This is a genomic window from Micromonospora citrea, from assembly GCF_900090315.1.
GTDB classification, from domain to species: domain Bacteria; phylum Actinomycetota; class Actinomycetes; order Mycobacteriales; family Micromonosporaceae; genus Micromonospora; species Micromonospora citrea.
Genome location: NZ_FMHZ01000002.1, coordinates 2,117,227 through 2,174,897 on the forward strand (window position 1 = coordinate 2,117,227; position 57,671 = coordinate 2,174,897).

Here is a 57,671-nt window from a genome sequence, read left to right on the forward strand (position 1 = left end):
CCTCGGGCACCGCGTGCCGGACCCGCTCGACCAGGTCGTCGCGGAGCGCCGCGATCCGGGCCGCGTACTCCTGCTGGCCCTTGACCGCCGCCTCCACGGCGACGGCGAAGGCGACGATGCCGGCGGTGTCGAGGGTGCCCGAGCGCACGTCGCGCTCCTGGCCGCCGCCGTGCAGCAGCGGGGTGGCCGGCACGTCGCGGGCGAGCACCAGCGCGCCCACCCCGGTCGGCCCGCCGAGCTTGTGCCCGGTCACGGTCAGCGCGGCGACGCCGCTCGCGGCGAAGTCGACCGGGACCTGCCCGACCGCCTGGATCGCGTCGGTGTGGAACGGCACCCCGTGCTCGGCGGCGACGGCGGCCAGCTCGGCGACCGGCTGCACGGTGCCCACCTCGTTGTTGGCCCACATCGCGGTCACCACCGCGACCCGGTCGCCGTGGGCGGCCAGCTCGGCGCGCAGCTCGTCGGGGCTGAGGCGGCCGGCGGCGTCCACCGGGAGCCAACCCACCCGGGCGCCCTCGTGGTCGACCAGCCAGTCCACCGCGTCGAGCACCGCGTGGTGCTCGACCGCGCTGGAGACCACCCGGTCCCGCCGCGTGTCGGCCCCGCGCCGGGCCCAGAAGATGCCCTTGACCGCGAGGTTGTCGCTCTCGGTCCCGCCGCCGGTGAAGACGACCTCGGAGGGCCGGGCGCCCAGCGCGGCGGCCACCCGCTCCCGGGACTCCTCCACCCGCCGCCGGGCCCGGCGGCCGGCGGCGTGCAGCGACGACGGGTTGCCGACCTCGCGGGCGGCGGCGACGTACGCCTCCAGTGCCTCGTCGAGCATCGGAGTCGTCGCCGCGTGATCCAGGTAAGCCATCACCGCTCAGCCTACGGGCGGATCGTGGCGGGCCGGATGCCGGAGTGCCCCTGCCACGACCTCGCGTGCCGGAACCGGGCGGGGAGGACGTTCCTCCCCGCCCGGCGCGCGGGCCCGGTCGGGGTTCCGGGTCCGGTCGGGCGCGGGCGCCCACGGGTGGTGCCGATCGGGCCGGAGCGGCCGGTCGCCAGCCGGCCGGTCGGCGGGGCCCCGGCCGGTCAGGCGGGCACCGCCGTCACGACGATGTTGTCGCGGTACTTGCGGGCCTTCGCGTCGAACGGCCCGCCGCAGGTGATCAGGGTCAGCCGCGGCTTGCCGTCGCGGGCGAAGTAACGCTCCAGCGGGATCCTGGTCTTGTCGTACTCCTCCCGGGCGACGACCCGGTACCGCCGGGCCTTGCCGTCGCCGCCGGTGGCGGTGATGGTGTCGCCCTCGTCGAGCTCCCGCAGGCGGTAGAAGGCGCCCCTGCCCTGCGTGGCGCTGTCCACGTGGCCGGCGACGACCACCGAGCCGGCGTCCGCCTCCAGGCCCGGCCCGTACCGGTACCAGCCGATCTGGTCGACGCTGGGCGGCACCTCGAACTCGTTGGTGCGCTCGTTGATGCCGACCGCGTTCACCGTGGCGGTGACGTCGATCGCCGGGATCGCCAGCCGTACCGGCGGGACGGTCTTCGTGCCGGCCGGCAGGTCGCCCGGGGCGACCGGGACCGAGGCGGCGTCGCCGACGGTGACCGACGGGGCGGGCGTGGCGCTGGCCAGGGCCGCCGCCTCGTCGGCGCCGACGTCCTCGGCCGGCCGGGAGCCGCAGGCGACCACGGTGGCGACGGTGAGCGCGGCGGCGCCGGCGGCCATGGCCGCCAGCGCCCCGCGGTGGCGCACCGTCACCTGCGACCGGTCCGGGCGGTGGCCACCCGGGCCCCGCCGCCGACCAGCAGGAGCGCGCCGGCGCCGGTCAGCACGTACCACCAGGTGTCCACGCCGGTGCCGGCCTGGCCGCCGTCGCCGCTGGGCACCCCGGCCGGGGCCGAGTGCAGGCCGGTGATGGTCTGCGCCACGACGCCGAGGTTCTTCGCGTCCGCCGACCCGATGGCGTACACGATCGTCGCGGTGCCTTCCTTCAGGTCGAGGTCCGCCGGGCCGATCGCCACGGTGTCGGTGCCGGCGAGCACCACGTCGGCCTTGACGGCGCCCGCGTCGACGTCGCCCTTGGCCTCGTTCGGGTTGGTGAGGTCCTCGAAGACCGGGGTTCCGCCGGCGCGCACGTCCACCGCCGGTGCGGCCGCGGTGTGCCGGACGATCAGCCGGGCCTTGCCGGCGGCGACCTTGCCGGTGTCGTTGACGAACGGCGTGATCTTCGGCTTGCCGGCGGCGTCGAGGTGCGCGGCGATGCTGATGTTCGCCCCGCCCGGCACGGCGGCGTCGTCCACGGTGAGGATCGCCTGGGCCACCGGCTCGCCGGGCCTGGTCAGGGCGATGTCGTACGCGCCCTCCTCCAGGTTCAGCGGGCCGGCCACGTCGCCGGGCTTGAAGTTGTCCAGCGTCTTCTCACCGTTGACGTACACGTCGACCGGGGTGTCCGGGATGCCGTGCACCACGGAGACCTTGGACGTGGCGGCGTACGCGGGGGTGGCGGCGAGGGCGCCGACTCCGACGAACGTGAGCGCGGCGACCGCGCCACCCGCGGCGACCCGGCGGAAGTACGAGAGCTCCATGTCTGCCTCCTGGTGATTGGTACTGGTTCGTCAGGAACGGTGTGCAGAACGGGTTACGCCGGGTTCGCCGCCGCCGGATGCGCCCGGAGGCAGTTTCTTTTTCTTCGCCGGTTCCGCATCCGGGTGCCGCCCGCCGAGCGAAGAGCAGGCGAGGACACCCGACGGGAAAGGTGGGGCGATGGCTGTGGGAGCTACAGTCGGGCATGCCCCATGGAAGGCGAGCCGGCCCGTGACGACGTCGCCAGAGCCGGCGCCACCCGACGACCTGGCCCTCCGCTTCCGCGCCGGCGACGAGCTGGCGCTGCGGGAGGCGTACGACCGCTACGGCCGGGCGGTGCTCCATCTGGCCGTGAGCACGCTGGCCAACCGCAGCGACGCGGAGGACGTGACCCAGGCGACCTTCGTCGCCGCCTGGCTGGGGCGGGACACCTTCGACCCGGCCAAGGGGTCGCTCGTCGGCTGGCTGCTCGGCATCGGCCGGCGCAAGGTGATCGACCGGCTACGGGCGTCGGCCCGGGAGACCCGGGTGGTCGAGACGGTCCGGCAGCTGCCGGAGCCGCGGCCGGCCGGCCCGGATCCGGACGCGGTGGTCGACCGGCTGGTGGTCGCCGACGAACTGGCCCGGCTCCCCGACGACCAGCGGCGGATGCTGGAGCTGGCGTTCTTCGACGACCTCACCCACCAGCAGATAGCAACGGTGACCGGGGTGCCGCTCGGCACGGTGAAGAGTCACATCCGGCGCGGCATGGCGAGTCTGAAACGCAGATGGGAGGTGGACGGTGTCGCACCTGGACCACGACCGGCTGGTCTTCCTGGCGCTCGGTGAGAGCGCGGCGGACGCCGGGGAGAGCACCCACCTCGACACCTGCGAGCACTGCCGGGCGGAGCTGGGCACCCTCCGGCACGTGGCCGGCCTCGGCGTCGGCACCCAGGGTCTGCAGGCCCTGCCCGACCCGCCGGAACACGTCTGGCAGGGCATCGTGGCGGAGATCCGCGCCGCGGAGGCACTGCCCTCGCTGGCCGGCCCCCGTGCGCCGCACCCGGCGGAGGACGCCGACGTGGTGGAGCGGAACGACCGTGCGGAGATCCGCGCCGCGGAGGCACTGCCGTCGCTGGCCGGCCCCCGTGCGCCGCACCCGGCGGAGGACGCCGACGCGGTGGAGCGGAACGACCGTGGCCAGGCCCGCCGCGAGGGCGACGACGGGCCGGCCGCCCCGCAGCGCACGGGCACCGTCCTGGCGCCGCCGCACCGACGCGGCCGCTGGTCGCGCTGGGCGGTGACCGCCGGGACCGCGGTGGCCGCCGCCGTCCTCGGCGTGGTCGGCACGCTCGCCGTGGTCGGTCCGTCCGAGCCGGGCCCGGCACCGACCCCGCAGCGGGCGGTGCTGGCCAGCGCCCCGCTGAAGGCGTACGGCTCGACGCCGCCGGACGCCAACGGCGAGGCCCGGGTGTTCGACGACGGCAGGCTGCACCTGCACGTGACGAATCTCCCGGACGTCGCGGGGTACTACGAGGTCTGGCTCATCAACCCGCGCGACATGAAGATGTTCTCGGTCGGTGTGCTCGGCGACGAACCGGACGAGCTGCTGCCGTTGCCACCGAACGTCGACCTTCAGGCATACTCGGTTGTCGACGTTTCCGCCGAGGCGTACGACAACAACACGGCCCACTCCGGCAAGAGCCTGCTGAGGGGCTCCCTGACGGGCTGATCGGCGGGCCGGCTCAGCTCCCCGGCCCGCCGATCAGCTCCCCACCCGGCGGCACGGCCGCCGGCCCGGCGACTCAGCCGAGCCGGCGGCCGAACCGGCCGAACCGCTTGTCGAGCGCCACGATGGCGGAGACGACGACGGCGATCCCCAGGATCCGCAGCCACGCCTCCCCGCCGATGGGCGCCGTCCGGAACAGGTCGTTCATCGCCGGCAGGTAGGTCAGGGCGAGCTGACCGAGTGCCTGCGCCAGCACCCCGACGATCAGCCAGCCGTTGCTGAACAGGCCGAGCCGCCACGGCGACCGGGTCAGCGACCGGCAGCTGAACAGGTAGAACGCCATCACGGTGACGAAGAGGTTGACCGCGGCCGTCCGCGCCTGCGCCAAACTCGCCCCGCCGTCCAGCTCCCACTCGAACAGCCACCAGGCGCCCACCACCAGCAGCGCGGAGACGAGCAGGACGCGGACGACGAGCGCGACGGTGAGCAGGGGCTGTCTCGGGTCGCGGGGCGGCCGGTCCATGATTTCGGGCTCCTTGGGCTCGAAGGCGAGCGTCAGGCCGAGGAGGACCGCCGTGGTCATGTTGATCCAGAGGATCTGGCTGGGCAGGATCGGCAGCGCCGAACCGAGCATGATCGCGACGAGGATGACCAGTCCTTCCGCCGCGTTGGTGGGCAGCGTCCAGGTGATGAACTTGGTCAGGTTGGCGAAGACGCCCCGCCCCTCCGACACGGCGGACTCGATGGTGGCGAAGTCGTCGTCGGTGAGCACGACGTCGGCGGCCTCCTTGGCCACCTCCGTGCCGCTGCGCCCCATCGCGACGCCGATGTTCGCCTGACGCAACGCCGGGGCGTCGTTGACGCCGTCCCCGGTCATCGCCACCACCTGGCCGTCGGCCTGCAACGCCTCCACCAGCCGCAGCTTCTGCTCGGGCGAGACGCGGGCGAAGACCGACGCCTGCCGCACCGCCGCGGGCAGCTCCCCGGGGGGCAGCGCCGCCAGGTCGGCGCCGGTCAGCACGTCGCCCGGGCCGGGGGCGGTACGCAGCAGCCCGAGGCGGGCGGCGATGGCGGTGGCGGTGGCCAGGTGGTCCCCGGTGATCATCTTGACGTCGATGCCAGCCCGGTGGCAGGACTCGACGGCCGCGGCGGCGGCGGCCCGGGGCGGGTCGAGCATCGCGTGCAACCCGGTGAAGACGAGGGTGCCGGCCAGTTCCTCCTCGACGAGCCCGCCGGTCGGGCCGGCCGGCCGCATCGCCGTGGCGAGCACCCGCAGCCCTTCGGCGGCCAGCTCGTGGGCGGCGGCCAGCACGGCGGCGGCGTCCAGCGGCCCGGTGGAGCCGTCGGCGCGCAGCGCCGCGCCGGACCATTCGACGACCCGTTCCACCGCCCCCTTGACGAGCACCACCCGCCCGCCGTCGCGCCGGTCGTGCAGGGTCGCCATGTACTGCCGTTCGGAGGTGAACGGGACGCAGTCCACCCGGGGCAGCTCGGCGGCGACCTCGTGCGCGTGCAGCCCCACCTTGGCGCCCACCACCAGCATCGCCCCCTCGGTGGGGTCGCCCAGCACCGCCCAGCGGCCGTCCTGCTCGTCGAGGCGGGCGTCGTTGCAGCCGACGCCGGCCAGCAGCGACCAGCGCAGCGGGCCGGCCTCCCCGGTCGGCGCCGGGCCGCCCTCGGCGTCCCGGATGTCGCCGCTCGGGGCGTAGCCGGCCCCGCTGACCTGGTAGCGGCCCTGCGGGGTCCAGAGCAGCTGGACCGTCATCTGGTTCTCGGTGAGGGTGCCGGTCTTGTCGGTGCAGATCACCGTGGTGCTGCCCAGCGTCTCGACCGCCGGCAGCCGCCGGATCACCGCCCGGCGGCGGGCCATCCGGGACACCCCGATCGCCAGGGTGATCGTCACCGCGGCGGGCAGTCCCTCCGGGATCGCGCCCACGGCCAGCGCCACGGCGGCGGTGAACGTCTGCCCGGCGTTCTCACCCCGGGCCACGCCGACGGCGAAGGTCACCGCGGCCAGGAACAGGATCGCCACGGTGAGCAGCCGGCTGAACCGGGCCAGCTTCACCGTCAGCGGCGTGTCCAGCACCCGCGCGCCGCCGACCAGCCGGTGGATCCGGCCGAGTTCGGTCTCCGCGCCGGTGGCGACCGCGACGCCGACGGCTGTGCCGCCGGTGAGCAGGGTGCCGGAGTAGAGCAGGTTGCGGCGGTCCGCCACCGGCGTCTCCGCCGGCACGACCACCTCGTCCTTGCGTACGGGCAGCGACTCGCCGGTCAGCGCGGACTCGTCGGCCCGCAACTCGGCGGCGCGGACCAGCCGCAGGTCGGCGGGGACCTTCTCCCCCGCCTCCACCAGCACGAGGTCGCCGGGGACCACGTCGTCCGACGGCACCCGGCGCTGCCGACCGGCGCGCAGCACCCGCGCCTCGGTACGCACCATCGCCCGCAGGGCGTCCAGCGCCGCCTCGGCCCGGGACTCCTGGAGGAAGCCGACGACGGCGTTGACCAGCACCACCCCGAAGATCACCGCCGAGTCGACGTACTCGGCGAGCAGGAGGGTCACCACGCCGGCGGCGACCAGCACGTAGATCAGCGGGTTGTGGAACTGCCGCAGCAGGCGGCGGAGCACCCCGCCCCCGGCCGCGCTGGGCAGCACGTTGGGCCCGTAGCGCGTCAGCCGGGCCGCGGCCTCCTCGTCGGTCAGCCCGCGCTCGGTGTCGGTCTCGAGCAGCAGCACGACCTCGTGCGCGGCGAGGGCGTGGTGGCCGCCCTCGGGCGCGGCGGGCGCGTGGTGGTCGCCCGCGGGCGTCCTGGCCGGCATGGGCACACTCCTGTTCGCGAGGCGGCGCGCGGATACCCGGGAAGAACCTCCATCGTCGCAGAGCGGCAACGGGCCGCGGGGCGTTCCGCCGCCCGCGGTCCCGGCACGGCGAGGGCCGGGAACCTCGCGTTCCCGGCCCTCGTTCGGGCGTGAGCGTCAGCTCACTTGCGCTTGCGGATCTCCTCGGCGGCCTGCGGGACGACCTTGAACAGGTCACCCACCACGCCGAAGTCGGCCAGCTCGAAGATCGGCGCCTCGCCGTCCTTGTTGACAGCGACGATGGTCTTCGAGGTCTGCATGCCGGCCCGGTGCTGGATGGCGCCGGAGATGCCGAGCGCGACGTAGAGCTGCGGGGAGACGGTCTTGCCGGTCTGGCCCACCTGGAACTGGTGCGGGTAGAAGCCGGAGTCGACGGCCGCGCGGGACGCGCCGACGGCGCCGCCGAGCAGGTCGGCCAGCTCCTCGACCAGCTTGAAGTTGTCGGCGTTGCCGACGCCGCGACCGCCGGAGACGACCACGCCGGCCTCGGTGAGCTCGGGGCGCGAGCCCTTCTGCTCGGCGACCCGGTCGACGACCTTGGCCAGCTTGTCGGTGTCGGCGACCGACACGGTGAGCTGCTCGACGGCCGGGGTGGCCGCAGCCGGGGTCGGGTTGACCGAGTTCGGCCGGACGGTGACCAGCGGCAGGCCGCGGGTGACCTTGGACTTGACGATCGTGGAGCCGGCGAAGGCCACCTGGGTGGCGGTGCCGTCGGCCGCCAGGCCGACCACGTCGGTCAGGATGCCGTTGTCCAGCTTGACGGCCAGGCGGGCGGCGATCTCCTTGCCCTCCTGCGACGAGGCGAGCAGCACGGCCGCCGGCTGTACCCGCTTGACCAGCTCGGCCACGACGGTGGCCTTGGGGGCCACCAGGTAGCCGTCGATCTCGTCACCCTCGGCGGCGTAGATCTTCTCCGCGCCGTACTCGCCCAGCTTGGCGCTCAGCGCCTCGGCGGCACCGGCGCCGCCGAGCACGACCGCGCTCGCGGTGCCCAGCTCGCGAGCGAGGGTGAGCATCTCCAGGGTGACCTTCTTGACGCCGAACTCCCGGGTGGCTTCGACGACGACGAGAACCTCAGACATGTCCAGACCCCTCACACGAACTTCTCGGTGGCGAGGAACTCGACCAGCTTGACGCCGCCGTCGCCCTCGTCGGTGATCTTCGCGCCGCCGGAACGCGGCGGGCGCTTGGTGTGCTCCAGCACGGCGCTCGTCGCGCCCTCGAAGCCCACCTCGGCCGGGGCGACGCCGAGGTCACCCAGGGAGAGCGTCTGCACCGGCTTCTTCTTCGCGGCCATGATGCCCTTGAAGGACGGGTAGCGCGGCTCGTTGATGGTGTCCCAGACGGAGACCACGGCGGGCGTGGCGGCGGTGACCACCTCGTAGCCCTCCTCGGTCTGCCGCTCGACGGTCAGGGTCGAGCCGTCGACGGTGAGCTTGCGGGCGCCGGTCAGCGCCGCGACGCCCAGCCGCTCGGCGATCATGTGCGGCATCACCTGCACCCGGCCGTCGGTCGACTCGGCGCCGCAGAGCACCAGGTCGGCGCCCAGCTGGCCGAGCGCGGCGGCGAGCACCTTCGAGGTGGCCACGGCGCAGGACCCGTGCAGGGCGTCGTCCACGACGTGCACGGCCTTGTCGGGGCCCATGGAGAGCGCCTTGCGGATCGACTCGGTCGCCCGGTCCGGACCCATGGTCAGGACGGTGACCTCGCCCCCGTGGGCCTCCTTGATCTTCAACGCCTCCTCGATGGCGTACTCGTCCATCTCGTTGATGACGTTGTTCGCCGAACCGCGGTCGACGGTGTTGTCGTCAGTGCGCAGGTTGCGGTCCGCGCCCGAATCGGGCACCTGCTTGACAAGTACGACGATGTTCATCGCGCTTCGACGACCCTCCTGTTTGGTGTAGCGATCACTCGCCCGGTCACGGGCGCAGCCTCCCGCGTGACGTGACGCCGGTCAACCACGGGCTGCTGTGCAGTTGCCCACGACGCAATGTTACCTGCCAGTAGCATCCACCTCCGGCGACCTCGGGGTGACACAGCTCACCGCGGGGTGCGCGGGCGGTAACCTGGCAAATCGGGAGGTGTCGTGAAATGTCAGAATTCCCCGCCGGCACGCCGCGCGACGCACCGCGGCGCCCCTGCCGCAGGACGCGCCCCGAGGCGTACCGGTGCGCCTGCGGACGCCTGCGCGACCGGTGCGTCCGGGCCGCCGTCCGGGCGCTCTGGACACCGTCCCGGCGCACCCCGGCGGCCCGGGTCACGCCGACGGAGCCAGCGCGGCCCTGATCCGGTCGATGGCCGCCGCCTCGGCCGGAGCCACGCCCCGGTGCGCCCCGGCCACCCGCTCGGCGGCGGTCAGCACCACGTCGCGGTAGGTCGCCACGTCCCCGGGCGACTTCTCGCACAGGATCTCGATCGAGCGGCCCAGCGCCGGCAGCACCACCGCCTCGATCTCCAGCGCCGAGTCGCGCGGCAGCTTCGGCAGCGGCCCGCTGGTCAGCGCCTCCTTCACCACCCCGCTCGTGTCGGCCATGGCCCCGGAGGCGGCGAAGCTCTCCCGGAACAGGGCCAGCATGCCCGGGTCGGCGTTTGCCACCAGGAACACCGCCCCGAACGCGCCCGTCTTGAGGGTCAGCCGCTCCTCGGCCGTCAACCGCTGCTCCATGATCACGGAGTGTAGACGTACGGAGTGGTGGTCGTGACCGGGACGAGGCCGAGCCGCTGGAGGATCGGCCGGCTGTCGTCGGAGGCGTCCACCTGCAACAGCGTCAGGCCGCGCTGGGCGGCGAGCCGGGCCCGGTAGGTGACCAGCGCCCGGTAGACGCCCCGGCGGCGCCACGGGGCGAGCGTCGAGCCGCCCCAGAGCGTGGCGAACCCGGTCCCCGCGACGTAGCGCACCCAGCCCGCGCTCACCACCTCGTCGCCCGCCTCGGCCACCACCACGGTGATCGACTGCGGGTCGGCCGCGATCTCCCGCTCCAGCCCGCTCGCCAGGTGGCTGCGGTCGGCGTTCCAGACCGCCTCCTCCATCGCCGCGATCCGGTCCAGGTCCGCGCGGGCGGTCACCTCGCGCAGGCGTACGCCCTCGGGAACGACCGGGAGCGCGGCCGCGAGCGGCGCGACCGGGCCGATCACGACGGTCTCCCGCTCCTCCGGCACGAACCCGGCGGCGCGCAGCCGCTCCGGCAGGTCCGCCGGCTCGTCGTGGCCGTGCAGCTTCCACTCCACCGACTCGCCGCGCGCCCGGAAGAACTCCACCTGCCGGGCGATCAGCGCGTCCAGCGCCGCGCCGGTCAGCCCGCCGAGGTCGCGGTAGCCGAGGAAGCCGCCGTGGTCGAGGCCGAGGACGCGGACCAGCGGGCCGTCGCGCTCCACCGTCACCCCGGCCGGCAGCGGGTCGGGCACCCGCGCCCGCAACTGGTTGTCGTACGCGTTGCGCAGTGTCGTCGCGGCAGGATCGGTCACCGTTCCAGGCTACGACCGGCCGGAAGCGGATAATCGGCCCGTGTGGCAGGCGATCCGACGATGGTTCGACCCGCGCGAGCTGCGCTCGGTCGGCAGTACCCCCGACTACCGCTTCTCCCTGGCCAACGAGCGCACCTTCCTGGCCTGGCTGCGTACGGGGCTGGCGCTGGTCGCGGGCGGGCTCGCCGCCGCCCAGTTCCTGCCGCCCCTGCCGCTGGCGCACCTGCGCGAGGTGATCGCCGTCGCGCTGCTGCTGCTCGGCGGGGCGGTGGCGGTCCGGGCGGTCGACCACTGGGCGCGTACGGAACGGGCCATCCGGCTCGGCGAGGAGCTGCCCGCCTCCCGCTTCCCGGCGGTGCTCGCCCTCGCCGTCGGCCTCGGCGCGCTGCTGCTGGTAACGGCGGTGCTGGCCCGGGCGGTCGGCGCGCCGTGAGCGGCGCGGGGCGGACGCCGCCGGACGGCCCGGCCCGGGACCCGGGGCTGCAACCGGAGCGGACCCGGCTGGCCTGGCGGCGCACCGCCCTGGCGCTCACGGTGATCATGGTGCTGACCGTGCGGCTGGCGCTCACCGGCCCGCCCGCCGGCGGGACGCTCGGCGCGCTGGTCGCCGGCGTCGCCGTGCTCGGCTGGGGCGCGGCGCTGGCGGTCTGCTGGCGCCGGGCCACCGGTGCCGGCCCGGCGCCGGGCTACGGGCGGGCGCTGCCCCTGGTCGCCCTCGCCACCGTCGGCTTCGCGCTGCTCGGCACGCTCCTGGCGGCGCGCGGGCTGGGTTGACGGCACCGGGTGCGCCATCATTGACGCATGGCCCGGCTGTATGTCCTCCTCTTCCTGGCGCAGATCGTCCTCGCCGTCTGCGCGCTGATCAGCTGCCTCTCCGCAGAGGAGGGCGAGATCAAGGCCCTGCCCCGCATCGCGTGGGTGCTGATCATCCTGTTCTTCCCGCTGCTCGGCTCCCTCGCCTGGTTCTTCGCCGGCCGCGAGCGCACTCCCGGCCAGCCCGGCGGCGCGCCGAGGGGCCGGATCCTGCCGACCCGGGAACGGCCCCGCCCGGTCGCCCCGGACGACGACCCCGAGTTCCTCCGCTCGCTCGGCGAGCGCTCGCGGCGGGACGACCAGGAGCTGTTCCGCCGCTGGGAGGACGACCTGCGCCGCCGCGAGGACGAGCTGCGCCGCCGCGACGGCGAGCCACCGCGCGAGGAGGACCGCCCCGAGGGCTCCACCCCGGGCGCCTGAGCGGCGCCGCCGTCGCCGGGTCGTGGCGACGGCGGCGGGCGGCGGCTCAGGCCAGGTTCGACGAGCGGGGGTACGCGTCGGCCGGGTCGGTCAGCACGTTGACCAGGTACGGCACGCCGGCGTCGAAGGCCCGCCGCAGGGCCGGCCCGAGGTCGCCGGCCTTCGCCACCGTCTCGCCCGCGCCACCGAGGGCGCTCACCACCTGGTCGTAGCGGAGCTCCGGCTGGAGGTCGGCGGCGACGTCGTAGCCGTACATGGCGCGCATCGGGTGCTTCTCCAGGCCCCAGATGCCGTTGTTGCCGACCACGATCACCACCGGCAGTTTCTGCCGGGCGAGGGACTCCACGTCCATCAGCGAGAAGCCGGCCGCGCCGTCGCCCATGAGGACGCAGATCTGCCGGTCGGGGTGGCTGACCCGGGCGCCCATCGCGTAGCCCATGCCGGTGCCGAGGCAGCCGTACGGGCCGGGGTCGAGCCAGGTGCCCGGCTGCGCGGGCTCCAGGTAGCGGCCGGCGTACGAGACGAAGTCGCCGCCGTCGCCGATGGTGATGGCGTCGCGGGCGAGGACCTTGCGCAGCTCGCCGTAGACCCGGGCGGGACGGATCGGGTCGGTCTCGGCGGCCATCTCCTCGGCGTCGCGCGCCTTCGCGGCGTCCTCGGCCGTACGCAGCTCCGCGATCCAGTCGGCGTGGTCGACCCGGTCGCCGGCGTGGTCGGCCCACGCGGCGAGGACCAGCCGGAGGTCGCCGGCGGGGGCGGCGGCCGGCTGGACGTGCCCGGCCCGCTGGCTGGGCGCGTCGACGACGTGCACCACCTTCGCGTCGCCGAAGTCGCCGAAGCTGAGCCGGAAGTCGAGCGGGGTGCCGATCACCACGACCACGTCGGCGCCCTTCAGCGCGACCCGGCGCGCCTTGGCGAAGGCGAGCGGGTGCTCGGGCGGCAGCGCGCCCCGGCCCATGCCGTTGGTGAAGACCGGCACTTGGAGCGCCTCGGCGGCCGCGCGCAGGGCGTCGACGGCGTCCCCGGCGTAGACGTCCGAGCCGGCGATGACCACCGGGCGGCTGGCGGCGGCGATCAGGCCGGCCGCCTTCGCCACCTCGTCCGGGTCGGGCTCGACCGGCACGATGCCCGGCAGGGCGGGCAGCTCGGCGTCGGAGACGGAGAAGACCGCCTCCAGGGGGAAGTCGAGGAAGACCGGGCCCCGGTGCGGGGTGAGCGCGGTGGTCAGCGCCGAGGTCACCGCGCGCGGGATGTCGTCGGGGCTGAACACCGTCTCGGCGTGCTTGGTGACCGGCGCGACCAGCGGCAGGTGGTCCATCTCCTGGAGGCTGCCCGAGCCCCAACGGAACTGCGGGGCCCGCCCGCCCAGCACCAGCACGGGCGAGGCGTTGAAGTATGCGCTGGTCAGGCCGGAAATGCCGTTGGTGACGCCGGGGCCGGCGGTGAGCACGGCGAGGCCGGGGCGGCGCTGGAGCTTCGCCACCGCCTCGGCGGCGAAGACCGCCGACTGCTCGTGCCGCACGTCGTAGATGGGGAAGCCGCCCTTGTGCGCGGCGTCGTAGAGCGGGAAGACGTGCCCGCCGGAGAGGGTGAACATCTCCCGCACCCCGTACGCGCGCAGCGCCGCGAGCGCGAGCTCCCCGCCGTGACCTTCGATCCGCTCCGTCATCGCCGCTTTCCCTTCGTCCGCATGACCGGAGTCACACGCTACTCATCGGTAGGCAGAATGTGAACAGGCCTCGCCTCGGCGGCCGGCGGGCGGGCCCGCCGGCCCCGACGCCGGGTCAGCGGCCGGTGAAGTCCGGCTTGCGCTTCGCCACGAACGCCGCCATGCCCTCACGCCGGTCGTCGGTGGCGAAGAGCGCCGCGAAGAGCTGGCTCTCCCACGCCAGGCCGGAGTTCAGGTCCATGTCCAGGCCGCCGTCCACCGCGAGCTTCGCGGCGCGCAGGGCCTGCACCGGGCCGGTGAGGTACGGACGGACCAGCTCGACCGCGGTCTCGTAGACCTCGGCGGCCGGGGCGACCCGGTCGGCCAGCCCGATGCGCAGCGCCTCCTGGGCGTCCACCATCCGGCCGGACATGATCAGGTCCTTGGCGCGTGCCGGGCCGACCAGGCGGGCCAACCGCTGCGTGCCGCCCGCGCCGGGGATGATGCCGAGCTTGATCTCCGGCTGGCCGAGCTTGGCGTCCTCGGCCACCACCCGCCAGTCGCACGCCAGCGCCAGCTCGCAGCCGCCGCCGAGCGCGTAGCCGGTGATCGCGGCGACGACCGGCTTGGGGATGCGGGCGATCGCGCCGAGCGCGCTGGACAGGTCGGCCGCCCGGTCCGCCATGTCCACGTACGACATGTCGGCCATCTCCTTGATGTCCGCGCCGGCGGCGAAGACCTTCTCCCCGCCGTACACGATGACGGCCCGGACCCCGGGGTCGGCGGTGGCCGCCGCGGCCGCGCCGCGCAACTCCTCCTGCACCTGGGTGTTGAGCGCGTTCATCGGCGGCCGCTCCAACCGGATGGTGCCGATGCCGTCCTTGGTCTCCAGCCGCACGAACTCGCCCACGCTGACCCTCACTTCCTCGTCGAAGTCGCGAGCCAACCTTACGGCCCGGCCCGTCGGGGTAAGTAGTGTGGTCTGCAGGCCCGCCACCGGGAGAACCGCCATGATTACTTACTACGACGACAGGTCGGTGCAGGTCACCTCCGCCGCCGTCCGCGTCGACGGCCGCACCTTCCGGCTGGCCGACATCAGCATGGTGTGGCACCGGCGCGGCAGTCGTTCGTGGCGGGTGCTCGCCGGCCGGGGCGCGGTCGGCGCGGCGCTGGCCGGCCCCCTGGTGGCCGCCGCCCTGGGCATCGCGCTGGCACTGCGACTGGACCGCTCCCTCACCGTCACCGTCGCCATCGTCGGCGCCTCGGTGCTGGTCGGGCTCGCCGTCGGGCCGGTCGCCGACTTCCTCTTCGAGCACCTGGACCGCTCGTACGCCCGCGGCAGCCGGCAGCTGGAGATCTGGGCCCGCTGGCGCGGCCAGCCCGTGCGGCTGCTGTGTACCCGCGACGCGCTGCGCTTCGGGCAGATCTACCGTGCCGTGCAGCGGGCGGTGGAGGCCGGCCAGCCGGTGGCGCCCCGCCGCCGCTAGCACTCGATCGGCTCGTCCGGCGACACTCCCAGGCCGCACAGCGGCCCGACCAGGCTCCCTGGGTCGTCGCACGGCCCCGGGCACGCACGGCCCCAACGGACGGAGCGGGTCACGACGGCCGGGCCGCGGTCGCCGGGCCGCGGTCGCCGGGCCGCGGTCGCCGGGCCGCGGTCGCCGGGCCGCGGTCGCCGGGCCGCGGTCGCCGGGCCGCGGTCGCCGGGCCGCGGTCGCCGGGCCGCGGTCGCCGGGCCGCGGTCGCCGGGCCGCGGTCGCCGGGCCGCGGTGGCAGCGACACCACTTCGTGCGCCCTTTCGAGCTGATGTCGTAAACGATTCACGGACGGCGAAGCCACCCCCGCACCAGAACGTCGTGGACGACTCACCGGAGGAAGGCGGCCCTCGATCCAGCGCCGTTGCGAGCGATCCGGATTCCTGCACCGTCGCGCCCCACCGCCGGGCGCGCCACACGAAGGCTGCCCCCGCCAGCGCCCTCCCGACAAGCCGCCGAACAAAAGCGGCCCCCGCGCCAGCGCCCTCCTCACAAGCCGCCGAACGAAAGCGGCTGCCCCCGCCAGCGCCCTCCTCACAAGCCGCCGAACGAAAGCGGCTGCCCCCGCCAGCGCCCTCCTGACAAGCCGCCGAACGAAAGCGGCTGCCCCCGCCAGCGCACTCGTGACAAGCCGCCGGACGAAAGCGGCCCCCGCGCCAGCGACGCCGTCGACGAACCCGCCCGACGAACATGTTCCGAGGGCTGTGATGTCGCAGACGATTCAGCTCGACAGGGCGCGAACGGTCACCCCGCCGTCGGACGGGAACGCGACGCGGCACTCGCGGCCGATCGCCCGCGGGTGGTTAGGCTTAGTGATGACCCTCTATTACCGGGACGACGCGGTGCAGGTGACCTCGGAGTCGATCCGGGTGGGAGGCCACGCCGTCCCGATCGCCGACGTGACGTACGTCTGGCACGCGCAGGGCCCGAAGACGCTGGCGGTCAGGGGGCGGGTGCTGGGGCGCGGCGTCCTGGTCCTGCTTCTCTCGCTGCCTCCGCTGGTCGCGGTCGTCTGCGTTTTGTCGCTGGCCTGGTCGGCGCAGGACCGGGGCGAGTGGCAGCTGGCGCTGGTCATTCTCGCGGCGTGCGCGGTCGGCGCGCTGGCCCTGACCCCGTTCCTGGAGATCCCGCTCGGCTGGCTAGACCGCTCCTACGAGCGGGGCAGCAAGGTGCACGAACTCTGGGTGCAGCACCACGGCCGCGAGGTGCTGCTGCTGCGCACGCCGGACGCGCTGCGGTTCGGGCAGATCTACCGGGCGGTCCAGCGGGCGGTCGAGCGGCACACGGATCCCTGACCCCGGGTCGGCAGGCCGCCGTCACACGGTCGACGCGCCGTCGGCCCTCGGTCGGCAGGCCGCCGTCACGCGGCCGGTCCGCCGCCGGTGCCGCCACCCGTCCCGTCCGGCGGTCCGGGCGCGGGGGACGCACACTTGGTGCCATGGTGATTCCCCTCCCCCGGCCCGCCGCGGTCGTCGGCCTGACCCGCTCCGCCCTCGACCAGGCCCTCGGCTCGGCGGCCTCGTTCGCCGCGGTGCCGGCCCGCGCGTTCGCCGTGCTCGACTCGGTGGAGGCGCTGCTGCGCCGGATCGGCGGCGTGGTGGACCGGGTCGACGGCCTCGTGGACCGGGCCGAGCAGACACTCGACCGCACCGACCGGGTGCTCACCGACGCCGAGGCCGCGGTGCGGGAGGTGGCCGTGATCAGCGCCGCCGCGACCACCGCGATCGGGACCGCGACCGAGGTGGCGACCGCCGCGTCCGTCGTGCTCGGCGAGGTCGAACAGGTGTCGGCCGCCGCCGCCACGGTCGTCGGCGAGGCGGACAAGGTGGCCCGCACGGCGGGCGCGGTGGTCGCCGAGGCCGAGGCGGTGGCCGGCCGGGCGGCCGGCACCGTGGGCACGGCTGCGGAGGCGGCGGCCACTGCCGCCGAACTGCTGACGGCGTACGAGCCGGCGCTGCGCCGGGCGGTCCCGATGGCGACCCGGTTCATCGAGCAGCTCAGCCACGAGGAGGTGACCGCCGCGATCCGCCTCGTCGACGAACTGCCCAAGCTTCGGCAGCACCTGACGGCGGACATCCTGCCGATCCTGGCCACCCTGGACCGGGTCGGCCCGGACCTGCACGACCTGCTCGACGTCACCCGCGACCTGAAGCTCGCCGTCGCCGGCATCCCCGGGCTGGGCATGCTCCGCCGCCGGGGGGAGAAGCTCACCGACGACGTGGAGGCGTGAGCGGCCCCGCGCGACCCAGCCGTCGGTCGATGGGTCGGGTCAGGCGGGCACGTAGAGTTCGTCGATCTCGGCCCGGGTGGGCAGCGCCACCGAGGCGCCGAGCCGGCGGGCGCAGGCCGCCCCGGCCGCCGCCGCCCAGCGCACCGCGTCGACCACGTCGCGGCCCTCGCCCCAGGCGACCGCGAGCGCGGCGGTGAAGGCGTCCCCGGCGGCGGTGGAGTCCACCACGTCGACCTTGACCGCGGGTACGTGCACGGCCGTGCCGTCCCGGTCGCCGTACCAGGCGCCCTCCGCGCCGAGGGTGAGCACCGCCCTGGGCGCCAGGTCGAGCAGGGCCGCCGGGGCGTCCCGGCCGCGCCCGGTCAGCGCCTGCGCCTCGGTCTCGTTGACCACGAGCAGGTCCGTCGCCGCGAGCAGCTCCGGGGGCACCGGCACGGCCGGGGCGGCGTTGAGCACCACCCGGGTGCCGGCCGCGCGGGCCACGGCCGCCGCCCGGGTCACCGTGTCGACCGGGATCTCCAGCTGCGCGAGCAGCACGTCCGCCTCGCGTACGGCGGTCAGCTCCGGGTCGGTGAGGTCGGTCATCGAGGCGTTGGCACCGGGGGTGACCAGGATGGCGTTCTCGCCCTGCGCGTTGACCATCACCAGCGCCACCCCGGACGCGCCGTAGGTGGTGCGGAGGTGGCCGGTGTCGACCCCCGCGGCGGCGATCCGGGCACGCAGGGTGACGCCGAACGCGTCGGAGCCGATCGCCCCGAGGAACGCGCAGGAGGCGCCGGCGCGGGCCGCGGCGATGGCCTGGTTGGCGCCCTTGCCGCCGGGCACCATGACGAAGCCGGCGCCGAGCAGCGTCTCCCCCGGCCGGGGCAGGGCGGGTGCGGTGCCCACCAGGTCCATGTTGGCGCTGCCCACCACGACGACCCGGGTCTGCCGCATCGCCACCTCCTCCCCGCCGCCGGAACGCTGCGGCGAAGTCTAGGACCCCGGGAACGGCCCCCGTCCCGACCCGTGACCGCCCGGCTCAGGCGGCGCGAACGGGTCAGGCAGCGCGAACGGGTCAGGCGGCGCGAACGGGTCAGGCGGCGCGGGCGGTGTACCGGTCGCCGGAGCGCTCGACCACCAGCGGCAGCCCGAAGGTCTTGGAGAGGTTGTCCCCGGTGAGCGTGTCGCCGAGCAGCCCCTGGGCCACCACCTGGCCCTCGCGCAGCAGCAGCGCGTGGGTGAAGCCGGGCGGGATCTCCTCCACGTGGTGGGTGACCAGCACCAGCGCCGGGGCGTCCGGGTCGTACGCCAGCTCGGCCAGCCGGGCCACCAGGTCCTCCCGCCCACCCAGGTCGAGCCCGGCGGCGGGCTCGTCGAGGAGCAGCAGCTCCGGGTCCGTCATCAGCGCGCGGGCGATCTGCACCCGCTTGCGCTCGCCCTCGGAGAGGGTGCCGTAGGTGCGGTCGGCGAGGCCGCCGACGCCGAGCTGGCCCAGCAGCGCGCGGGCGCGGGCCTCGTCGGACGTGTCGTAGCTCTCCCGCCAGCGCCCGAGCACCGACCAGGCGGCCGTGACCACCACGTCGCTGACCCGCTCGTCGGCGGGCACCCGCTCGGCGAGCGCGGCGGTGGAGAGGCCGATGCGGGTGCGCAGCTCGTTGACGTCGGTGCGGCCGATCCGTTCGCCGAGCACGTGGGCGGCGCCGGTCGTCGGGTGCAGCCGCCCGGCGGCGAGGTTGAGCAGTGTCGTCTTTCCGGCGCCGTTGGGCCCGAGCACCACCCAGCGCTCGTCCAGCTCGACCCGCCAGTCCACGTCGTGCAGCAGCGCCGTGCCGGAGCGGCGCACACCGACGCCGTCGAGGCTGATCACCAGATCCGCGTCACCAGTCACCCGCCCATCCAACCACGCACCGCCGGGACGCCCCCCACGGGCGGCGCCCGGGTCATAGGGTGGGGCGCCGTGTCGTTGGTCACCAGTGGCGGAGGAGGGTCCATGCCCGGTCGGAACCCGGAGCCGCGCCGGTGAGCGCGGTCATCGAGATCGAGGGCCTGCGCAAGGCGTTCCACAGCCTGCGGCGGGGGCGCCGGGTGGCGGTCGACGGTTTCGACCTGCTCGTGGAGTCCGGCCAGATCCACGGGTTCCTCGGCCCCAACGGGTCGGGGAAGACCACCACGCTGCGCGCCCTGCTCGGGCTGGTACGCGCCGACGCCGGCCGGATGACCGTGCTGGGGCGGACGTCGCCGGAGCAGTTGCCCCAGGTGGCCGGGCGGGTCGGGGCGATCGTGGAGAGCCCGCAGTTCTTCGGCAACTTCACCGGCCACCGCACGCTGCGCCTGCTCGCCAGGGCCGGCGGTGTGCCGGTCGCCCGGGTCGACGCGGTGCTGGAGCAGGTGGGCCTGCGGGACCGGGGCGACGAGCGGGTCAAGGGCTACTCGCTGGGCATGAAGCAGCGCCTGGCGGTGGCCTCGGCCCTGCTCAAGGACCCGGAGCTGCTGATCCTCGACGAGCCGGCGAACGGGCTGGACCCGGCCGGCATCCGGGAGATGCGGGACCTGATGCGCTCGCTGGCCGAGGCCGGCGTGACGGTGCTGGTCTCCAGCCACATCCTGGCCGAGATCCAGCTGATCTGCGACCACGTCACGATCATCTCGCGGGGTCGCCGGGTGGCCGCCGGGCGGGTCGACGAGGTGCTGGCCGGCTTCGACCGGCACGAACTGCTGGTACGGGTGGACGAGCCGGCGCGGGCGGCCGAGCTGCTGACGGCGGCGGGGCTGACGGTGACCGGCGACGGCGACCACCTGGTGGTGGGCGACGTCGACGACGCCGCGACGGTCAGCCGGACGCTGGGCGAGGCGGGCCTGTGGGTACGCGAGCTGACCCCGCTGCGGCCCGACCTGGAGAGCGCCTTCCTCGAGCTGACCGGCGCGCCGGCGCACCCGGCGGTGCCCCGGCAGGTCGACGAGACGGTGCTGCCCGACCAGCGCGACCGGGAACCGGTGATCGACCTCGACGCGAAGGGAGTGGACGCGTGAACCTGGTCCGTGCCGAGCTGGAGCGTCTCGGCGCCCGACGCTTCGTGCAGCTCATGCTGGTCCTGCTGGTGCTCGCGTTCGGTGTCACCGCGGCGACCACCCTGGCCGGCTCGCACCGGCCCACCGCGGAGGAGGTCCTCGACGCCGAGCAGCAGGCCGCGGCGGCGCGCCAGCAGCTGGAACGCACCCACCAGCTGTGCCTGGACCGGCAGCGGGGCGTCCTGCGACCGGGCGAGGCGCAGGTGTACCTCCCGGACGACTGCGGCGAGGTCGACCCGGCCCGGATGGAGCGGGCTCCGGTGGCCGCCGACTACCTGACGGGGGTGTTCACCTTCGCCTCGGAGGCCGAGCCGCTGCTCTACTTCCTCATCGCGTTCCTGGTGCTCTTCGGGTTCCTGGTGGGCGCCTCCTACATCGGCGCCGACCTGAACTCCGGCGGGGTGGTCAACCTGCTGCTCTGGCGGCCCCGGCGGCTGACGGTGCTCGGCGCCAAGCTGGGCACGCTGCTCGGCGCGACGGCGCTGCTGTCGCTCGTCGCCTCCGCGGCGTACCTCGGGGCGTTCTGGCTGATCGCCCAGGTCGCGGGGCGGCCCGGGCGGCTCGACGGGGAGTTCTGGCAGTCGCTGGGCGCGGTCTGGGGGCGCGGCGTGCTGCTGGCGCTGCTGTTCACCGCGGCGGGTTTCGCCGTCGCCACCCTGGGCCGCCACACGTCTGCGGCGCTCGGTGCGGTCGCCGGCTACCTCGTGGTGTGGGAGCTGGGGGCGCGGCTGGTGATGGAGATCCTGGACGTCGTCAAGGTCGAGCGGTACATGCTCTCCAGCTACGTGGCCGCCTGGCTGAACGGCGGCGTCGACTTCTGGGACGACGCCTGCGCACCGACCGCCACCGTGTCGTGCAGTGCCTTCTACACGGTGACCTGGCAGCCCGCGCTCGTCGTGCTGCTCGGGCTCACCGGCGCGTTGACCGCGGCGGCCTTTGCGGTGTTCCGTCGGCGCGACCTGATGTGACCTGCCACGTCGCCCGCTCCCGATGCGGCAAGACCTTGCAGCATCGGGGGCGGTGATGAAGAATTCCTTCACATGACGCCCGGCCCGCTCCGACCCCGCCGGACCGGGTTCCCGGCACCCGGCGCGCACCTCGCGGAGACGGCACCCGCCGCGCATGGCCAGAAGGTGACCGCCGCGCGTCGCGCGCCGGCGGCGCTCGCCGCACACCGCGCGGGGGCGGCACCCGGCGCGCACCGCGCGGGGGCGGCGCCCGGCACGCCGCCGGGCGGAGCGGGGTCAGCCGACCGTCGAGCCGAAGACCTCGTCGCGCACCGCGTCCAGCGCCGTGCGCAGCGCGCCGCGCAGGATCGGCTCCTCGGTCAGCCCGGTCGGCACCACCCGGGGGCGGACCAGCGTGATCGCCGCGACCTCGTGCTGCACCCGCTCCGCCAGCGCCGCCCCGCCCGCCTGGCCGACCTCGCCGGCCAGCACCACCAGCGGCGGGTCCAGCACCACGCAGGTGCTCGCCACGCCGAGCGCCAGCCGGCGGGCCACCTCGTCGAGCATCGGGCCGCCGGCCGTGCCGTCGGCGACCGCCGCCCGCACCGCGGCGGCGCCGCTGCCGTCCGGGTAGCCGTGCGCGCGGGCCAGCTCGCGGACCGCGTCCGCGCCGATCAACTGCTGGAACGCCGGCTTCGCCCGGCGGGAGACGTCCCGCGGGATGGGCGCCCCGGGCACCGGCAGGTAGCCGATCTCGCCGGCGGCGCCGCTGCTGCCGTGGTGCAGCCGGCCACCCAGCACGATCGCCAGGCCGACGCCGGCGCCGACCCAGACCAGCACGAAGTCCGTCAGCCCCCGGGCCGCGCCCGACTGCGCCTCGGCGACGGCGGCCAGGTTGACGTCGTTCTCGAAGACCACCGGGGTGTGCAGGTCCTCCCGGAGGGCGGCGAGCAGGCCGCTGTGCCAGCGCGGCAGGTTGAACGCGAAGGTGATGTCGCCGGTGCCCGGGTCGACCAGGCCGGGGGTGCCCAGCACGATCCGCCGTACGCTCGAAAGCTGCGCCCCGGCGCTGCTCGCGGCCTGCACCACCGCGTTGTGCACCACGCCGACCGGGTCGTCGGTGTCGTGGGTCGACTGCTCGACGCGGCCGATCACCGCCCCGGTGATGTCCGCGCAGGCGGCGACCACCCGGTCGGCGCCGACGTCCACCCCGACCACGTGCGCGCTGCCCGGCCGCACGGCGTAGAGCTGGGCGTTCGGCCCCCGCCCGCCGGCCTGCTCGCCGACCCGGGTGACCAGACCGCGCTCCTCCAGCCGCTCGACGAGCTGGGACGCCGTGACCTTGGACAGCCCGGTCAGCTCGCCCAGCCGGGCGCGGGTGAGCGGCCCCTGCTCCAGCAGCAGCTCCAGCGCCGCGCGGTCGTTGAGCGCCCGCAACAGACGGGGGGTGCCGGGCAGCCGGGTCGAACTCATGCCACGTCCTCTAGTTTTGTTAAACCTTGCTAACTGTAAACGGACCTGCAAACGGGTAGCCGTAGCGTAACGGCCGCCCGGGACCGGGGCGCTCGGCCGACAGGTCGCCGACCGCCACCGGTACGACATCCGTGCCGTCGGGCACCGAAAGGGGAAGATCACGTGGGGCTCGATCCAGGACTGCGCCGGCTCGCGCTCGGCACGCTGCTCGCCGCGTACCCGGGGCCGATCCCCCCGGACTGGGCGGTCGACCTGGTGGCCGAGGGGCTCGCCGGGCACACCCTGTTCGGCACCAACGTCCACGACCCGGGGCAGGTGGCGGCCAGCACGGCGGCCCTGCGGGCGGGCCGGCCGGACGTGCTCGTCGCCATCGACGAGGAGGGCGGCGACGTCACCCGGCTGGCGCACGCCACCGGCAGCCCGTACCCGGGCAACGCGGCGCTCGGCGCGATCGACGACGTGGCGCTGACCCGGCGGGTCTACGAGGCCATCGGCGCGGAGCTGGCCGGCCTCGGCATCACCGTCGACCTCGCCCCCACCGTGGACGTCAACACCGCCGACGAGAACCCGGTGATCGGCACCCGGTCGTTCGGCGCCGACCCGGTGCGGGTCGCCGCGCACTCCGCCGCTGCGGTGGCCGGCCTCCAGGCCGCCGGGGTGGCCGCCTGCGCCAAGCACTTCCCGGGGCACGGCGCGACGGTCGCCGACTCCCACTACGAGCTGCCCACCGTGGACGTGCCGCTCGACGTGCTGCGCGAGCGCGACCTGCCGCCCTTCGCCGCGGTCGTGGCGGCCGGCGCGCAGGCCGTGATGACCGCGCACATCCGGGTGCCGGCGCTGACCGGCGACGGGCCCGCCACGTTCAGCCGGAGGGTCCTGGTCGACCTGCTGCGCCACGAGTACGGCTTCACCGGCGCCGTCATCACCGACGCGCTGGAGATGAAGGGCGCCGCGGTGGCCGCCGGTGGGGTGGGCCCGGCCGCCGTACGGGCCCTCGCCGCCGGCGCCGACCTGCTCTGCATCGGAGCCCAGGTCGACGCCGAACTGGTCGAGCGGGTGGTCGAGGAGATCGTCGGGGCGCTCGCCGACGGCCGCCTGGAGCGGGCCCGGGTCGAGGAGGCGGCCGGGCGCGTCGCGGCGCTCGCGGCCTGGACCCGGGCCACCGGCGCGGCCCCGGCCACCCCCACCACGCTCGGGTACGCCGCCGCACGGCGCGCCGTCCGCGTGGAGGGCGAGCTGTCCGCGCTGGACCGTCCGCTGGTGGTCCAGCTGCACACCGCCTCGACCATCGCCGAGGGGCGGGTGCCGTGGGGCCTGGGCCCGCACCTCGACGGCGTGCAGGAGCTGCGGGTGGTCGCCGCCGAGACCGACGCGGCGGCCCTGCGCCGGCTCGCCGGGGACCGGCCGATCGTGCTGGTCGGGCGGCACCTGCACCGCCTGCCGGGCGGCCCCGAACTGGTGACCGCGCTGGCCGCCGCGCACCCGGTGACGGTGGTCGAGATGGGCTGGCCGGCCCGCTGGCGGCCGGCGGGCGTACGGGCGTTCGTCACCACGTACGGCGCGAGCCACGCCAACGGCCGGGCGGCGGCCGAGGTGCTCGGCCTGGCCGGCTGACGCGGGCCGCCACCGACGCCCGACCCGGGGCGCAGCCGGTGCGCGCCGGGCGGCTTTGGCGGGCGCGACACGACCGGCGCGCCCCGGGCGGGCGTGGCGCAGCCGGTGCGCCTCAGGCGGGCGTGGCGCATCCGGTGCGCGCCGGGCGGCTTTGGCGGGCGGGGGCGGGGTATGCCACCGGAATGACCGCGATCGAGCCCTGGCACCGGGCGCTGGCCGATCTCCTGTCCCTGTCGCACCGGCTGCCACCGGACCAACTGCCCGTGGCGGTCAACGACGCGCTCCGGCCCCTGGGCGCGGCGGTGACCGTCTACCTGGTCGACGCCGAGCAGCGCGACCTGCGTCCGCTGCCGGAGCGGGGCCGGCCGACGCCGGATCCGTTGCCGATCGACAGCAGCCTGGCCGGTCGCGCGTTCACACAGGTCGAGGTGCACGCCGGGCAGGGGCCGCCGCCCCGGCTCTGGGTGCCGGTCGTCGACGGCACCGACCGGCTGGGGCTGCTGGAGGTGTTCCCCCCGGCCGGGACCGACCTCGCCGACGAGGGGGTCCGCGACGGCTGCCGCCTCGTCTCCGGCATGGTCGGCCACCTGGTCACCAGCAAGGGCACGCACGGGGACACCCTGCACCGGACGCGTCGCAGCCGCCCGATGGGGGTCTCGGCCGAGCTGCTCTGGCAACTGCTGCCGCCGCTGACCTTCGCCGCCTGGGACACCACCGTCAGCGCCCTGCTCGAACCCTGCTACGAGGTCGGCGGCGACGCGTTCGACTACGCGGTGGACGGCGGCGTCGTGGCACTGGCGATCCTCGACGGGGTCGGGCACGGCCTACCGGCGGTGCTGACCACCTCGGTCGCGCTGGCGGCGCTGCGGGCGGCCCGGCGCACCGGCTCGGACCTGCCGGGGCTGGTGCGCGCGGTCGACGCCGCGATCGCCGCGCAGTGGCGGGACGCGCGGTTCGTCACGGCGGTGCTCGCCGAGTTCGACACCGACACCGGGCTGCTGCGCTACGTCAACGCGGGGCACCCGCCGCCGGTCCTGCTGCGCCGGGGCCGGGCCGTGCAGGCGCTCGACGGGGGCCGGCGGCTCCCGCTCGGCCTGCCCGACGACCGGGTCGACGTGGCGGAGACGCGGCTGGAACCCGGTGACCGGCTGCTGCTGCACACCGACGGGGTGACCGAGGCGCGCGACCCGGCCGGCGAGATGTTCGGCCTGCCCCGGCTGGCCGACCTCGCCGAGCGGCACATCGGTTCGGGGCTGCCGGCGCCGGAGATCCTGCGCCGGCTCAGCCACGCGGTGGTCGGGCACCAGGCCGGGCCCCACCAGGACGACGCCACCCTGATGCTCCTCGAGTGGTCGGCCGCGGCCGCCGCCCGCACGCAGCCCTGAGCGGGATCGCTCCGGCCCGCAGGCAGCCGAGCGGGATCAGCCCGGCCCGCACCGGGCCCCGGGGGACCAGGGCCGGGCCCGGGGCTCGACCGGGATCAGTCCAGCCCGCGCCAGCCGCGGGCGACCGAGGGTCGGGCGGCCGCGTCGTCGACGAGCCCGAGCAGCGGGCCGACCCCGGTGATCCGCAGCACCCGCGCCACCACCGGCTGCGGGTTCGCCACCCGCAGCGTCGCGTCGCGCTCCCGGGCCAGGGCGACGCCGTGCACGAGGACGCGTACGCCGCTGGAGTCGAGGAAGCTGACTTCGGCGAGGTCGACGACGACCTCGCGTACGCCGGGCCGGTGCAGCGCGTCGGTGATCGTGTCGCCCAACGCGTCGGCGGTGGCCATGTCGACCTCGCCGGCCGGCCGCAGGAACAACGGCCCCGACTCCGTGTCCCGTCCACCCATCGGGGCCGCCTCACGTCGAGAAGATGCGCCGACCGGCGCGGACCGACCATACCGACCACCACGTCGAACGGCCACACGAACAGCCGCGTCCGCCGTCTTGAACATGTTCAAGAACTATCCTACGCTCACGCCAGGAACTTGAACGCGTTCAAGAGAGGCGTCGGCGATGGACACCAAGGTCTGGATGTACCTGGTCTACCTGGCGGTCAGCATCGGGCTGACCGTGTGGGTGGCCCGGGCGCTCTCCCGCAACGGGCTGGTCTTCCTCGAGGAGGTGTTCGCCGACGAGCGGCTGGCCGGCGCGGTGAACAGCCTGCTCGTGGTCGGCTTCTACCTGCTCAATCTCGGCTACGTCACCGTGGCGATGAAACACCCCGATCCCGTCGCGTCCACCGCCCAGGCCATGGAGGAGCTGTCCCTCAAGATCGGCCTGGTGCTGCTGGTGCTGGGTGCGCTGCACTTCTTCAACGTCTTCGCGCTCGGCCGGTACCGCCGGGGCCGGCTGCGCCAGCTCGCCACTCAGCCCCCGCTCGCCCCGGTCGGCCGGCTGCCGATGCCCCCCGCGCCGCGCGGCCCCCACCCGACCGCCACCGCCGGCCCCCGCCCTGTCGGCAACCCGCACCCCGTCGGCAACCCGCACCCCGCTGCCGGCCCGCAGCCCGCCGCCGGCCCGCACCCCGTCGGCGATCCGCAGCCCGCCGGTCCGGACGGGGCGGCCGAGGGCGGCCCGGGCACCCCGCCGGTCCGATGACCATCCCGCCCGACCGGGGCGCGGGCCGGGTTCCGGACGCCACCGCGCACGGGGGCGGTGGCGTCCGGAGCTTCACCGTCCTCTACGACGCGCACTGCCCGCTGTGTCGCGCCGCCCGCCGCTGGCTGGCGTCCCGCGCCCAGCTCGTACCCCTGGAGTTCGTGCCGGCCGGTTCGGCGCAGGCCCGACGGCGCTTCCCGGGCCTGGACCACGACGCGACGCTGCGCGACCTCACCGTGGTGGCGGACACCGGCGAGGTGTACGCGGGAGACGGCGCCTGGTTCGCCTGCCTCTGGGCGCTGGCCGACCACCGGGGCACCGCCGAGCGGCTGGCGCGCCCGCACCTGCTGCCGCTCGCCCGCCGGGTGGTCGCCGCCGCCTCGGCGGCACGCGAACGCGTCCGCGATCCGTCGGCGGAGCCGGTCGACGAGCCGGCGGGATACGGTGACCCCGATGACCGAGCAGACTGCGCCGACGACCGCTGCGGGTGAGCCGGCCACCGCCCGGGGCGAGCAGACGCGGCAGCTCATCCTGGACACGGCGATGCGGCTGTTCCGCGAGCGGGGGTACGCCCGGACCACCATGCGCGCCATCGCCCAGGAGGCCGGGGTCGCGGTGGGCAACGCCTACTACTACTTCGGCTCGAAGGACCACCTGATCCAGGAGTTCTACGCCCGGGCCCAGGTCGAGCACCGGGCGGCGGCGCGACCGGTGCTCGACCGGGAGTCCGACTTCGCCGCGCGGCTCGCCGGGGTGCTGCACGCCGGTGTGGACGTGCTCACCCCGTCGCACGACTTCGCGGCCAGCTTCTTCAAGACCGCGGCGGAGCCGACCTCGCCGCTGAGCCCGTTCTCGGAGGAGTCGTCCGCGCCCCGGCGGGCGGCCGTCGACCTCTTCGCCGAGGTGCTCGACGGCTCCACGGCGAGGGTGGACGCGGAGCTGCGTCCCCACCTGCCCGAGCTGCTCTGGCTGGCGTACATGGGCGTGGTCCTCTACTGGGTCCACGACCGGTCCCCGGGGCAGGCCAAGACCCGGAAGCTCATCGACGGCGCGGTCCCCCTGATCGACCGGCTGGTGGGGCTGTCCCGGCTGCGGGTGCTGCGCCCGGTCACCCGGCAGGTCCTGGACCTCATCCGCACGCTGCGTCACTGACCCGCCGCGTCACCTGACAGCGCTCCGCCGCAGGTCAAGTCCGCTTCTGGACAGTCTGAACCACCGGTCGGAGTCTTGCCGAACCTCGCACCGACACATAGCGTGATCGGCACGGACGACGACCGGCCCCGCACCGCCACCGCGGGGCACGGGACCTGGGGGGAGGCTGCGGACCGTGGATCCGGCCCGGGATCCACGGTCCGCGCCCTGCCGTCCCCGCCCCGCCGTCGCCCTCGGTCGCGCAGGCGCACCGGGCCGTCGCTCTCGGTCGTGGCGGCGGCGCCACCCGCCACGCGCCTCGGTCAGGGCGGGTACACCCCGAACGACCGCCAGCCCCGGTCGGGGAAGCCCGCCGCTGCGGCGACCCGCGCCGAGGCGAGGTTGGCCTGGTCGTGCAGGTAGGTCGGGACCGCGCCCTCGTCGAGCACCCGGCGGGCCGCCTGCGCGACCAGCCGCCGGGCCAGGCCCTGCCCCCGCGCCGCCGGCGTCGTCCCCACCGCCAGCTCGTGGCCGTACGCGTCGTGCCGCTTGATGCCCACCCCGGAGAGGTAGCGGCCACGCTCGTCGCGGACCACCAGCACGGGCCGGTCGAAGAGCCGGAGCCAGGACGGCAGCCCCCGCGTGCCCGGGGACACCCACTCCCCCACGTCGGGCAGCGGGGTCGGGGCCACGCTCCACCGGAAGACGTCGTCGTGGACCGCCCAGCCGGGCTGGCCGACCGCCCGGGGCAGCTCGGGCAGCAGCCGCCCCGCCCGCCGGCAGGCCAGCTCCCGGACGGCGCCCACCCGGTCCGGCGGCACGGAGAGCACGGTGCTCGCCCCGGCCACGACCGCGATCGCGGGCCGCAGCCGGCCGTCCCAGGCCGGCCGGGCCCGCCGGTGCGACCCGACCACATGCAGGCCGGGGCCCGCCGGCCACTGCCCCAGCCAGCTCGCCAGGTGCAGGTGCAGCCGCCGGTCGAGCATGGGGTCACCTTTCCGGGTCCGCCGAGGGCGCCCGCCCGCCCCGGGGGCCGCCCGCCGTGCCGGGCCGGGCGCCGTCCGCGCCCCGGCCCGTCCGTCGATCACCGTACGCCGGACGACCGGCGCCCGCGCGCGGTCCCGTTCAGTGCCGAGCGTGCCCGGCGTGGCCGCCCTCGCGCCCCGTGTGTCCATGCTCGCGCCCGGCGCGACCGCCCGCGTTGCCGCCGTGGCCCGCCTCGTGGCCCACGTGACCGTGCTCGTGGCCCACGTGACCGTGCTCGTGCCCCGTCGCGTGCCCGGCCCGACCGGCCGCGTGGCCGGCGTGGCTCGCCTCGTGACCGCTCCCGTGCCCGGCGTGACCGCTTCCGTGCCCGGCGTGGTAGCGGTGGGTGACCGCGTGGCCCTGGCCGCGCGCGATCAGCGCCCGGTTGACCGGCACGGTGACCACGAAGGCCACCGCGAGCGCGCCCGCCAGGCTGGCCCAGAACACCCAGCTCGTCAGGCCGGCCTCCATCGCGCCGGGGATGGCGAGCATGACGCCGTTGTCGACCACCTCCATCACCGCGATGCTCACCGTGTCGGCCACCAGCGCCACCTTGATCGCCGTGCGCAGCGGTACGCCGGAGCGCAGCACCGGCCGGATCGTCAGCGAGTAGCCGAAGAGGAAGGCGAGGCCGACCGCGAGGGCGATGGTGGCGAGGTCGGACCAGCCGAGGGCGGTGCCGATCACCATGCCGAGGACCTCGCCGATGGCGCAGCCCGTGAGGCAGTGCAGGGTCGCCGTTATCGCCAGCCGGGTCAGATTCGCGTTCGTCATGCCCGAGACCATATACCCCTAGGGGGTATATGCCAAGAGACGTCCGCCACCTTCCGGCCGCGACGGGGAGGCGTCGGCGCACGATGGGGACGGGCGCCGGAACCCGCGACCGACGCTCCGGTTGAAGAGCGTCAGGCCGGGCACCACGTACGGACCACCGCCGATGGATGCCACGAGATCCGGCCGCGATTTCCGGGAACCCGACGCACCGATCGACCGTCATATCGATTTCCATACATGTACAACTTTTTTTGGGACGGTTATGGTCATGCCGAATCAGCCGAATGACCGGTACCAGCAGGACACCGAGCGACTCTGGCGCGCCCCCGAGGACGCCGGACGGTTTCCCGCCCAGCCGCCGTACCGGGGCAACCGCGGCGAGGCGCTCTCCTGGGGCGAGCTCAACCGGCTGCCGGCCGGCGCCTCCACCCGCCGCAACCTGAACCCGCGCTGATCCGCGCCCCGTTCGGCGGCGGCGACACACCCGGGCGGTCCAGCGGAGGCTTTCGCACACCTGTCGGGTAATTTCTTCTGGTCCACAACCCCGGCCCCGACAGGAGAAGCACCGCGCATGGGCAAGAAGACGATCCACGTCTCCGACTTCAGCGGCACGGTGATCCAGCCCGACGACGAGGTGGTCCGCGTCGTCGTCCTGGAGCACCCTGACCTGGTGGCCGGGCCCGTGCGACTGGACGCCACCCCGGTCGAGGTGGAGAGCATCGACGACGCCGCGCTCGACGTGGCGGTGGTCGAGATCCACGACCGACACGGCGACGGCGAGCCCCGGCGGGTGGTGCTGACCGCGAGTGAGTTCGACGCCATGGCCACCGACGTGCCGATGGCGCAACTGCTCAGGACCGCCGAGCGGGTCCGCCCGCCGAAGGCCCGCAAGAGCGCCGAGAAGATCGACTACGGCACCATCGAGCACGCCGGCAAGCCGCACCGGGGCCGGGTCACCGACGAGGAGGCCCGGCTGGTGCGCGAGCAGCTCGACGAGGTCAACAAGCGCCTCGCCGACGCGGGGATCCGCCAGATCGACCCGGCCGACCCCGAGCACGCCGCCCGGTACGGCTTCCCCGCCGCCCTCTGACGGGCCCGTCGACACCGCCGCCGGGGCCGCCGTGACGGCAGCCCCGGCGGCACAGACACCCGTCGAACGGCGCGAACTCCGCGGCAGCCCCGGCGGAGGCACGCGTCGAACGGCGCGAACTCCCGTCGTCGCGGCAGCCCCGGCGGAGGCACCCTCGAACGGGCGCGATCGCCGCCTCCGCCGGAACCGGGGAGCGCGGCGCCCGCGTCAGCCCTGGGCACCCTTCGTGATCGCCTCCAACGCCGCGACGAGCGTCGACTCGGCGGCGGCCTTGTCGGCGACGGGGCGGCGCGCCGCCATCGCCGACGACGGGGCGGCGCGCCGCCGACCGGTCAGGCCGCGCTTCCGGCCGCCCGCAGGCTGGCCGGGCGCATGTCCGTCCACACGTTCTCGATGTGGGTCAGGCACTCCTCGCGCGAGCCGCGGACGTCCATCGTCCGCCACCCCTGCGGGACCGGCCGGTCCCCCGGCCAGATCGAGTACTGCTCCTCCGCGTTGCGGACGACGACGTACTGCTCCGCCTCGAAACTCATCCCGCGTCTCCCCGTCACGAACCCGTCGATGAGATCACTGGTACCGGACGACCCTATGCCAGCCGACGCGACCGGGGCAACGACGTCCTTCACTCGATGCCGGTGCGGGCGGGCGGCCCGGCCCCCGCGCCGGCGGCAGCTCGCTCCCGGGCGCGGGCGAGCGGCCCGGCCCCCGCGCCGGCGGTGCTCAGTCACCGGCGCCGTCGGGCCGCTGCGCGTCCTCGGACAGCGGCCGGACGAGCAGCTCGAACGCCTCGGCGTACCAGGTCTCCGGCACCGACTCGGGGTCGACCAGGCGCTGGATGCTCAGCCCGATGTCCAGCCCCAGCAGCAGCGTCGCCGTACGCGCCACCAGCGCCGGATCCGGCCCGTCGGCCCGGGCGGCCAGGTGGGCGGCGATGCCGGCGCGGGTGCGGCGCAGCGCCTCGATGTAGCGCGGGCGCACCCTCGGGTTGCGCATGGCCGCGATCCAGAACTCCATCATGAGCAGCGCGAAGTCGGCGTTCTCCCCGGCCCGGTCGCCGGTGGAGTTGGCCGAGCTGAGGGCGGCGAACGCCTGCACCATGTCGGTCTCGCCCGCGGTGACCTCGGTCAGGTCGGTGCCGATGATGTCGAGCTGCCGGTCCAGCAGGGCGAGGATGATGTCCTCCTTGTTGCGGAAGCTGGAGTACACCGCCCCCTTGGTCAGGCCGGCCGCCGCGGCGATGTCGTCCAGTGAGGCCGCCGGTCCCCGCTCCGCGAGCAGCCGCTGCGCCGCGTCGAGCAGGCGATTGCGGTTCTGCCGTTGCCGCTCCTGGCGCCCCATCCGTTCCATCAGGCGACTCTCCCGTCATTCCGCTTGACCGCAATCTCCACATTCCGCATACTCGGCGGTATCTGAATACCGACCAGTATCGGAGATGTCATGGTGCTGCGTGTGGACCATGTCTGCAAGGAGTATCGCGGAGGGGTGCGGGCCAACGACGACATCAGCATCCGGGTGAACGCCGGCCAGGTCTACGGCCTGCTCGGCCACAACGGCGCCGGCAAGACCACGCTGGTCAACCAGGTCGCCGGGCTGATCCGCCCGACCAGCGGCACGATCCGCATCGGCGACGGCGACCCGGTCGCCGACCCCGGGTTCGCCCACCGGGTCTGCTCGGTGCAGCCGCAGGCCCAGGTGCCGCTGATGGGCGTCACGCCCCGCCAGGCCATCACCCTGGTCGCCCGGATCCGGGGCGCCGGCCGGGCCGAGGCGGCCACCGCCACCCAGCGGCTGCTCGAGGCCCTGGACATCACCGAGTGGGCCGACACCCCGGCCGAGCGCCTCTCCGGCGGCGTCCGGCGCCTCGCCGCGTACTGCCTCGCCGCCGTGCGGCCGGGCCAGGTGATCGTGCTCGACGAGCCCAGCAACGACGTCGACCCGGTGCGCCGGCGGCTGCTGTGGCAGCAGGTCCGGTCGCTCGCCGACGACGGGGCGGCCGTCCTGCTGGTCACCCACAACCTCACCGAGGTCGAGCGGATCCTCGACCGGCTCTCGGTCCTGGCGCACGGCCGGGTGGTCGCCGAGGGCACCGTCGCCGACCTGCGCGCCGGGGCCGGGCCGGCACTGCGGCTCGACGTCAGCCTGTCGGCCGGCACCGAGGAGCCCGCCGTGCCGGCGTTCGCCGCGCAGCCGCCGCGCCGCGACCGCCAGCGGCTGGTGTACGCCCTCGACACCGCCGAGGCCGTGGCCGCCACCGAGTGGGCGGCGCGCATGCAGGCCGCCGGCGCCGTCGAGGACTTCTCGCTCTACCCGATGCGGGTCGAGGACATCTACCTCGCCCTGGAGGAACACCAGCCGGCGACCGACGAGGAGGTCAACGATGTCGTGGCTCCGTAGCTACGCCCTGCTGCTGCGCTGGAACGCGCTGCGGCTGCGCTTCCTGCTCCCGCTCTTCGCGATCGTCTCCGCCGGGCTCTCCGTCGGCATCATCGTCGGCTTCGCGTACCTGCTGCCCGACGTGGACGCGACAAGCGCCGCGTTCCTCGCCACCGGCGGCCCGACCATCGGGCTCATCACCGTCGGCCTGGTGATGGCCCCGAACATGGTGGCGCAGAGCAAGTTGCAGGGCAGCTTCGAGTTCGACCAGACGCTGCCCGTCCCACCGCTGGCCTCCGTCGCCGCCGGAGTCACCGTGTGGATCCTGGGCGCGCTGCCCGGGCTCGTGCTGTCGCTGGTCGTCGCCGCGTTCCGCTTCGACCTGCGACTGGACCCGAGCCCGCTGGTGATCCCCGCCGCCCTGCTCGTCGCCCTGACCGCCACCACGCTCGGCTACGGGCTGGCCCACGCCCTCCCGCCCGCAGCGGTGGGGCTGGTGACCCAGCTCGTCGTCTTCGTCACGCTGATGTTCTCCCCCGTCAACTTCCCCGTCGACCGGCTACCCGGCTGGTTGCAGGCCGTGCACGTCGTGCTCCCGTTCCAGTACATGGCGCAGAGCGTGCGCGAGTCACTCGTCGGCGGCATCAGCGGCACCCCGTACCTCGTCATGGGCGCGTGGTGCCTGGTCGGTCTCGTGGTGACCTACCGGCTGATCGTCCGCCGACCCTGACTCAGGCCGGCGTCACCTCGTACAGCGGGAAGTAGCTGTCGAAGGCGTCCCGGGAGTACGCCTCGGCCAGCTGCGGGATGGCGTCGAAGGAGGCCACCGGCTCGTTGATCTCGGGCAACCAGCCGGTGCTCTCCTGCACGTCCCGGATCCGCGCGCAGTCCTGGAACCGCCAGGCGTGGGTGTGCACGTGGATGTGCCGGCCGATGCACTCCACCGCCCGCAGGTTCGACAGCCGCATGCCGTGCTTCCAGCCGACGGTGGCGAGCACGCTCTCGCGGGCCAGCGACTGCAACGTCACCCGGTGCAGCCCACCGCCCATGTTGTCCAGGAAGATCGAGACGCCCTGGCCGCCGCTGATCTCCATCACCCGCTCGACGAAGCGCCGCTTGGAATCCCGGTGCCGGTCCATCGCGTCCGGGTCGCCGGAGGCCCTCGCCACGTCGTAGTCGAGGTCGGGGAACTCGCGGCGGTCGATCGGGGTGGCGCCGGACGCGGCGATCGCGGCCAGCCGGCTGTCGCGGCCGGAGACCATGGCGGTCCGGAAGCCGTCCCGCCGGGCCAGCTCCAGCTGCGCCCAGACCACCCCGCCGCCCCAGCCGAGGACCAGCGGCGGCTCGTCCCAGTGGTCGTCGACCTGGGCCTCCCAGCAGCGCCGGGCCACCCGCCAGTTGTCCCAGGCCGTGAAGTACCGGGCGAACGGCGCCCAGCGCTCGACGGGGTGGCGGCTCTGCTCGGGCAGCGGCACCAGCAGCCGCGCCTCCGTGACGAACCGGCCGCACAGCAGCCCCGGCGAGCCGGGGGCGTCGTACGCGCAGATGCGCTCGGCGTAGCCGTTGCGGTCGATCACCCCGAACGGGATCCACAGGCACTGCTGCCCCTCGCGCAGGCCGCGCACCCCCGGCCCGGCCGCGAGCACCCGGACCACCCCGCACGTGCCCAGCACGATGCGGTCGTCGCCCCGCTGCCGGGCCACGTCCACCGGGTGCCGGGAGATCGCGTGCTCCATGTTGGCCTCCCAGCAGCCCACCAGCGGCTCGACGAGGACCTCGCCCTCCCCGGGCCGGCGAACCGGGATCTGCTCCAGCGTCAACTGCCCGCGGGTGAGCTCGCTCCCCGGCTCAGTGGCATGCAGCACCCACGCCTTGGTCGTCGCCATCCTGCACCTCCTGATCGTCGTCATCCATCTCGGCGGCCAGTGCCTGTTCCACGGCGGCGGCGAACGCCGCCACCGTGCGGTTCTCGAAGACGCTGCGGATCGGCAGCTCCACCTGCCACGCCCGGCGGGCCCGCGACACCACCTGGGTCGCCTTGATCGAGGTCCCGCCGAGGGCGAAGAAGTCACCGTCGGGGCCGAGGCCGTCCACCTGGAGCACCTGGCCCCAGAGCGTCGCCACCGCCTGCTCGGTGACCGTCATCTCGGCCTGCGCCGCCCGCTCCCCGGCCAGGTCGCGCGGCGACGGCAGGGCGCGCACGTCGAGCTTGCCGCTGCTGGTCAGCGGCAGCCGGTCGAGCGGCACGACGGCACCGGGCAGCATGTACTCCGGGAGGACCTGCGCGCAGTGCGCGAGCAGCTTCTCCGCGTCCACCCGCGCCGCGCCGGCCGGCACCACGTACGCCACCAGGGTGTCCGGCGTGCCGTCCGAGCCGTCCGAGGCGCGGGCCACCACCGCGCAGTCGGCCACGTCGTCGTGCCGGCGCAGCACCGCCTCCACCTCGCCGGTCTCGATGCGCAGGCCGCGCACCTTGACCTGCTGGTCGGTGCGTCCGAGGAAGCGCAGCTCGCCGTCCTCGGTCCAGCGCACCAGGTCGCCGGTGCGGTAGAGGCGGGCGCCGGGCGGGCCGGACGGGTCCGGCACGAACCGCTGCGTGGTCAGGTCGGGCCGCCCGGCGTACCCCCGGGCCAGCCCGACGCCGCCGACGTGCAGCTCGCCGGGGACGCCGACGCCGACCGGGCGGCCCGCGGCGTCCAGCACCCGCACCGTGACGTTCGGGATGGGCCGGCCGACGGGCGGCGCCTCGTCCTCGGGGCCGCACTCGTGCACCGAGACCCAGATCGTCGCCTCGGTCGGGCCGTACGCGTTGAAGACCCGGCGCCCCGGGGCGCGCCACTGCCGCACCAGCGACGCCGGCAGCGCCTCGCCGGCGAGGACGAGGAGGCGCAGCTCCGGAAGGGTCGCGACCGGCACGGCCGCCAGGGCCGACGGGGTGATGGTCAGCGCGGTGATCCGCTCGGTGGCGAGCAGGTCCCGCAGGTCGGGGCCCGGCGCCACCCGCTCGGCCGGCGCGAGGTGCAGGGCGGCGCCCGCGCCGAGGGCCATGGCCACGTCGAACACCGACGCGTCGAACGTCGGCGACGCCCACTGCAGCACCCGGTCGTCCGGGCCCAGCCCGAAGAGCGCGCGCTGGGCCGCGACGACGTTGCACAGCCCCCGGTGCGGCACGAGCACGCCCTTCGGCCGCCCGGTCGATCCCGAGGTGTAGATGGAGTAGGCGAGGTCGTCGGGGCCCACGGTCGCAGGCAGCCGGTCGTCGGGCAGGCCGGCGTACCGGTCCCGGTGCGCGTCCAGCAGCACCGTCTCCACCCCGGCGCGCGGCAGGCCGGCCCGGTGCCGGCGGTCGCTGACCACCACCGCGACGCCCGCGTCGGCGAGGATGTCGGCCAGCCGGGCCGGCGGGTGGTCGGGGTCCAGCGCGACGAAGTAGCCGCCGGCCTTGAGCACGGCGAGCATCGCCACGACCAGTTCCGGGGTACGCCCCAGGCACAGCCCGACCGGCGTGCCGGGGCCCACGCCCAGGCCGTGCAGGTGCCGGGCGAGCTGGTTGGCCCGGCGGTCCAGGTCCCGGTAGGTGACCGACTCGCCGCCGGCGCGCAGGGCGACCCGGTCGCCGCCCAGGTCGGCCTGCTCCTCGACGAGCCCGTGCACGGTCGCCGCGTCCGGGTACGGCGCGGACGTCCCGCTCCAGCCGGCCACCAGGGCGCGCTCGGCGTCGGTCAGCACGTCCACGTCCCGCACCGGCGTGTCCGGGCGCGTCGCCACCGTGTCGACCACCGTCGCGAGGTGCCCGAGCAGCCGGGTGACGGCGTCGTCACCGACCCGTCGGGGGTCGTAGCCGACCCGGACGGCGAGCCGGTCCCCCTCCGGGATCACCAGCACCGACAGCGGGTAGTTGGTCCGGTAGCGGTACTGCCCGTCGCGGATCTCGACCGCGCCGCTGCGCCGGTGCAGCACGCCCACCCCGGGCAGGTTGAGCACGGTCATGATGGTGTCGAACAGGGGCAGGCCCGGCGGCACGTCGCTCCACCGCTGCACCTGCTCCAGCGGGCTGAAGTCGTAGCGGCGCAGCGCCGCCTGCTCGTGTTGCAGGGCGACGGCGGTGGCGAGGACCGAGCGGGCCGGGTCGAAGCGGACCCGCACCGGCAGGGTGTTGATGAACAGGCCGGCGGTCTGCTCCACCCCCGGCACGTCCGACGGGCGGCTGGACAGCGTGCCCCCGAACACGACGTCGTCGCGCCCGCTGTGCGCCCGCAGCACCAGCGCCCAGCACGTCTGCAGCAGCGAGCCGAGGGTGACCTCGCGGCGCCGGCCCAGCTCCCGCAGGGCCGCCACGGTCTCCGCCGGGACGTGCAGCACCTGCTCCGGGTTGTCCCGCCCGGACGGCTCCGGCGCGTCGCCCTCGGCGGGACGGATCCACGCCGGGGTGGTCGAGTCGGTGACGCCGCGCAGCGCCTCCCGCCACGCCTGCCGCGCCGCGTCGAGGTCCTGGGCCCGCACCCATCCGACGTACTCGTGGAAGGAGGTCGCCGGCCCGGTCTCCAGCTCCCGCCCGGCGGCGAGGGTGTCGTAGTTGGCGAACGCCTCGTCGAGCACCATCAGCGCCGACCACGCGTCCAGCAGCAGGTGGTGGTAGCGCAGGACGAACGTGTGGTCCTCGTCGCCGGTGCGGATGAGGGTCAGCCGGACCAGCGGCGGCTGCTGGACGTCGAAGCCCTGGAGCCGGTCGGCGCGCAGCCGCTGCTCCAGCCGTGCCGGCAGTTCCGCCGTCGGCACGTCCCGCCAGTCCAGGATCTCCATGGGCACCTCGACGTGCTCCCGGACCACCTGGACGGGCTGCTTGATGTCCTCCCAGTGGAACGACGTGCGCAGCACCGCGTGCCGCCGGGTCAGCGCCTGCCACGCCGCGAGCAGCAGGTCCGGGTCGACGGGCCCGTGCAGCCGGTACTCGACCTGGTCGACGTAGAAGGCCGCCCGGGGGTCGGCGAGGCTGTGCGACAGCAGCCCTTCCTGCATGTACGACAAGCGGTAGATGTTGTCGACTCCGGGAACGGTCAAGGCTTGTCCTTCCTCAGCGTCTCGGGTGCGATGGGACGTCCGTTGGGCCGGCCGGAGCCCGCCCCGGCCAGTTGCTCGGCCAGCGCGGTCAGGTCGCTCGCGTCCAGCCCGGCGTCGGCGAAGGCGGCCAGGTCGGCCGGTGCGCGGCGGCTCCCGCCGGCCGGCGCGCGCTCCCCCGTCGGGTGGTCCGGCCCGGGGCCCGTACGCCCACCGGCTGCCCGGTCGCCGGTCTCCGGACCGGCGTCCTCCCGGTCGTCGGTGGCGACCGCGGCGAGGTCCCGGACGGTCGGGTGGGCGAAGACGTCGGCCTCGGCGATCCGCAGGCCCGCCCGGCGGGCCGCCCCGACCAGCCGGAGGCTGAGGATCGAGTCGCCGCCGAGGTCGAAGAAGTTGTCGGTGACGCCGACCCGGTCGACCCGGAAGACCTCCGCCCAGATCTCGGCGAGGATCCGCTCGCGCGGGCTCTGCGGCGGCTGCTGCGTGCGGCCGGATCCCGGCCCGGCGGCCCGGGCGGCCGGGGCCGCGTCGACGAGTTCGGCGTAGAGGCCCGGTTGCCACCGTCGCGGCAGGTGCCCGGCGAGCCGGGACCAGTCGGCGTCGGCGACCACCAGGCACGGCGGCGCGGACGCGGAGCCCGCCAGCACGTCCAGCCCGTCGGCCGGGTCCAGGGGGTGCAGGCCGAACGCGGTCAGCCGCTCCCGCTCACGCTCGCCCAGCCGGGCCGCCATCCCGGTCCGCGCCCACGGCCCCCAGGCGATGCTGACCGCCGGCAGGCCGACGGCCCGCCGGTGCGCGGCGAGGGCGTCGAGGAAGGCGTTCCCGGCGGCGTACCCGGCCTGGCCGGCGGTGCCGACGACCCCGGCCAGCGAGGAGAACAGCACGAAGAAGTCGAGCTGGTCGTGCAGGGTGGCGAGGTGCAACTGCGCTGCGGCCAGCTTCGGCCGCAGCGGGGTGTCGAGGCGGTCGGGCGTCTGCGCCCCGAGCGGGGCGTCGTCGAGGCCGCCGGCGGCGTGCACCACGCCCCGCAGCGGCGGACCGGCGCGCCGCGCGGCGGCCACCGCCAGTTCCAGCGCGACCGGATCGGTGACGTCGCAGGCGAGGGTGCGGACCCGGTCGCCCTCGCCCGCGAAGGGCTCAGCGCCCTCGACGGTCGTGGCGCCCCGGGACAGCAGCCACACCCGCCCCGCGCCGCGGTCCAGCAGCCAGGCCGCGACCTGCCGGCCGAGGCCGCCGGTGCCGCCGGTGACGAGGTAGCCGCCGTCCGGGCGGACGGGCAGGCTCTCCGGCCGGTCCGCCGGCGCCGGCAGCAGCCGGGGCACCAGCCTCCCCGCCGGGCGGACGGCCTGCTGCGGCGGCGGGGCGGGGGCGGTGAGCGCGGCGAGCACGGCGGCGGCGTCCGCGTCCGGGTCGCCGCCGTCGGGCGGCAGGTCGAGCAGGACGACGTCGGCGTCCGGCCGCTCGGTCATCGCCACCCGGCCCAGCCCCCAGACGGCGGCGTGGGTCGGGTCGACCGGCCCGGCGTCGGTCTGCTGACTGCCGCGGGTGACGAGCACCAGCCGGGCCTCCGGGTGCCGGGCGGCCTGGGCGTGCAGCAGGTGCAGGGCGGCGTGCGCGCCGTGGGTCTGCCGGTCGTGCAGCGCCGCCGCGCCGCCCGGCACCCCGGGGCCGTCGTCGAGGGGCCACAGCAGGGCGACGCCGCGCAGCGGCTCCGGCCCCGGATCCGCCAGCAGCGCCGGCAGCCCGCCGGGGTGGTCGGCGACCGCCGCCGGCGCGACCGTCCGGCAGGTCCCGCCCCCGTCGCGTACGGCCGCCGCGACCCGGTCGGCGACTCCCCCGCCGTCGGCCAGGAGCAGCCAGCCGCCGCTGGTGTCCGACGTCGTCCGTCCTCGGGCCGGCCCGGTGGGACGCCAGTCGACGCGGTGGCGCAGCCGGTCGCCGGCGTCGCCGTCGCGCAGCAGCGCGGTCCGGCGCACCCGGCGCAGCCGCAGGCCGTCCACGACCAGGCGGATCCGGCCGGCGGCCCGCAGGGTGACGTCGAGGACGAGGTCGTCGCCGTCGGGGGTGGCCGACCGGAGCCGGGCCCGGCAGGTGAGGTCGTCGTCGGCGGGGTCGACCGGCGCGTACCAGGCGAGCCGGTCGACGCCGACCGGAACGGCGAGCCCGCCGCCGTCGGCCGCCAGCGCCTGCGGGGCGAGCGCCAGCACCAGGCGCAGGCAGGAGTCGAGCAGGCCGGGCTCCGGTCGGGTGGACGGCGGCACGACGCGCGGGCGACGCAGCCGGGCGTCGACCTCGTCGCCGTGCCGTACGACCGACTCCAGCCAGTGGTAGCGGGGGCCCAGCCGGTAGCCGGCGTCCCGCATCCGGTCCTCCAGGTCCGCCACCTCGGTGCCGGCGGTGTCGCGGGGGCGGTCCGCTCCGGCCGGTGCCGGGCCGGCCGGCCGCACGGTGCCGGTGGCGTGCACCCGCCACCGCGCCGGGTCGGTCCCGGCCGCGCTGACCACCTCGGCGCTCCGCTCGCCGCCGTCCGGGGTGCCCAGCAGCACCTGCACCCGGACCTGTTCGCCTTCGGTCAGGGTGAGCGGTTCGGGGAAGGTCACGTCGCCGACCTCGACGGTCGGCTCCCCGTCGGCGGCGGCCCCGGCGAGGATCGCGGCGAGATGGTTGGCGGCCGACACGACCGTCGCGCCGAAGAGGCCGTGGTCGGTGAGCCGCTCCGGCAGCTCGGGGCCGACGACCTGCTCGAAGACGCTGCCGGTCAGTGCGGGCGAGCGCAGCCGCTCCCCGAGCGGGCCGGTGTCGGCGGGCCGGGCGGCCCCGGCGCGGCTGTCGCGCCAGAAGCGGCGACGCTGGAACGGGTACGTCGGCAGCGGCACCCGCCGGGCGTCCGGGTACACGCGGTCCCAGGCCACCGGCGCGCCCGTGCAGAAGGCGGCGCCGAGCGCGTCCCGGGCGACGGCGTCGTCGCGGCGGCCCCGGCGCATCGTCGGCACCCACCGGGCGCCCGACGGCACGAGCGCCCCACGCCGGGCGAGCGTGCCGAGCACCGGGTCGGGGCCCAGCTCCAGCACCAGCCCGCAGTCCAGCTCGCCGAGGCGGCCCACCGCCTCGGCGAAGCGGACCGGCTCGCGGGCGTTGCGCCACCAGTGTTCGGCGTCCATCGGCCCGTCGAGCGGCCGCCCCGTCACGGTGGAGACCAGGTCCACGCGCGGCTCGGCCGGGCGCAGGCGGGCCGCCTCGGCGGTGAGCCCGGCGCGCACCGGATCCATCAGCGCCGAGTGGAACGCGTGCGACACCCGCAGGTCGCGGTGCCGGACGCCGGCCCCGGCCAGGGCCCGCGCCACGCCCTCGACGGCGTCGGCCGGGCCGGAGACGACGGTCTCGGCGGGGCCGTTGTACGCCGCCACGGAGACCTCGGGGTGCCCGGCCAGCACGGCCTCCGTGGCCGCCCCGTCGGCGGCGACGGCGAGCATCCGGCCGCCGGCGGGCAGCGCGTCCATCAGACGGGCGCGTACCGCCACCAGCCGGAGCGCCTGGTCGATCGGCAGTACGCCGGCCACGCAGGCCGCCGCGTACTCGCCGACGCTGTGGCCGAGGACGACCGCCGGTTCCAGGCCCCAGGAGCCCCAGAGCCGGGCGAGGGCGTACTCGACGGCGACCACGGCCGGCTGGGTCCAGCCGGTGCGGTGCAGCAGCTCACCGCCGTCGTGGAGCACCCGGACCAGGTCGTCGCCCAGGTGCTCGCCGAGGATGTCGGCGCACTCGCGCAGGGCGGCGCGGAACACCGGTTCGGTGTCGTACAGTTCCCGGCCCATCCCCGGGTACTGGCAGCCCTGCCCGGGGAAGACGAAGGCGATCCGGGGCGCGTCGCGCACCTCGCCGGAGACCGGGCCGTCGGCCTGCCCCCGGGCGTACCGGTCGAGGTGGTGCCGCAGCTCAGCCCGGTCGGCGGCGGTGACGGCCAGGCGGTGCCGCAGCGGGGCGCGGAACCGGGCCGCGGCGGCGCAGACGGCCGGCGCGGGCAGTTCCGGGTGCCGGTCGAGGTGGTCGGCGTAGCGCCCGGCGAGGGCCCGCAGCGCGGCGGGCGACCCGGCGGAGAGCGGCAGCAGCAGGCCGGCGGTCGCGCCGTCGCCCGCCGGCGCGACCGGACGGTCCGGTCCCGCGCCGCCTTCCGCGTCGCCCGGCCCGACCCGGCCCACCGGGCCGCCGGCCGGAGCCGGCGTCGGGACGGCCGGGGTGGGCGCCGGCCGGTGCTCGGCGAGCAGCACGTGCGCGTTGGTGCCGCCGATGCCGAACGAGCTGACGCCGGCGACCCGGGGCCGGCCGTCCGGCCCCTCCGGCCAGGGCCGGCCGGAGGTCGCCACCGAGAGGGGCAGCTCGTCCCAGGGCAGGCGGGGGTTGGGCGTGCGGAAGTTCAGGTGCGCCGGGATCCACCGGTGTCGCAGCGCCAGCACCGTCTTGATCAGGCCGACCACCCCGGCGGCGGCCTCCAGGTGGCCGATGTTCGTCTTGACCGACCCGACCAGCAGCGGGTCGCGCCGGTCCCGGCCCAGCACGTCGGCGGCGGCGCGCAGCTCGATCGGGTCGCCGAGCGGGGTGCCGGTGCCGTGTGCCTCCAGGTAGTCGACGTCGGCCGGGGCGAGGCCGGCGGCGCGCAGCGCGTCGGTCAGCAGCTCCTGCTGCGCGGTGCCGTTCGGCACGGTCAGGCCGCTGCTGGCGCCGTCGTGGTTGACGGCCGATCCGGCGAGTACGGCGTGGATGTCGTCGCCGTCGGCGATCGCGTCGGAGAGCCGCTTGAGCACCACCATTCCGGCGCCCTCGCCCCGGGAGTAGCCGTCCGCCGCCGCGTCGAAGGTCTTGCACCTGCCGTCCGGGGCGAGCGCGCCGGCCCGGCAGAGAAAGAGGGTGATGTCCGGGGCGAGCATCAGGTGCGCTCCGCCGGCCAGCGCCAGGTCGCACTCGCCGGCCCGCAGCGCCTGGGCGGCCAGGTGCACGGTGACCAGCGACGAGGAGCAGCCGGTGTCGACAGCCATCGACGGCCCGCGCAGCCCGAGCACGTACGACAGCCGGCCGGCGGCCACGCAGAAGAGGTTCCCGGTGCCGGTGTAGCCGTCGATCCGGGCCGGGTCGGCGATCTGGAGCCCCTTGTAGTCGTCGATGGACAGGCCGGCGAAGACGCCGCTGCGGGTGCCGCGCAGCCGGTCCGCCGGCATCCCGGCGTGCTCCAGCGCCTCCCAGGCCACCTCCAGCAGGAGCCGCTGCTGGGGGTCCATGCTCTCCGCCTCCACGGCGGAGATGCCGAAGAAGTCCGCGTCGAAGGTGTCCACGGTGGGCAGGAAGCCGCCGCGCCGGGCGTAGATGGTGCCCGGTTCGAGGGGGTCGTCGCCGTGCAGCGCGTCGACGTCCCAGCGGTCGCGGGGCACCGGGCCGGTGGCGTCGACGCCGTCGCGCAGCAGCCGCCAGAACTCGTCCGGGCCGTCGGCGCCGGGCACCCGGCAGGCCATGCCGACCACGGCGATCGGCTCGTCGGAGGCGGACGCCCGGCCCGTCCCGGAAGGCGCCGCCGCCCCGGCCGCCGGCCGGTCCGCCTCGCCGCCGAGCCCCGCGGCGAGGTGGGCGGCGAGGTCGGCGACGGTCGGGTGGTCGAACGCCACCGTGGGCCCGACCGGGACGTGCGGGCGCAGGTCGGCGGCGAGCCGCTCGGCGAGGCGGACGGCGGTCAGCGAGTCGAAGCCGAGGGCGAACAGGCCCGCGTCGGCGGGGATCTCGGCGCGGTCGCGGCCGAGCACCTCCGCCGCGCGGTCCACCACGTACTCCCGCACCCGGTGGCCGAGCCCGGCCGGGCTGCCGGCGCGCAGCCGGTCCACGACCGGCGACCCGACGGACACCCGCTCCGGCTCGTCGGCCGCCGGGGCGCCGGCGGTCCGGGTCACGGTCGGCAGCGCGTCCCAGGTGACCGGCAGGCCGGCGAGGTAGAGGTCGGCGGCCAGAGCGTGGACCGCCTCGGCGGCGTCCCGGTCGGGGCGCAGCGAGCCCAGCACGGTGGTGCCGGGTCGCCCGCCCAGGCACTGCAGCAGCGCGGTGCGCAGCACCGGGGTGGGGCTCACCTCCAGGTGCACGGCCGCGTCGGCGCGGGCCACGGCGTCGAGGAAGCGCACCGGGCGGCGGGACAGCATCCCCCAGTGCTCCGCGCCCAGCCGGTCGCCGCCGACCAGGTCGCCGTGGACCGTGGACACCATGTCGGTGGTGGTGGGCCCGTTGCGCAGCAGCGGCCGCAGGTCCGCCACCAGTTCCCCGGTGAACGGCTCCATCTGCGGGCTGTGGAAGGCGTAGTTGATGCCGAGGTCGCGGTGGAACACCCGGTCGGCGGCCAGCCGCGCCACGGCGGCGTCCAGGGCGGACCGCTCCCCCGACAGCACCACGCTGGCCGGGCCGTTCACGGCCGCCAGGGACAGCCCGGCGGGCAGGTCGGCGAGCAGCCGGGTGGCCTGCTCCGCGGAGAGGCCGACGGCGAGCATCCCGCCGCCGCCGGTGGCCCGCTGCAACATCCGGCCCTGGTGGTAGGCGACCGCCATGGCGTCCTCGACGCCGAGCGCCCCGGCGGCGTACGCGGCCGTGATCTCGCCGAGGCTGTGCCCGATCACCACGTCGGGTCGCACCCCGAGGCTCTTCAGCAGGGCCAGCAGGCCGATCTCCACCGCGACGATCGCCGGCTGGGCGACGGCGGTCTCGGCGAGCCGGGTCGACGCCGCCGGTCGCCTGATCTCCTCGGTGACCGACCAGCCGCCCAGCGCCCGTACGGCCGCGTCGCACCGGTCCAGGGCGGCCGCGTACGGGGCGCACCCGGACAGCCCGTCGCCCATGCCGGGCCACTGGGTGCCCTCGCCGGAGAACACCAGGGCCAGGCGCGGGACGTCGGTGCCGGTGGCCGTGCGTACCCCCTCGGGGTGCTCCCCCGCGGCGGCCGAGCGCAGCGCGGCCACCAGCGCCGCCCGGTCCCCGCCGGTGGCGACCAGCCGGTGCGCCGCGCCCGCCGGCGCGGCCCGGCCGGTCGGCTCCGCCCCGGCGGCCAGCCGGTCGGCGGCCTCGGCGGCCCGGCGGCGCAGCGCGTCGGGGTCGGCGGCGCCGATCGGCACCATCCAGGACATGGGCACCTCCGTCACCGTGGTTCCACCGCCGCCGGGACGGGCAACGGCGTGTCCTTGATCTGGTGGCCGGCCAGCTCGCCCTCCACCAGCAGCACCTTCGCGGCGGCGGGTCGGGCGGGCGGCCGGAGCGCCTCGGCGACCGGCCGGTGCGGGTCGGCCGTGATCGCCGCGAGCGTCGCCACGAGGTCGTCGAGCACCCGGCCGGCGGCCTCGTCGGTCAGCAGGTCGCGGTGGTAGGACAGGATCAGTCCCAGCTCCACCCCCGGCATCACGTCGAGGCGGAACGGCTCGGCCATCCGGCTGAAGAACGTCGGGATCCGCTCGGTGGAGCCGAACAGGTTCGGGTCGAGGTTCTGGAAGACCAGGTACGCGTCGAACATCGGCCGGTCCGCCGGCCAGCCGGCCCACGCCGCCACCCGTTCCGGCGCGACGTACTGGTGGTGGGCGGCGTCGGCGCCGACGGTCATGACGTGCGACAGCAGGTCCACGACGGGCCGGTCGGGCCCGGGCAGCCGCACCCGCATCGGCAGCACGTTCATCGTCGGGCCGGTCAGGTCCTCGACGCCGGGCAGGTCCGCCGGGCGGCCGTTGAAGAAGACGCCCAGGGTGGCCTCGCCGCGGCCGGCGTACCGGGCGAGCAGCACCGCCCAGGCGGCCTGGACCAGCGTGTTCGGGGGCATCCGCAGCCGCTGCGCGGTGTCCCGCAGCGCCTCGGTGACGCCCGCGTCCACGTGCAGGTGCTGCCGGGCGTAGCCGCGCTGGGCGCCGGGCCGGTTGCCGGGCGCGGAGGCGGCCAGCGGGGTCGGCGACCACCCGTCGGCGAACAGGTCCCGCCAGAACCCGGGCGTGTCGGCCGGTACGCCGCGGCGACGCAGCCAGCCGACGTAGCGGCTGAACGGCACGTCCGTGCCGGCCTGCGGGGTCTCGCCGGCGAGCAGCCGGTGGTACTCCCCGATGACGTCGCTGAGGAAGACGCTGAGGCTCCACCCCTCCATCCGCAGGTAGCTGAAGCTGAACACCGTCCGGTAGGCGTCCTCGTCCACCTTGCCGAGGAAGAGCCGGATGCCGGCCGGGTCGTCGGGGCCGCAGCCGACCGCCTGGTCCTCACGCAGGAAGCGGGCCAGCTCGGCGTCCTGCTCGGCGGCGGTGAGCCCGGTCCAGTCCTCGTACCGGGAGGGCAGCTCGACGTCGCGCCGCACCACCTGGAGCGGCTCGTCCAGGTCGGTCCAGACGAACATGGTCCGGAGCAGGGCGTACCGGCGGGCCAGCCCGGCCCAGCACCGGCGCAGCAGGTCCACGTCGATCGGGCCGCGCAGGGTGTCGACGCGCTGCACCAGGTATTCGCCGGGGCGCGGGTCGGCGACCAGCCGACGCAGCATGTGCGCCTGGTACGGGGCCAGCGGGAAGACCTCCGTCACGTCGGGGTCGGCCAGCAGCCGCTCCCGGCGGGCCCGGTCGCGTTCCGACAGCCCCCAGTCCGCCGGCGGCTCCGCCGCGTCGTCGGCGGGCCCGTCGGCGACGCCGCCCTCGGCGAGGCGGGCGTCGGCGACCGCCGCGAGCTCCGCCACCGTCGGGTGCGCGAACAGGTCGCGGGGCACCAGCGGCAGGCCGGCCTGGTTGGCGCGGGCCATCACCCGGATCCCGCGGATCGAGTCGCCGCCCAGCTCGAAGTAGTTGGCGGTGGCGCTGACCCGCTCCAGGCCGAGCACGGACGCCCAGATGTCGGCGACGAGCCGCTCGGTGCCGTCGGCCGGCGCGACGTGCGCGCCCCGGTCCCGGGCCGCCGCCGGCGGCGGCGCCGGCAGGTCCGACCAGGCGACCTTGCCGTTGAGGCTGAGCGGGATGTCGGGCACGGGAACGAACACCGCCGGCACCGCGTAGCGCGGGATCCGGTCCTTCAGGTGGGCCCGCCAGCGGGGGCCGAGTTCGCCCATCAGGCGGGCCTGGCGGGGCCAGTTCGCGGGCGCGCCGGCGCGAGTCGGGGGCGCCGGGGGCCACGACGGTCGCACGTCGGCGCGGTGGAACAGGGCGTCCATCCGGGTCGGGTCGGCGGGGGACGGGGCGACGACGACGCGTACGCCCAGTTCGTCGGCGAGCCGGTACAGCGCGTCGGGGTCGACGCCGGCCGGTTCCCGCTCGACGCGGGCGCGCAGCTCGCCGACGGTCCGGCAGGCCCCGGCGCCGGCCCGCAGCACGGCGATCTCGCGGAGGCGGTCGTTGGGTGTCCCGGTCACGGCGACCGCCGGTTCCTCCCGGAGCCGCTCGCGCAGCCGGCCGGCCAGGTCGCCGTCCCAGCCGAGCGGGTCGACGGCCGGTTCCGGCCCGGCCGGGCCGTCGGGCGCGGGGTCGGCGGCGACGTGGACGACGACGTCGTAGCGGAACCGGCTCAGCTCGTTGTCGTACCCGCCGGGCTTGAGCCGCACCTGCACGGCGGCCACGCCGGGCACGGTCTCGCCGAGGGCGGTGAACAGCGCCGGGTCGAGCGCCAACTCCTCCTCCTGCCAGGTCCGGGCCGCCGCCCGGGCGAGCACCACCGCCGGGTCGTCGTCGGGGCCCGCCCGGTGCAGCTCCACCGAGCGGTGGAAGTCGGCCAGCAGGGGCAGGCTGCGGACGTCGCCGACGATCACCCGGCCGCCCGGGGCGACGAGCCGGAGCGCCTGCGCCAGCACCCGCCGCAGGTAGTCGGCGTCCGGGAAGTACTGCACCACCGAGTTCAGCAGCACGGTGTCGAAGGACCCGGCGGGCAGGTCCGCCAGCTCGTGCGCGGCCCGCTCGTCGAGGGTCACGCCCGCCAGGCCGCGGGCCCGGACCTCGGCGCGGACCTGGCCGAGCGCGAACCGGGAGATGTCGGTGCCGTGGTACGAGACGGCGTGCGGCGCGATGCGCAGCAGGAGCAGCCCGAGCCCGCAGCCCACCTCGAGGACCCGACCGGGCGGCGTCGCCAGGGCCAGGGAGACGGTCTCGTCGACCCACCGCCGCATCTCGTCGGCCGGGATCGGGGCGCCGGTGTAGCTGCTGTTCCAGCTGGAGAAGTTGCTGTCCGCCGCGTCGGGGGTCTCCGGCTCGGTGTACGCCTCGTCGAAGACCCGCGCCCACTGGTGCACGGTGCCGTCGGCGTCGCCGGTCGCCGGGGGCTCGTCCGGGGCCGCCGGCGCGGCCGGCTCCGGTGGCTCCCCGGCGCGGGGCACCACGTACGCCACGAGCTGGCCCTCGTCCCCGGCGTCCCGGCGCACGGTGACCACCGCGTCCCGGACGGTGGGGTGCTCCCGCAGGGCCGCCTCGATCTCGCCGAGTTCGAAGCGGATGCCCCCGAGCTTGACCTGGAGGTCCTCGCGACCGAGGTAGGACAGGGTGCCCCCGGGCCGCCACCGGACGATGTCGCCGGTGCGGTACATCCGGGCGCCGGGGCGGTCGGTGAACGGGTCGGGGACGAACCGCTCGGCGGTCAGCGCCGGCCGGCCCTGGTAGCCCCGGGCCACCTGGATGCCGCCGATGCACAGCTCGCCGGGCACCCCGACCGGCACCGGCCGCCCGGCCGGGTCCAGCACGTAGATGCTGGTGTTGTCGACCGGCGCGCCGATCGACACGTCGGCGTTGGGCTCCTCCCCGGGCAGGCACCGGTGGGCGGTGACGTCCACGGCGGCCTCGGTCGGGCCGTAGAGGTTGTCCAGCCGCGCGGGCAGCCGCTCCTGGAGCCGGCGGACCAGGTCGCGGGGCAGCGCCTCGCCGCTGCACACCACCCGGCGCAGCCCGGTGCAGGTGGCCGAACGCGGCTCGTCGAGGAAGAGCCGGAGCATCGAGGGCACGAAGTGGACGGTGGTGATCCGCTGGTCGTTGATCAGGTCGACCAGGTAGCCGGGGTCGCGGTGCCCGTCGGGGCGGGCCATGGTGACGGTCGCGCCGACCAGCAACGGCCAGAAGAACTCCCACACCGAGACGTCGAAGCTGGCGGGCGTCTTCTGCAGCACCGCCTCCCCGGCGGTCAGCCCGAAGCGGCGCTGCATCCAGCGCAGCCGGTTCACCACCGCGCGGTGGCTGTTCATCACCCCCTTCGGCATGCCGGTCGAGCCGGAGGTGTGGATGACGTACGTCAGGTCGTCCTCGGTGACCCCGCTCGCCGGGGCCCGCTCGGACTCGTCGGCGCAGTCGTCGCGGTGCAGGTCGATCGCCGGCGGGGCGTCGGCGGGCAGCACGTCCCGCCCGCCGTCGCCGGTCAGCACGATCCGCGCGCCGCAGTCGGCGAGCAGGTACGCCAGCCGCGCGGGCGGGTGGTCCGGGTCCAGCGGCACGTAGCAGCCGCCGGCCTTGAGCACGCCCAGCAGCGCCACCAGCAGCTCGGGTGACCGGTCGAGGCAGACCGCTACCCGGCTGTCGGGGCGTACGCCGTGCCGCCGCAGCCGGTTGGCCAGCCGGTTGGCGCGCCGGTCCAGCTCGGCGTAGGTCAGCGACCGGTCGTCGAGCCGCACGGCGACGTGCTCCGGGGTCCGCCGGACCTGCTCGGCGATCAACTCGTGCAGGACGCGCGGCGCGGGCTCCGGGGCGGCGGTGTCGTTCCACACCCGCAGGACGCGGTCGCGCTCCTCGGCGTCGACGAGTTCCAGCCGCGACAGCGGGGCGTCGGGGTCGGCGCAGACCTGGTCGAGCAGGCGCAGCAAGCTGGCCAGGATCCGCTCGACGGTGTCCCGGTCGAACAGGTCGGTCGCGTACTCCAGCCCGCCGGGCAGCGTGTCCCCGGCGTCGGCCAGCGACAGCCACAGGTCGAACTTCGCCGACCCGGTGTCGCCCTCGACGAGCCCGACGAGCTGGGTGTCGGCGGTCAGGTCGACCCGGGGCGGCGGGGTGTTGTTCAGCGCCAGCATCACCTGGAACACCGGGTTGTGGCTGGTGCTGCGCTCGGGTTGCAGCTCGTCGACGAGCTTCTCGAACGGCAGGTCCTGGTGGGCGAAGTCGGCCGACACGTCGGCGCCGACCCGGGCCAGCAACTGCCGGAACGTCGGGTCGCCGGTCACCGTGGTGCGCAGCGCGAGGGTGTTGGCGAAGAAGCCGAACAGGTCCTCCAGCTCGGGCCGGTTGCGGTTGGCCACCGGCGTGCCGACGACCACGTCGGGCTGCCCCGACCAGCGGGAGAGCACGACCGTGAAGGCGGCGAGCAGCACCATGAACAGGGTGCTGTCGGTGCCGGCGCACAGCGCGCGCAGCCGCCCGGTGAGCCGCTCGTCGACGGTGAACCGGAGGGTGTCGCCGCGGAAGCTCTGCACGGTGGGCCGGGGCCGGTCGGTCGGCAGCTCCAGCAGCGCGGGGATGCCGTCGAGGCGTTCCCGCCAGTAGCGCACCTGCCGGGCCAGCGCGGGGCCGGACATCTGCGCCCGCTGCCAGACCGCGTAGTCGGCGTACTGGAGCTTCAGCTCGGGCAGCCGGGGCGTGCCGCCGGTGACCAGCGCGGAGTAGCACTCGGCCAACTCCCGGGAGAACACCCGGCCCGACCAGCCGTCGGCGATCAGGTGGCTCCAGTTGACCAGGAAGACGTGCCGCTCCGGGGCGAGCCGGAACAGCCCGAACCGGACCAGCGGACCGACCGCCAGCACGAAGGTGCGCCGGGCCTCCTCCTGGAGGGCCTGCCGCACCCGTTCCTCGCGTTCGGCCTCGTCGAGGCCGGTCAGGTCGGTCACCGGCAGGTCGACGGTCGCCGGCGGCGAGACCACCTGCACCGGCTCGCCGTCGGCCTCCCGGATGGTGGTGCGCAGCGCCTCGTGCCGGTCGACGATGCGCTGCACGCTGTCGCGCAGCGCCGCCACGTCCAGCGGCCCGCGCAGCTCCACCGCCATCGGCGTGTTGTACGCCGGGCTGTCCGGCACCATCCGCTCGAGGAACCACAGGCGCTGCTGGGAGAAGGACAGCGGCGCCGGGCCGTCGTCGCCCCGGCGGGGGATCTCGTCGCGGTTGCCGCGCCGCCCCCTGGACCAGGCCGCCAGCAGCGCCTGCTTGGCCGGGGACAACGCCTGGGCGGGGCGGGCCCCGCGCTGCTCGTCGACGGTCATCGCGCGGCTCCGTCCGACTCGCCGCCGACCGCCGGCCCGGGGCCGCCCCCCGCCGCCACGGGGCCGCCGTCGACCGCCGGCCCGGGGCCGCCGTCGCTCGCGGCGGCGCCGCCGTCCGCGCCGTCCGCGCCGGACGCGCCGTCCTGGAGGGCGCGGATGATGGTGGCCTGGGCGGCGATGGTGTGCGCCTTGAACAGCTCCTCCAGCGGCAGGTCCACCGCGAAGCGTTCCCGCAGCCGGGTGACCAGGCGGGTGGTCAGCAGGGAGCTGCCGCCGAGGGCGAAGAAGTTGTCGTGCACGCCGACGGTCTCGAAGCCGAGCAGCTCCCGCCAGGCGGCGGCGATCGACTCCTCCAAGTCGTCGCGGGGCGCCACGTACTCCGTGGTCAGGTGGGGGCGCTTGTGCAGGGTGCTGCCGAGGTCCACGTCGAGGCTGGTCGGGCCGGCGTCGACCGGCTCCGGCACCCGGCGCGGCGCCACCGAGTCGTCCTGCACCGGGACGGGGCCGTCCTCCGGCGCGTCGATCCAGTAGCGGCGGCGCTCGAACGGGTAGGTCGGCAGGGACACCCGCCGGCAGGGCTGGCCGGCCGCGAAGGACTCCCAGTCGACGTCCACCCCGGACTCCCAGAGCCGGGCCAGCGTCGCCAGCAGGAACGCCTGGTCCGGCTGCGAGTCGCGGGGGTGCCGGATCGACGGCAGGACCGGCGGGGCGGCGCCGTCGCCGTTGGCCCCCACCAGCGCGCCGAGCACCGTGCCGGGGCCGACCTCGACCAGCGTCCGGTCGGTGGCGCCGGCGAGCAGGGTGCGCACCCCGTCGCCGAAGCGGACGGTGCCCCGCAGTTGCCGCACCCAGTAGTCGGGGTCGGTGGCCTCGGCCGGGGTGATCCAGGTGCCGGTGACGTTCGAGACGTACGCCAGCGTCGGCTCGCGCAGGGTGAGGCCGGCGACGTGGGCGCGGAACTCGTCGAGCACCGGCTCCATGGCCACCGAGTGGCCGAGGGTCCGCACGTGCAGCCGGCGGAAGTCCACCCCGTCGGCGGCGAGCCGGTCGGCCAGCTCCTGCACGGGCTCGACCAGGCCGGAGACGGTGCACTGGCCGGGGGCGTTCACCGCGGCGATGGAGAGTTCCGGCCCCAGCCGGGCGGCGAGTTCCTCCTCCGGCAGCGACACGGCGAGCATGGCGCCGCCGGGCAGGCGGTCGATGAGCTGGCCGCGCAGGGCGACGGTGTCGATCGCGTCGGCGAGGTCGAAGACGCCGGCCAGGCAGGCGGCCACATACTCGCCGCCGCTGTGGCCGAGCATCGCCTCCGGGCGCACGCCCCACGACTCCCACAGCCTGGCCAGCGCGTACTCGACGGCGAACAGGGCGGTGGTCACCCCGGCGGAGGTGCCGAGGAACTCCTGCACGGCCCGGTCGCCGTCGGGCGCGCGGACCACGTCGCGCAGGTCGTAGCCGAGCCGGGCGGCGGCCAGGTCGGCGCAGCGGTCCAGATGCTCGGCGAAGACCGGCTCGTCGGCGTAGAGCTGGCGGCCCATGCCGACGTACTGGCTGCCGCCGCCGGGGAAGAGGAAGGCGACCCTGCGGCCGGGGCGGAAGTCGACGGCCGCGCCCGGCGGCGTGCTCAGCGCCGCGGCGGCCTGGGTGGCGTCACGACACACCACCGCCCGCCGACGCTCGAAATGCCGCCGACCCACCTGCAACGTGTACGCCACATCCGCCAAACCCACCCCACCCGAAGCCAACACCCCACCAACCCGACGCCCCACCTCCACCAGAGCCGACGGCGTCCGCCCCGACACCACCACCACCTGCCAACCCCGCACCCCACCGCCAACCGAACTCACCGCAGGCGGCTGCTCCAACACCACATGCGCATTCGTCCCACCAACCCCCAACGCCGACACACCAGCCCGCCGCACCCCCACCAAAGGCCACGACACCAACTCACCATTCACAAAAAACGGAGACGACTCCAACGCCAACTTCGGATTCGCCTCACGAAAATGCACCGTCGGCGGCACCACACCCTCCCGCACCGCCAACACCGCCTTCACAAAACCCGCCACCCCCGCCGCCGCATCCAAATGCCCCACATTCGTCTTCACCGACCCCAACGCACAAAACCCCACCCCATCCGCATCCACCCGAAACGCCCGCGTCAACCCCGCAACCTCAATCGGATCCCCCAACGGCGTCCCCGTCCCATGCGCCTCCACAAAACCCACCGACGACGCCGACACCCCCGCCACCGCCAACGCATCCGCCACCACCTGCGCCTGACCCACCGCCGACGGCGCCGTAAAACCCGCCTTACCACCACCGTCGTTGTTCACCGCCGAACCCCGCACCACCGCATGCACCACATCCCCCGCCGCCACCGCATCGACCAACCGCCGCAACACCACGACACCCACGCCGCTGCCGCCGACGATCCCGCTCGCGTTGCGGTCGAACGCGCGGCAGTGGCCGTCCGGGGACAGGCCGGTGCCCTCGCGGTACACGTGGCCGACGTTCTCCGGGATCTTCACCCCGACGCCGCCGGCCAGCGCCATGTCGCACTCCCCGGCCAGCAGCGACTGGCACGCCTGGTGGATCGCCACCAGCCCGGTCGAGCACGCCGTCTGGATGGTCATCGCCGGCCCGTGCAGGTCCAGCTTGTACGCCACCCGGGTGGCCAGGAAGTCGTCGTTGGAGCTGATCATCATGGGCAGGTAGTCCAGGTAGAACGCCTGCGCCAGCGCGGGATTGCGCATGATGTTGTAGAGCGAGTACGTGTTCATGGACTGGCCGGCGTAGACGCCGATGCGGCCCGGGAAACGCGCCGGGTCGTACGCGGCGTCCTCCAGCGCCTCCCACGCGCACTCCAGGAACAGCCGGTGCTGCGGATCCGTCATCTCCGCCTCGTGGGCGTTGAACCCGAAGAACTCCGCGTCGAACAACTCCACGCCGTCCAACCGCGCCTTCGCCGGCACGTAACTCGGATGCGAGTACACCGACTCCGGCACCCCCGCCGCCGCCAACTCCTCCGGCGAGAAGAACGTCACCGACTCCACCCCGGCACACAGATTCCGCCAGAACTCCGCGACGTTCGACGCCCCCGGGAAACGACCCGCCAGGCCGACCACCGCCAGGGCGTTCTCCAGTTCCTCGGGCAGTTCCGCGGTGGTGGTGCCCGGGTTGGTCTCAGCGGTTCGGGCCGGCGTCATGGGCTTCCCCTCTCGGTGGCTGGTGGATGGCCGGGCCGGTTCGTGGCCGGAGCCGGTGAGCGGACCGCCGTCGGCGGCCGTACTCCACGTCGATCGCCGGTGCGGGCCCGGTCGGCGCGGCGGCGGCCGGACCCGCCGCCGCGTCGAGGTACGTGGCCAGCCCGACGATGGTCGGGAACTCGAAGACGGTCAGCAGCGCCAGGTCCACGCCGAACCGGTCGGCGAGGGTGCGCTGGAGTTCGACCGCGAGCAGCGAGTGGCCGCCCGCGTCGAAGAAGTTCTCGTGCGGGCCGCAGTCGCGGCCCAGCAGGTCACGCCACACCTCGGCGACCCGGCGGGCCGTGGCGCCCAGCGGCGCGCCCGGGCCGGCGGCGCCCGCCGTCAGGTCGGTGCCGGGCGTCTGCGCCAGGACCCGCCGGTCCACCTTGCCGTTGCTGTTCAGCGGCAGCGCCGGCAGGGCGACGTACCGGGCGGGGACCATGTACGCCGGCAGCGTCGCCGCACACCACGACCGCAGCTCGGCGGCGTCCGGCGCCGCGTCGCCCCGCCCCACCAGGTAGGCCACCAGGTGTCGGCGGACCGGGTCGGCGCCCTCCAGCAGGACCGCCACGTCGGCGACCGACCGGTGCCGGCGCAGCGTCGCCTCGATCTCGCCCAGCTCGATGCGGTAGCCGCGCAGCTTCACCTGGTTGTCCGTGCGGCCGAGGTACTGGACGACCCCGTCCGGGCGCAGCCGCACCACGTCCCCCGTCCGGTAGAGCCGGGCTCCGGGCGGGCCGTACGGGTCGGGCACGAAGCGGGCGGCGGTGGTGGCCGGCGCGCCGAGGTATCCGTGGGCCACCCCGGCGCCGCCGACGTACAGCTCGCCCGGCACCCCGGGCGGCACCGGTTCACCCGCGGCGTCCAGCACGTACAGCCGGGTGTTGGGGGTGGGGCGGCCGATCGGGGTCGGCCGCTCGCCGCGCCGGACCCGGTGGCCGGCCGCCCACACCGTCGTCTCGGTGGGGCCGTACATGTTCCACACCTCGGGGCACCGGTCGAGCAGCTGCTCGGCGAGCTCCGGCGTGAGGGCCTCCGCCGTGGAGACCGCCAGCCGCAGGTCGCCGCCGTCCCAGCCGGCGCCGACCAGCAGCCGCCAGGTGGAGGGCGTGCCGTCGAGCACGGTCACCCGGTGCTCCCGGACGAGCCGGAGCAGGCTTTCTCCCTGGCGCACGTCGTCCTCGGTGGCGAGCACCACGTGTGCGCCGGCGGTGAGGGGGGCGAGCACCTCGTAGAGCGCGATGTCGAAGCAGATGGTGCTGACCGCGAGGACCACGTCGGACGGCAGCAGGCCGGGGCAGGTGCGGACGCCGACCAGGAAGTCGACGACCGCCCGGTGCGGCACCAGCACGCCCTTCGGCCGCCCGGTCGAGCCGGAGGTGTGCAGCAGGTAGGCCGGCGCGTCCGGGTCGACCCGGGGCAGCGGGGCGTCGGACACCGGGTCGTCGGCCGGGGCGTACGGCGGGCAGGTCCGCCGGCCGGGGAAACGGCCAACCCACTCGTCGGCGGTGACCACCAGCTCGACGGCGGCGTCGTCCAGCAGGTCGGCGTGCCGGCCGGCGGGGTGCGCCGGGTCGAGGGGCAGGTACGCCGCCCCGCAGCGCAGCACCGCCAGCAGGGCCACCACCAGGTCGGCGCCCCGGGGCAGGCAGACCCCGACCAGGTGACCCGGGCCGGCGCCGGCGGCGCGCAGCCGGTGGGCCAGCCGCTCCGCCCGCTCGTCCAGTTCGCGGTACGTGTGCGCGCGCCCGGCGCAGGTCAGCGCGACCGCGTCCGGGGTGCGGGCGGCCTGCGCCGTCACCAGGTCGTGCACGCAGCCGGTGGGCACCGGCACGGCGGTGTCGTTCCACTCGACGGTGACCCGGTGGTGCTCCTCCGCGTCGAGCAGCGGCAGCCGGGCCACCGGCTGGTCCGGATCGGCCACGGCGTGCCGCAGCGCGACGACGAACTGGTCGGCCAGCCCGCGGACGGTGTCGGCGTCGAAGAGGTCGGTGGCGTACTCGACGATGCAGAAGACGGCGTCGTCGGCGGTGCGGTGGGCGTAGAACGACAGGTCGAACTGGGAGTTGCCGCTGTGCTGCGGGATCGGCGTGACGACCAGCCCACCGGTGCGGAACGGCCGCATCGGCTCGTCCTGCCAGCTGAACAGGGTCTGGAAGACGGGGTGCCGGCTCAGGTCGCGGACCGGGTGCAGCGCGTCGACCAGCATCTCGAACGGCACGTCCTGGTGGGCGAAGTCCGCCGACAGGTCGGCGCGTACCCGGTCGAGCAGCTGCCGGAAGGTCGGCTCCCCGTCGAGCCGGGTGCGCAGCGCCAGGGTGTTGGCGAAGAAGCCGAACAGGTGCTCCAGCTCCGCCCGGGTGCGGTTGGCCACGGGTGTGCCGATGACCAGATCCTGCTGGCCGGACCAGCGCGACAGCACCACCGCGAAGACGGCCAGGCCCAGCATGAACGGGCTGACCTGCTCGGCGCGGCTGAACCGTTGCAGCGCGGTGGCCACGTCGGCGGGCAGGTCCAGGCGCAGGGTGGCGCCGCGGTGGCTCTGCACGGCCGGCCGGGGCCGGTCGGTGGGCAGGTCCAGCACCAGCGGCGCGCCGGCCAGCCGGTCCCGCCAGTACCCGAGTTGCCGTTGCAGGACCGGCCCGGTCAGGTAGGAGCGCTGCCAGGCCGCGAAGTCCGGGTACTGCAACGGCAGGTGGGGCAGCCGCGGCGGCCGGCCCGCCAGCAGCGCGGCGTAGCCCTCCGCCAGCTCCCGCGCCAGCACGCCCCCGGACCAGCCGTCGGCGATGATGTGGTGCATCGTCACCAACAGCACGTGCTCGTCGGCGGCGAGGCGGACCAGCAGCGTCCGGATCAGCGGGCGGCGCAGGTCGAAGG

At 75.5% G+C, this 57,671-nt stretch carries 43 protein-coding genes (2 of these 43 only partly in view); 19 read left to right on the forward strand and 24 right to left on the reverse strand.

Annotated elements, in window-relative coordinates; genetic code table 11:
* The 3 genes from GA0070606_RS09705 to GA0070606_RS09715 form a co-directional block, all read right to left on the reverse strand.
* A protein-coding gene (locus GA0070606_RS09705) for a cysteine desulfurase family protein (protein WP_091096957.1) crosses the window boundary here: on the reverse strand, nt 1-856 show its 5' portion. 320 nt of this gene lie to the left of the window's left edge; 856 of the gene's 1,176 nt are visible here — the first part of the coding sequence; it begins with the start codon at nt 854-856; the stop codon falls past the left edge of the window.
* Nucleotides 857-1,074: 218 nt separating this feature from the next.
* Nucleotides 1,075-1,740: a class F sortase gene (locus tag GA0070606_RS09710; protein WP_091096959.1), complete on the reverse strand. Its 666-nt coding sequence runs from the start codon at nt 1,738-1,740 to the stop codon at nt 1,075-1,077.
* A complete protein-coding gene (locus GA0070606_RS09715) occupies nt 1,737-2,567 on the reverse strand; it encodes a DUF4397 domain-containing protein (protein ID WP_091096961.1) in 831 nt (276 codons plus the stop codon). Before GA0070606_RS09715 ends, GA0070606_RS09710 begins: the two co-directional genes overlap by 4 nt.
* Nucleotides 2,568-2,745: 178 nt before the next feature.
* Between GA0070606_RS09715 and GA0070606_RS09720 the strand changes: the two genes are divergently transcribed.
* Both GA0070606_RS09720 and GA0070606_RS09725 read left to right on the forward strand, forming a co-directional pair.
* The gene (locus GA0070606_RS09720) at nt 2,746-3,393 is read left to right on the forward strand and encodes an RNA polymerase sigma factor (protein ID WP_091096963.1); all 648 of its coding nucleotides are present in this window, start codon (nt 2,746-2,748) and stop codon (nt 3,391-3,393) included.
* Nucleotides 3,347-4,276, forward strand: coding sequence for an anti-sigma factor (locus tag GA0070606_RS09725; RefSeq protein ID WP_091096964.1), 930 nt, complete (start codon nt 3,347-3,349; stop codon nt 4,274-4,276). The genes GA0070606_RS09720 and GA0070606_RS09725 overlap by 47 nt, the downstream gene beginning before the upstream one ends.
* 73 nt (nt 4,277-4,349) lie before the next feature.
* On the opposite strand, the gene GA0070606_RS09730 is transcribed toward GA0070606_RS09725, so the two are convergent.
* From GA0070606_RS09730 to GA0070606_RS09750, 5 genes are all read right to left on the reverse strand, one after another.
* Nucleotides 4,350-7,091 (reverse strand): HAD-IC family P-type ATPase, encoded by a 2,742-nt coding sequence (locus tag GA0070606_RS09730; RefSeq protein WP_091096967.1) that lies wholly within the window; start codon nt 7,089-7,091, stop codon nt 4,350-4,352.
* Nucleotides 7,092-7,252: 161 nt separating this feature from the next.
* Nucleotides 7,253-8,212, reverse strand: coding sequence for an electron transfer flavoprotein subunit alpha/FixB family protein (locus GA0070606_RS09735; RefSeq protein WP_091096969.1), 960 nt, complete (start codon nt 8,210-8,212; stop codon nt 7,253-7,255).
* Between the two features lie 11 nt (nt 8,213-8,223).
* Nucleotides 8,224-9,003, reverse strand: a complete 780-nt coding sequence (locus GA0070606_RS09740; RefSeq protein WP_091096970.1) for an electron transfer flavoprotein subunit beta/FixA family protein — start codon at nt 9,001-9,003, stop codon at nt 8,224-8,226.
* Between the two features lie 384 nt (nt 9,004-9,387).
* A complete protein-coding gene (locus GA0070606_RS09745) occupies nt 9,388-9,795 on the reverse strand; it encodes a hypothetical protein (protein WP_091096972.1) in 408 nt (135 codons plus the stop codon).
* 2 nt (nt 9,796-9,797) lie between these two features.
* Complete coding sequence (locus tag GA0070606_RS09750; RefSeq protein ID WP_091096975.1) at nt 9,798-10,595, reverse strand: GNAT family N-acetyltransferase; 798 nt, start codon at nt 10,593-10,595, stop codon at nt 9,798-9,800.
* A gap of 40 nt (nt 10,596-10,635) precedes the next feature.
* On the opposite strand from GA0070606_RS09750, the gene GA0070606_RS09755 reads away from it, so the two are divergent.
* The 3 genes from GA0070606_RS09755 to GA0070606_RS09765 are packed head-to-tail and all read left to right on the forward strand — an operon-like array spanning nt 10,636 to nt 11,828.
* Entirely contained in the window at nt 10,636-11,028 is a 393-nt protein-coding gene (locus GA0070606_RS09755; protein ID WP_091096977.1) for a YidH family protein, read from the forward strand.
* Nucleotides 11,025-11,369 (forward strand): DUF202 domain-containing protein, encoded by a 345-nt coding sequence (locus GA0070606_RS09760; protein ID WP_091096979.1) that lies wholly within the window; start codon nt 11,025-11,027, stop codon nt 11,367-11,369. Before GA0070606_RS09755 ends, GA0070606_RS09760 begins: the two co-directional genes overlap by 4 nt.
* Nucleotides 11,370-11,396: 27 nt before the next feature.
* Nucleotides 11,397-11,828 carry a PLD nuclease N-terminal domain-containing protein gene (locus GA0070606_RS09765; RefSeq protein WP_091096981.1) on the forward strand — a complete coding sequence of 144 codons (432 nt, stop codon included), beginning with the start codon at nt 11,397-11,399 and terminating at the stop codon, nt 11,826-11,828.
* A gap of 46 nt (nt 11,829-11,874) precedes the next feature.
* On the opposite strand, the gene GA0070606_RS09770 is transcribed toward GA0070606_RS09765, so the two are convergent.
* The gene (locus GA0070606_RS09770; RefSeq protein WP_091096982.1) at nt 11,875-13,497 is read right to left on the reverse strand and encodes an acetolactate synthase; all 1,623 of its coding nucleotides are present in this window, start codon (nt 13,495-13,497) and stop codon (nt 11,875-11,877) included.
* A 115-nt stretch (nt 13,498-13,612) separates the two neighbouring features.
* Nucleotides 13,613-14,386, reverse strand: coding sequence for an enoyl-CoA hydratase-related protein (locus GA0070606_RS09775; protein WP_091096984.1), 774 nt, complete (start codon nt 14,384-14,386; stop codon nt 13,613-13,615).
* Nucleotides 14,387-14,486: 100 nt separating this feature from the next.
* On the opposite strand from GA0070606_RS09775, the gene GA0070606_RS09780 reads away from it, so the two are divergent.
* The 3 genes from GA0070606_RS09780 to GA0070606_RS09795 all read left to right on the forward strand — a co-directional run bounded on the left by GA0070606_RS09780 (nt 14,487) and on the right by GA0070606_RS09795 (nt 17,241).
* Nucleotides 14,487-14,963, forward strand: coding sequence for a DUF6232 family protein (locus GA0070606_RS09780; RefSeq protein WP_091096986.1), 477 nt, complete (start codon nt 14,487-14,489; stop codon nt 14,961-14,963).
* 863 nt (nt 14,964-15,826) lie between these two features.
* Nucleotides 15,827-16,306 carry a DUF6232 family protein gene (locus GA0070606_RS09790; protein WP_091096990.1) on the forward strand — a complete coding sequence of 160 codons (480 nt, stop codon included), beginning with the start codon at nt 15,827-15,829 and terminating at the stop codon, nt 16,304-16,306.
* Nucleotides 16,307-16,449: 143 nt separating this feature from the next.
* Complete coding sequence (locus GA0070606_RS09795; protein WP_091096992.1) at nt 16,450-17,241, forward strand: hypothetical protein; 792 nt, start codon at nt 16,450-16,452, stop codon at nt 17,239-17,241.
* 39 nt (nt 17,242-17,280) lie between these two features.
* Here the strand turns inward: GA0070606_RS09795 and GA0070606_RS09800 are convergent, their stop codons facing one another.
* Entirely contained in the window at nt 17,281-18,177 is an 897-nt protein-coding gene (locus GA0070606_RS09800) for a ribokinase (protein ID WP_091096994.1), read from the reverse strand.
* 139 nt (nt 18,178-18,316) lie between these two features.
* The gene (locus GA0070606_RS09805) at nt 18,317-19,123 is read right to left on the reverse strand and encodes an ABC transporter ATP-binding protein (protein ID WP_091096996.1); all 807 of its coding nucleotides are present in this window, start codon (nt 19,121-19,123) and stop codon (nt 18,317-18,319) included.
* 119 nt (nt 19,124-19,242) lie between these two features.
* On the opposite strand from GA0070606_RS09805, the gene GA0070606_RS09810 reads away from it, so the two are divergent.
* Nucleotides 19,243-20,253 carry an ABC transporter ATP-binding protein gene (locus GA0070606_RS09810; RefSeq protein WP_091096997.1) on the forward strand — a complete coding sequence of 337 codons (1,011 nt, stop codon included), beginning with the start codon at nt 19,243-19,245 and terminating at the stop codon, nt 20,251-20,253.
* Entirely contained in the window at nt 20,250-21,260 is a 1,011-nt protein-coding gene (locus tag GA0070606_RS09815) for an ABC transporter permease subunit (RefSeq protein ID WP_091096999.1), read from the forward strand. Before GA0070606_RS09810 ends, GA0070606_RS09815 begins: the two co-directional genes overlap by 4 nt.
* Nucleotides 21,261-21,536: 276 nt before the next feature.
* Here the strand turns inward: GA0070606_RS09815 and GA0070606_RS09820 are convergent, their stop codons facing one another.
* On the reverse strand, nt 21,537-22,712 hold the full coding sequence (locus GA0070606_RS09820; RefSeq protein WP_091097001.1) for an ROK family transcriptional regulator: 1,176 nt from the start codon (nt 22,710-22,712) through the stop codon (nt 21,537-21,539).
* A gap of 162 nt (nt 22,713-22,874) precedes the next feature.
* Between GA0070606_RS09820 and GA0070606_RS09825 the strand changes: the two genes are divergently transcribed.
* The gene (locus GA0070606_RS09825; RefSeq protein ID WP_091097003.1) at nt 22,875-24,326 is read left to right on the forward strand and encodes a glycoside hydrolase family 3 N-terminal domain-containing protein; all 1,452 of its coding nucleotides are present in this window, start codon (nt 22,875-22,877) and stop codon (nt 24,324-24,326) included.
* 182 nt (nt 24,327-24,508) lie between these two features.
* The gene (locus GA0070606_RS09830) at nt 24,509-25,711 is read left to right on the forward strand and encodes a PP2C family protein-serine/threonine phosphatase (protein ID WP_091097005.1); all 1,203 of its coding nucleotides are present in this window, start codon (nt 24,509-24,511) and stop codon (nt 25,709-25,711) included.
* A 95-nt stretch (nt 25,712-25,806) separates the two neighbouring features.
* Here the strand turns inward: GA0070606_RS09830 and GA0070606_RS09835 are convergent, their stop codons facing one another.
* Nucleotides 25,807-26,160 carry an STAS domain-containing protein gene (locus GA0070606_RS09835; RefSeq protein WP_176737282.1) on the reverse strand — a complete coding sequence of 118 codons (354 nt, stop codon included), beginning with the start codon at nt 26,158-26,160 and terminating at the stop codon, nt 25,807-25,809.
* A gap of 166 nt (nt 26,161-26,326) precedes the next feature.
* On the opposite strand from GA0070606_RS09835, the gene GA0070606_RS09840 reads away from it, so the two are divergent.
* The 3 genes from GA0070606_RS09840 to GA0070606_RS09850 are packed head-to-tail and all read left to right on the forward strand — an operon-like array spanning nt 26,327 to nt 28,063.
* Complete coding sequence (locus GA0070606_RS09840) at nt 26,327-26,911, forward strand: hypothetical protein (protein WP_245724631.1); 585 nt, start codon at nt 26,327-26,329, stop codon at nt 26,909-26,911.
* Complete coding sequence (locus GA0070606_RS09845) at nt 26,908-27,402, forward strand: thiol-disulfide oxidoreductase DCC family protein (protein ID WP_091097009.1); 495 nt, start codon at nt 26,908-26,910, stop codon at nt 27,400-27,402. Before GA0070606_RS09840 ends, GA0070606_RS09845 begins: the two co-directional genes overlap by 4 nt.
* Nucleotides 27,365-28,063: a TetR family transcriptional regulator gene (locus GA0070606_RS09850; RefSeq protein WP_091097011.1), complete on the forward strand. Its 699-nt coding sequence runs from the start codon at nt 27,365-27,367 to the stop codon at nt 28,061-28,063. Before GA0070606_RS09845 ends, GA0070606_RS09850 begins: the two co-directional genes overlap by 38 nt.
* A gap of 302 nt (nt 28,064-28,365) precedes the next feature.
* Here the strand turns inward: GA0070606_RS09850 and GA0070606_RS09855 are convergent, their stop codons facing one another.
* Nucleotides 28,366-29,028: a GNAT family N-acetyltransferase gene (locus tag GA0070606_RS09855; RefSeq protein WP_091097013.1), complete on the reverse strand. Its 663-nt coding sequence runs from the start codon at nt 29,026-29,028 to the stop codon at nt 28,366-28,368.
* 139 nt (nt 29,029-29,167) lie between these two features.
* Nucleotides 29,168-29,842 (reverse strand): DUF4396 domain-containing protein, encoded by a 675-nt coding sequence (locus GA0070606_RS09860; protein ID WP_245724632.1) that lies wholly within the window; start codon nt 29,840-29,842, stop codon nt 29,168-29,170.
* A 268-nt stretch (nt 29,843-30,110) separates the two neighbouring features.
* Between GA0070606_RS09860 and GA0070606_RS09865 the strand changes: the two genes are divergently transcribed.
* Both GA0070606_RS09865 and GA0070606_RS09870 read left to right on the forward strand, forming a co-directional pair.
* Nucleotides 30,111-30,296 carry a DNA repair protein gene (locus GA0070606_RS09865; RefSeq protein ID WP_091107521.1) on the forward strand — a complete coding sequence of 62 codons (186 nt, stop codon included), beginning with the start codon at nt 30,111-30,113 and terminating at the stop codon, nt 30,294-30,296.
* A 117-nt stretch (nt 30,297-30,413) separates the two neighbouring features.
* Nucleotides 30,414-30,932, forward strand: coding sequence for a hypothetical protein (locus GA0070606_RS09870; RefSeq protein ID WP_091097018.1), 519 nt, complete (start codon nt 30,414-30,416; stop codon nt 30,930-30,932).
* A 332-nt stretch (nt 30,933-31,264) separates the two neighbouring features.
* Here GA0070606_RS09870 and GA0070606_RS09875 read toward each other — a convergent pair whose 3' ends face one another.
* Both GA0070606_RS09875 and GA0070606_RS09880 read right to left on the reverse strand, forming a co-directional pair.
* A complete protein-coding gene (locus GA0070606_RS09875) occupies nt 31,265-31,465 on the reverse strand; it encodes an MbtH family protein (RefSeq protein WP_091097020.1) in 201 nt (66 codons plus the stop codon).
* 187 nt (nt 31,466-31,652) lie between these two features.
* On the reverse strand, nt 31,653-32,279 hold the full coding sequence (locus tag GA0070606_RS09880) for a TetR/AcrR family transcriptional regulator (protein ID WP_218106002.1): 627 nt from the start codon (nt 32,277-32,279) through the stop codon (nt 31,653-31,655).
* A 90-nt stretch (nt 32,280-32,369) separates the two neighbouring features.
* Here GA0070606_RS09880 and GA0070606_RS09885 point away from each other — a divergent pair, with 90 nt between their 5' ends.
* A complete protein-coding gene (locus tag GA0070606_RS09885; RefSeq protein ID WP_245724633.1) occupies nt 32,370-33,326 on the forward strand; it encodes an ABC transporter ATP-binding protein in 957 nt (318 codons plus the stop codon).
* A complete protein-coding gene (locus tag GA0070606_RS09890) occupies nt 33,310-34,035 on the forward strand; it encodes an ABC transporter permease (RefSeq protein ID WP_091097021.1) in 726 nt (241 codons plus the stop codon). Before GA0070606_RS09885 ends, GA0070606_RS09890 begins: the two co-directional genes overlap by 17 nt.
* A gap of 1 nt (nt 34,036) precedes the next feature.
* On the opposite strand, the gene GA0070606_RS09895 is transcribed toward GA0070606_RS09890, so the two are convergent.
* The 6 genes in view from GA0070606_RS09895 to GA0070606_RS09920 are tightly spaced (each overlapping or abutting the next) and all read right to left on the reverse strand, a layout consistent with a single transcriptional unit that may run on beyond the window.
* Nucleotides 34,037-35,191 (reverse strand): zinc-binding alcohol dehydrogenase family protein, encoded by a 1,155-nt coding sequence (locus GA0070606_RS09895; protein ID WP_091097023.1) that lies wholly within the window; start codon nt 35,189-35,191, stop codon nt 34,037-34,039.
* The gene (locus GA0070606_RS09900; protein ID WP_141721629.1) at nt 35,154-38,366 is read right to left on the reverse strand and encodes a non-ribosomal peptide synthetase; all 3,213 of its coding nucleotides are present in this window, start codon (nt 38,364-38,366) and stop codon (nt 35,154-35,156) included. The genes GA0070606_RS09895 and GA0070606_RS09900 overlap by 38 nt, the downstream gene beginning before the upstream one ends.
* The gene (locus GA0070606_RS09905) at nt 38,363-45,526 is read right to left on the reverse strand and encodes a type I polyketide synthase (protein WP_091097027.1); all 7,164 of its coding nucleotides are present in this window, start codon (nt 45,524-45,526) and stop codon (nt 38,363-38,365) included. The genes GA0070606_RS09900 and GA0070606_RS09905 overlap by 4 nt, the downstream gene beginning before the upstream one ends.
* Entirely contained in the window at nt 45,523-51,549 is a 6,027-nt protein-coding gene (locus GA0070606_RS09910; RefSeq protein ID WP_091097029.1) for a non-ribosomal peptide synthetase, read from the reverse strand. Before GA0070606_RS09910 ends, GA0070606_RS09905 begins: the two co-directional genes overlap by 4 nt.
* Entirely contained in the window at nt 51,546-54,755 is a 3,210-nt protein-coding gene (locus tag GA0070606_RS33685) for a type I polyketide synthase (protein ID WP_091097031.1), read from the reverse strand. Before GA0070606_RS33685 ends, GA0070606_RS09910 begins: the two co-directional genes overlap by 4 nt.
* Nucleotides 54,733-57,671: the 3' portion of a non-ribosomal peptide synthetase gene (locus GA0070606_RS09920; RefSeq protein ID WP_091097033.1), read on the reverse strand. Its footprint extends 373 nt past the window's final position; 2,939 of the gene's 3,312 nt are visible here — the last part of the coding sequence; its start codon lies off the right edge, out of view — the gene reads right to left on this strand; it ends in the stop codon at nt 54,733-54,735. The genes GA0070606_RS33685 and GA0070606_RS09920 overlap by 23 nt, the downstream gene beginning before the upstream one ends.

Bases quoted from the DNA above. Each gene is read 5' to 3' on its own strand.
- GA0070606_RS09720 (WP_091096963.1), top strand. From the start codon at position 2,746: ATGGCTGTGGGAGCTACAGTCGGGCATGCCCCATGGAAGGCGAGCCGG.
- GA0070606_RS09855 (WP_091097013.1), bottom strand. From the start codon at position 29,028: ATGCTCGACCGGCGGCTGCACCTGCACCTGGCGAGCTGGCTGGGGCAG.
- GA0070606_RS09715 (WP_091096961.1), bottom strand. From the start codon at position 2,567: ATGGAGCTCTCGTACTTCCGCCGGGTCGCCGCGGGTGGCGCGGTCGCC.
- GA0070606_RS09740 (WP_091096970.1), bottom strand. From the start codon at position 9,003: ATGAACATCGTCGTACTTGTCAAGCAGGTGCCCGATTCGGGCGCGGAC.
- GA0070606_RS09735 (WP_091096969.1), bottom strand. From the start codon at position 8,212: ATGTCTGAGGTTCTCGTCGTCGTCGAAGCCACCCGGGAGTTCGGCGTC.
- GA0070606_RS09895 (WP_091097023.1), bottom strand. From the start codon at position 35,191: ATGGCGACGACCAAGGCGTGGGTGCTGCATGCCACTGAGCCGGGGAGC.
- GA0070606_RS09865 (WP_091107521.1), top strand. From the start codon at position 30,111: ATGCCGAATCAGCCGAATGACCGGTACCAGCAGGACACCGAGCGACTC.
- GA0070606_RS09795 (WP_091096992.1), top strand. From the start codon at position 16,450: ATGGTGATTCCCCTCCCCCGGCCCGCCGCGGTCGTCGGCCTGACCCGC.
- GA0070606_RS09830 (WP_091097005.1), top strand. From the start codon at position 24,509: ATGACCGCGATCGAGCCCTGGCACCGGGCGCTGGCCGATCTCCTGTCC.
- GA0070606_RS09875 (WP_091097020.1), bottom strand. From the start codon at position 31,465: ATGAGTTTCGAGGCGGAGCAGTACGTCGTCGTCCGCAACGCGGAGGAG.
- GA0070606_RS09745 (WP_091096972.1), bottom strand. From the start codon at position 9,795: ATGGAGCAGCGGTTGACGGCCGAGGAGCGGCTGACCCTCAAGACGGGC.
- GA0070606_RS09730 (WP_091096967.1), bottom strand. From the start codon at position 7,091: ATGCCGGCCAGGACGCCCGCGGGCGACCACCACGCGCCCGCCGCGCCC.
- GA0070606_RS09860 (WP_245724632.1), bottom strand. From the start codon at position 29,842: ATGACGAACGCGAATCTGACCCGGCTGGCGATAACGGCGACCCTGCAC.
- GA0070606_RS09880 (WP_218106002.1), bottom strand. From the start codon at position 32,279: ATGGAACGGATGGGGCGCCAGGAGCGGCAACGGCAGAACCGCAATCGC.
- GA0070606_RS09885 (WP_245724633.1), top strand. From the start codon at position 32,370: ATGGTGCTGCGTGTGGACCATGTCTGCAAGGAGTATCGCGGAGGGGTG.
- GA0070606_RS09770 (WP_091096982.1), bottom strand. From the start codon at position 13,497: ATGACGGAGCGGATCGAAGGTCACGGCGGGGAGCTCGCGCTCGCGGCG.
- GA0070606_RS09835 (WP_176737282.1), bottom strand. From the start codon at position 26,160: ATGGGTGGACGGGACACGGAGTCGGGGCCGTTGTTCCTGCGGCCGGCC.
- GA0070606_RS09910 (WP_091097029.1), bottom strand. From the start codon at position 51,549: ATGACCGTCGACGAGCAGCGCGGGGCCCGCCCCGCCCAGGCGTTGTCC.
- GA0070606_RS09845 (WP_091097009.1), top strand. From the start codon at position 26,908: ATGACCATCCCGCCCGACCGGGGCGCGGGCCGGGTTCCGGACGCCACC.
- GA0070606_RS09840 (WP_245724631.1), top strand. From the start codon at position 26,327: ATGGACACCAAGGTCTGGATGTACCTGGTCTACCTGGCGGTCAGCATC.
- GA0070606_RS09800 (WP_091096994.1), bottom strand. From the start codon at position 18,177: ATGCGGCAGACCCGGGTCGTCGTGGTGGGCAGCGCCAACATGGACCTG.
- GA0070606_RS09790 (WP_091096990.1), top strand. From the start codon at position 15,827: ATGACCCTCTATTACCGGGACGACGCGGTGCAGGTGACCTCGGAGTCG.
- GA0070606_RS09890 (WP_091097021.1), top strand. From the start codon at position 33,310: ATGTCGTGGCTCCGTAGCTACGCCCTGCTGCTGCGCTGGAACGCGCTG.
- GA0070606_RS09765 (WP_091096981.1), top strand. From the start codon at position 11,397: ATGGCCCGGCTGTATGTCCTCCTCTTCCTGGCGCAGATCGTCCTCGCC.
- GA0070606_RS09780 (WP_091096986.1), top strand. From the start codon at position 14,487: ATGATTACTTACTACGACGACAGGTCGGTGCAGGTCACCTCCGCCGCC.
- GA0070606_RS33685 (WP_091097031.1), bottom strand. From the start codon at position 54,755: ATGACGCCGGCCCGAACCGCTGAGACCAACCCGGGCACCACCACCGCG.
- GA0070606_RS09820 (WP_091097001.1), bottom strand. From the start codon at position 22,712: ATGAGTTCGACCCGGCTGCCCGGCACCCCCCGTCTGTTGCGGGCGCTC.
- GA0070606_RS09850 (WP_091097011.1), top strand. From the start codon at position 27,365: ATGACCGAGCAGACTGCGCCGACGACCGCTGCGGGTGAGCCGGCCACC.
- GA0070606_RS09870 (WP_091097018.1), top strand. From the start codon at position 30,414: ATGGGCAAGAAGACGATCCACGTCTCCGACTTCAGCGGCACGGTGATC.